Source organism: Paenibacillus sp. D51F (genome assembly GCF_053345695.1).
The window spans coordinates 1-57671 of the sequence record NZ_JBKFAO010000011.1; the positions used below are offsets into that span (position 1 = coordinate 1).

Annotated in this window: 58 protein-coding genes (1 of these 58 running past the window's edge); 5 read left to right on the forward strand and 53 right to left on the reverse strand. The window is 48.7% G+C overall.

Annotation, left to right across the window (positions count from 1 at the left end; genetic code table 11):
• Window positions 1-83 precede the first annotated feature (83 nt).
• The 9 genes from ACLBWT_RS18105 to ACLBWT_RS18145 form a co-directional block, all read right to left on the reverse strand.
• Complete coding sequence (locus ACLBWT_RS18105; protein WP_447664526.1) at window positions 84-719, reverse strand: hypothetical protein; 636 nt, start codon at window positions 717-719, stop codon at window positions 84-86.
• 30 nt (window positions 720-749) lie between these two features.
• A complete protein-coding gene (locus ACLBWT_RS18110; RefSeq protein ID WP_447664527.1) occupies window positions 750-1535 on the reverse strand; it encodes a DUF6094 domain-containing protein in 786 nt (261 codons plus the stop codon).
• A 779-nt stretch (window positions 1536-2314) separates the two neighbouring features.
• Window positions 2315-2677, reverse strand: coding sequence for a DUF6094 domain-containing protein (locus ACLBWT_RS18115; protein ID WP_447664528.1), 363 nt, complete (start codon window positions 2675-2677; stop codon window positions 2315-2317).
• A gap of 251 nt (window positions 2678-2928) precedes the next feature.
• Window positions 2929-4089, reverse strand: a complete 1161-nt coding sequence (locus tag ACLBWT_RS18120) for a DNA polymerase III subunit beta (RefSeq protein WP_447664529.1) — start codon at window positions 4087-4089, stop codon at window positions 2929-2931.
• A gap of 638 nt (window positions 4090-4727) precedes the next feature.
• Window positions 4728-5279, reverse strand: coding sequence for a hypothetical protein (locus tag ACLBWT_RS18125; protein WP_447664530.1), 552 nt, complete (start codon window positions 5277-5279; stop codon window positions 4728-4730).
• Window positions 5280-5366: 87 nt separating this feature from the next.
• On the reverse strand, window positions 5367-6176 hold the full coding sequence (locus tag ACLBWT_RS18130; protein WP_447664531.1) for a hypothetical protein: 810 nt from the start codon (window positions 6174-6176) through the stop codon (window positions 5367-5369).
• Between the two features lie 185 nt (window positions 6177-6361).
• Window positions 6362-6868, reverse strand: coding sequence for a single-stranded DNA-binding protein (locus tag ACLBWT_RS18135; RefSeq protein ID WP_447664532.1), 507 nt, complete (start codon window positions 6866-6868; stop codon window positions 6362-6364).
• 66 nt (window positions 6869-6934) lie between these two features.
• Window positions 6935-8188: a toprim domain-containing protein gene (locus ACLBWT_RS18140; protein WP_447664533.1), complete on the reverse strand. Its 1254-nt coding sequence runs from the start codon at window positions 8186-8188 to the stop codon at window positions 6935-6937.
• Window positions 8189-8205: 17 nt separating this feature from the next.
• Window positions 8206-9279, reverse strand: coding sequence for a hypothetical protein (locus ACLBWT_RS18145; protein WP_447664534.1), 1074 nt, complete (start codon window positions 9277-9279; stop codon window positions 8206-8208).
• Between the two features lie 878 nt (window positions 9280-10157).
• On the opposite strand from ACLBWT_RS18145, the gene ACLBWT_RS18150 reads away from it, so the two are divergent.
• Window positions 10158-11159, forward strand: coding sequence for a DnaA N-terminal domain-containing protein (locus ACLBWT_RS18150; protein ID WP_447664535.1), 1002 nt, complete (start codon window positions 10158-10160; stop codon window positions 11157-11159).
• A 229-nt stretch (window positions 11160-11388) separates the two neighbouring features.
• Here the strand turns inward: ACLBWT_RS18150 and ACLBWT_RS18155 are convergent, their stop codons facing one another.
• From ACLBWT_RS18155 to ACLBWT_RS18240, 18 genes are all read right to left on the reverse strand, one after another.
• Entirely contained in the window at window positions 11389-11823 is a 435-nt protein-coding gene (locus ACLBWT_RS18155; protein WP_447664536.1) for a hypothetical protein, read from the reverse strand.
• A 617-nt stretch (window positions 11824-12440) separates the two neighbouring features.
• Window positions 12441-13052, reverse strand: coding sequence for a hypothetical protein (locus tag ACLBWT_RS18160; RefSeq protein WP_447664537.1), 612 nt, complete (start codon window positions 13050-13052; stop codon window positions 12441-12443).
• Window positions 13030-13539 carry a hypothetical protein gene (locus ACLBWT_RS18165; RefSeq protein WP_447664538.1) on the reverse strand — a complete coding sequence of 170 codons (510 nt, stop codon included), beginning with the start codon at window positions 13537-13539 and terminating at the stop codon, window positions 13030-13032. Before ACLBWT_RS18165 ends, ACLBWT_RS18160 begins: the two co-directional genes overlap by 23 nt.
• Before the next feature lie 302 nt (window positions 13540-13841).
• Window positions 13842-14063: a Spo0E family sporulation regulatory protein-aspartic acid phosphatase gene (locus tag ACLBWT_RS18170; protein WP_447664539.1), complete on the reverse strand. Its 222-nt coding sequence runs from the start codon at window positions 14061-14063 to the stop codon at window positions 13842-13844.
• Window positions 14048-15778, reverse strand: coding sequence for an LPD1 domain-containing protein (locus ACLBWT_RS18175; protein ID WP_447664540.1), 1731 nt, complete (start codon window positions 15776-15778; stop codon window positions 14048-14050). The genes ACLBWT_RS18170 and ACLBWT_RS18175 overlap by 16 nt, the downstream gene beginning before the upstream one ends.
• A gap of 102 nt (window positions 15779-15880) precedes the next feature.
• Window positions 15881-17728: a phosphoadenosine phosphosulfate reductase domain-containing protein gene (locus ACLBWT_RS18180; RefSeq protein WP_447664541.1), complete on the reverse strand. Its 1848-nt coding sequence runs from the start codon at window positions 17726-17728 to the stop codon at window positions 15881-15883.
• Window positions 17729-17989: a hypothetical protein gene (locus tag ACLBWT_RS18185; protein WP_447664542.1), complete on the reverse strand. Its 261-nt coding sequence runs from the start codon at window positions 17987-17989 to the stop codon at window positions 17729-17731.
• 260 nt (window positions 17990-18249) lie between these two features.
• Window positions 18250-19578 carry a replication initiation protein gene (locus ACLBWT_RS18190; RefSeq protein ID WP_447664543.1) on the reverse strand — a complete coding sequence of 443 codons (1329 nt, stop codon included), beginning with the start codon at window positions 19576-19578 and terminating at the stop codon, window positions 18250-18252.
• 928 nt (window positions 19579-20506) lie between these two features.
• A complete protein-coding gene (locus ACLBWT_RS18195; protein WP_447664544.1) occupies window positions 20507-21031 on the reverse strand; it encodes a hypothetical protein in 525 nt (174 codons plus the stop codon).
• A 91-nt stretch (window positions 21032-21122) separates the two neighbouring features.
• A complete protein-coding gene (locus tag ACLBWT_RS18200) occupies window positions 21123-22562 on the reverse strand; it encodes a DNA cytosine methyltransferase (protein ID WP_447664545.1) in 1440 nt (479 codons plus the stop codon).
• Between the two features lie 94 nt (window positions 22563-22656).
• Window positions 22657-23013 carry a hypothetical protein gene (locus tag ACLBWT_RS18205; protein WP_447664546.1) on the reverse strand — a complete coding sequence of 119 codons (357 nt, stop codon included), beginning with the start codon at window positions 23011-23013 and terminating at the stop codon, window positions 22657-22659.
• Complete coding sequence (locus ACLBWT_RS18210) at window positions 22997-23434, reverse strand: hypothetical protein (RefSeq protein WP_447664547.1); 438 nt, start codon at window positions 23432-23434, stop codon at window positions 22997-22999. The genes ACLBWT_RS18205 and ACLBWT_RS18210 overlap by 17 nt, the downstream gene beginning before the upstream one ends.
• Before the next feature lie 86 nt (window positions 23435-23520).
• A complete protein-coding gene (locus ACLBWT_RS18215) occupies window positions 23521-24399 on the reverse strand; it encodes a hypothetical protein (protein ID WP_447664548.1) in 879 nt (292 codons plus the stop codon).
• A gap of 158 nt (window positions 24400-24557) precedes the next feature.
• Window positions 24558-25001, reverse strand: coding sequence for an LPD11 domain-containing protein (locus tag ACLBWT_RS18220; RefSeq protein WP_447664549.1), 444 nt, complete (start codon window positions 24999-25001; stop codon window positions 24558-24560).
• Between the two features lie 145 nt (window positions 25002-25146).
• Entirely contained in the window at window positions 25147-25347 is a 201-nt protein-coding gene (locus ACLBWT_RS18225; RefSeq protein ID WP_447664550.1) for a hypothetical protein, read from the reverse strand.
• A 271-nt stretch (window positions 25348-25618) separates the two neighbouring features.
• Window positions 25619-26443 (reverse strand): class I SAM-dependent methyltransferase, encoded by an 825-nt coding sequence (locus ACLBWT_RS18230; RefSeq protein WP_447664551.1) that lies wholly within the window; start codon window positions 26441-26443, stop codon window positions 25619-25621.
• Between the two features lie 227 nt (window positions 26444-26670).
• Window positions 26671-26961, reverse strand: coding sequence for a hypothetical protein (locus tag ACLBWT_RS18235; RefSeq protein WP_447664552.1), 291 nt, complete (start codon window positions 26959-26961; stop codon window positions 26671-26673).
• Window positions 26962-27359: 398 nt separating this feature from the next.
• The gene (locus ACLBWT_RS18240; protein WP_447664553.1) at window positions 27360-27767 is read right to left on the reverse strand and encodes a DNA cytosine methyltransferase; all 408 of its coding nucleotides are present in this window, start codon (window positions 27765-27767) and stop codon (window positions 27360-27362) included.
• Between the two features lie 254 nt (window positions 27768-28021).
• Between ACLBWT_RS18240 and ACLBWT_RS18245 the strand changes: the two genes are divergently transcribed.
• Complete coding sequence (locus ACLBWT_RS18245) at window positions 28022-28210, forward strand: hypothetical protein (RefSeq protein ID WP_447664554.1); 189 nt, start codon at window positions 28022-28024, stop codon at window positions 28208-28210.
• A 285-nt stretch (window positions 28211-28495) separates the two neighbouring features.
• On the opposite strand, the gene ACLBWT_RS18250 is transcribed toward ACLBWT_RS18245, so the two are convergent.
• From ACLBWT_RS18250 to ACLBWT_RS18360, 23 genes are all read right to left on the reverse strand, one after another.
• A complete protein-coding gene (locus ACLBWT_RS18250; RefSeq protein WP_447664555.1) occupies window positions 28496-28630 on the reverse strand; it encodes a hypothetical protein in 135 nt (44 codons plus the stop codon).
• A 464-nt stretch (window positions 28631-29094) separates the two neighbouring features.
• A complete protein-coding gene (locus ACLBWT_RS18255; protein WP_447664556.1) occupies window positions 29095-30108 on the reverse strand; it encodes a TIR domain-containing protein in 1014 nt (337 codons plus the stop codon).
• Window positions 30109-30178: 70 nt separating this feature from the next.
• A complete protein-coding gene (locus ACLBWT_RS18260; RefSeq protein WP_447664557.1) occupies window positions 30179-31369 on the reverse strand; it encodes a hypothetical protein in 1191 nt (396 codons plus the stop codon).
• A 194-nt stretch (window positions 31370-31563) separates the two neighbouring features.
• On the reverse strand, window positions 31564-32061 hold the full coding sequence (locus ACLBWT_RS18265; RefSeq protein WP_447664558.1) for a hypothetical protein: 498 nt from the start codon (window positions 32059-32061) through the stop codon (window positions 31564-31566).
• Between the two features lie 4 nt (window positions 32062-32065).
• On the reverse strand, window positions 32066-32380 hold the full coding sequence (locus ACLBWT_RS18270; RefSeq protein WP_447664559.1) for a hypothetical protein: 315 nt from the start codon (window positions 32378-32380) through the stop codon (window positions 32066-32068).
• A gap of 100 nt (window positions 32381-32480) precedes the next feature.
• Window positions 32481-33002, reverse strand: a complete 522-nt coding sequence (locus ACLBWT_RS18275; RefSeq protein WP_447664560.1) for a hypothetical protein — start codon at window positions 33000-33002, stop codon at window positions 32481-32483.
• Between the two features lie 77 nt (window positions 33003-33079).
• Complete coding sequence (locus ACLBWT_RS18280) at window positions 33080-34642, reverse strand: AAA family ATPase (RefSeq protein WP_447664561.1); 1563 nt, start codon at window positions 34640-34642, stop codon at window positions 33080-33082.
• 12 nt (window positions 34643-34654) lie between these two features.
• A complete protein-coding gene (gene radC / locus ACLBWT_RS18285; RefSeq protein WP_447664562.1) occupies window positions 34655-35338 on the reverse strand; it encodes a RadC family protein in 684 nt (227 codons plus the stop codon).
• Window positions 35339-35975: 637 nt separating this feature from the next.
• On the reverse strand, window positions 35976-36539 hold the full coding sequence (locus tag ACLBWT_RS18290; protein WP_447664563.1) for a hypothetical protein: 564 nt from the start codon (window positions 36537-36539) through the stop codon (window positions 35976-35978).
• A gap of 3 nt (window positions 36540-36542) precedes the next feature.
• On the reverse strand, window positions 36543-36887 hold the full coding sequence (locus ACLBWT_RS18295; RefSeq protein ID WP_447664564.1) for a hypothetical protein: 345 nt from the start codon (window positions 36885-36887) through the stop codon (window positions 36543-36545).
• Window positions 36888-36922: 35 nt separating this feature from the next.
• The gene (locus tag ACLBWT_RS18300; RefSeq protein ID WP_447664565.1) at window positions 36923-37174 is read right to left on the reverse strand and encodes a hypothetical protein; all 252 of its coding nucleotides are present in this window, start codon (window positions 37172-37174) and stop codon (window positions 36923-36925) included.
• A gap of 231 nt (window positions 37175-37405) precedes the next feature.
• Window positions 37406-37600, reverse strand: coding sequence for a hypothetical protein (locus ACLBWT_RS18305; RefSeq protein ID WP_447664566.1), 195 nt, complete (start codon window positions 37598-37600; stop codon window positions 37406-37408).
• Window positions 37601-37694: 94 nt separating this feature from the next.
• Complete coding sequence (locus tag ACLBWT_RS18310; RefSeq protein ID WP_447664567.1) at window positions 37695-37934, reverse strand: hypothetical protein; 240 nt, start codon at window positions 37932-37934, stop codon at window positions 37695-37697.
• 100 nt (window positions 37935-38034) lie between these two features.
• Window positions 38035-38442 (reverse strand): DUF4258 domain-containing protein, encoded by a 408-nt coding sequence (locus ACLBWT_RS18315; protein WP_447664568.1) that lies wholly within the window; start codon window positions 38440-38442, stop codon window positions 38035-38037.
• Between the two features lie 287 nt (window positions 38443-38729).
• Window positions 38730-39158 (reverse strand): hypothetical protein, encoded by a 429-nt coding sequence (locus ACLBWT_RS18320; protein ID WP_447664569.1) that lies wholly within the window; start codon window positions 39156-39158, stop codon window positions 38730-38732.
• Window positions 39159-41153, reverse strand: coding sequence for a glucosaminidase domain-containing protein (locus ACLBWT_RS18325; protein ID WP_447664570.1), 1995 nt, complete (start codon window positions 41151-41153; stop codon window positions 39159-39161). It abuts the gene before it with no gap.
• Between the two features lie 12 nt (window positions 41154-41165).
• Complete coding sequence (locus tag ACLBWT_RS18330; protein ID WP_447664571.1) at window positions 41166-44108, reverse strand: CD3337/EF1877 family mobilome membrane protein; 2943 nt, start codon at window positions 44106-44108, stop codon at window positions 41166-41168.
• A 16-nt stretch (window positions 44109-44124) separates the two neighbouring features.
• Window positions 44125-46782 carry an ATP-binding protein gene (locus ACLBWT_RS18335; RefSeq protein ID WP_447664572.1) on the reverse strand — a complete coding sequence of 886 codons (2658 nt, stop codon included), beginning with the start codon at window positions 46780-46782 and terminating at the stop codon, window positions 44125-44127.
• Between the two features lie 33 nt (window positions 46783-46815).
• A complete protein-coding gene (locus tag ACLBWT_RS18340; protein ID WP_447664573.1) occupies window positions 46816-47220 on the reverse strand; it encodes a TcpE family conjugal transfer membrane protein in 405 nt (134 codons plus the stop codon).
• Window positions 47220-47522, reverse strand: a complete 303-nt coding sequence (locus ACLBWT_RS18345; RefSeq protein ID WP_447664574.1) for a hypothetical protein — start codon at window positions 47520-47522, stop codon at window positions 47220-47222. Before ACLBWT_RS18345 ends, ACLBWT_RS18340 begins: the two co-directional genes overlap by 1 nt.
• Window positions 47523-47581: 59 nt before the next feature.
• Window positions 47582-48721, reverse strand: coding sequence for a conjugal transfer protein (locus tag ACLBWT_RS18350; RefSeq protein ID WP_447664575.1), 1140 nt, complete (start codon window positions 48719-48721; stop codon window positions 47582-47584).
• A 15-nt stretch (window positions 48722-48736) separates the two neighbouring features.
• On the reverse strand, window positions 48737-49114 hold the full coding sequence (locus ACLBWT_RS18355; protein WP_447664576.1) for a hypothetical protein: 378 nt from the start codon (window positions 49112-49114) through the stop codon (window positions 48737-48739).
• A gap of 290 nt (window positions 49115-49404) precedes the next feature.
• On the reverse strand, window positions 49405-50340 hold the full coding sequence (locus ACLBWT_RS18360; RefSeq protein ID WP_447664577.1) for a replication-relaxation family protein: 936 nt from the start codon (window positions 50338-50340) through the stop codon (window positions 49405-49407).
• Between the two features lie 629 nt (window positions 50341-50969).
• On the opposite strand from ACLBWT_RS18360, the gene ACLBWT_RS18365 reads away from it, so the two are divergent.
• Both ACLBWT_RS18365 and ACLBWT_RS18370 read left to right on the forward strand, forming a co-directional pair.
• Window positions 50970-52253, forward strand: coding sequence for a ParM/StbA family protein (locus tag ACLBWT_RS18365; protein ID WP_447664578.1), 1284 nt, complete (start codon window positions 50970-50972; stop codon window positions 52251-52253).
• A gap of 36 nt (window positions 52254-52289) precedes the next feature.
• A complete protein-coding gene (locus tag ACLBWT_RS18370; protein WP_447664579.1) occupies window positions 52290-52892 on the forward strand; it encodes a hypothetical protein in 603 nt (200 codons plus the stop codon).
• A 240-nt stretch (window positions 52893-53132) separates the two neighbouring features.
• On the opposite strand, the gene ACLBWT_RS18375 is transcribed toward ACLBWT_RS18370, so the two are convergent.
• The 3 genes from ACLBWT_RS18375 to ACLBWT_RS18385 all read right to left on the reverse strand — a co-directional run bounded on the left by ACLBWT_RS18375 (window position 53133) and on the right by ACLBWT_RS18385 (window position 55392).
• Window positions 53133-53576, reverse strand: coding sequence for a hypothetical protein (locus ACLBWT_RS18375; protein ID WP_447664580.1), 444 nt, complete (start codon window positions 53574-53576; stop codon window positions 53133-53135).
• Window positions 53577-53930: 354 nt separating this feature from the next.
• The gene (locus ACLBWT_RS18380; protein ID WP_447664581.1) at window positions 53931-54140 is read right to left on the reverse strand and encodes a hypothetical protein; all 210 of its coding nucleotides are present in this window, start codon (window positions 54138-54140) and stop codon (window positions 53931-53933) included.
• A 586-nt stretch (window positions 54141-54726) separates the two neighbouring features.
• Window positions 54727-55392, reverse strand: coding sequence for a hypothetical protein (locus tag ACLBWT_RS18385; protein WP_447664582.1), 666 nt, complete (start codon window positions 55390-55392; stop codon window positions 54727-54729).
• Window positions 55393-55969: 577 nt separating this feature from the next.
• Here ACLBWT_RS18385 and ACLBWT_RS18390 point away from each other — a divergent pair.
• Window positions 55970-57671 carry the 5' portion of a type IV secretory system conjugative DNA transfer family protein gene (locus tag ACLBWT_RS18390; protein ID WP_447664583.1) on the forward strand. It continues 770 nt past the right edge of the window, so 1702 of the gene's 2472 nt are visible here — the first part of the coding sequence; the start codon lies at window positions 55970-55972; the stop codon falls past the right edge of the window.

A 57671-nucleotide genomic window follows, 5' to 3' on the forward strand; every position in this document is an offset into this window, starting at 1 on the left:
CCGCCCCGTCCGTTAAGAGGGCGATATCCCCTTCCCCGATAACCGATTCGTTGTTGATCAATTCCAATGTCTCCGTAGTCAAATTAAATGGCCTCCTTTACGTCCTCGGTCAAATGGATTCTTCCGTTTGAAAGCCCGAACGAAATGTACCCATCCAGCACGTCCTCGCCCACGAGCAAATCGTAGGCAACCAGGTCGGGATAATCCCCGGTGAAGTCGTGAACGACGAGCGGCAAAAGCCATCTGTCCCTCACGAGTTGGTCAAAGAGATACGGCGTCCACTCTTCAAGCAACGGCGTCTCGTACGCGTTGTCTATTGCCCAAAAGAGCTTCTCATGGATGTTGCCGTCCCAGGCGAAGATCGCAAAGCCTTCCTCCTGCCTTGCCAGCACACGTTCGCTGGCGACAAGACCGGATACAAAGGTTTCGTTCTCCCGTTGGGACTGGTGCTTGTACTTTCCCTTCGGCCGAACAGACCAAGAGGATTTGTCATACCCCGTCTCGCCGATCCGCGGCGCATGGCGCAGCATAAAGTACACATCATTCGCCTTTTTCGCGTGATGAAATTGGGCAAAAACGGCTTGAACCCGCGAATCAATGTCAATGATGTTCGCGTAGACCAAATCATGCTGCTTGGCTTCCTCATCGAAGCGGGTAACGATCAGCGGGGTGTGAACCTTGACGTAAATGTCCTTATGTTTGAACTCCATATGCTTCATCTGCTTATTGCCTCCTCGGAAACTCGTTTTTTAGCTTCGGATCGTGCGCATGTTACCGAACCGGTCCACCATCTTGAAGGTGATCTTGAAAACCTCCGTCTCGGTGATGACCGTCTCGTTCGGCATTTCCTGCACTACCTTGCCTGTTTCCTTCTTCACGATACCTTTCAGCACATGAAGCAGGGAGCCCGTCCCAACCTTACCGTTCAGCCTTCCGCTCGCCATCCGAAGGACGCGGTGCATTTCCTTGTCGGGCAAAAGCGGCTGCAGCTTGGCGGCAGGTTTCCTCGGAGTCGTCCATTCGATTCCCTTGCGGGTTAAGCCGGAATGAAGCGAAACTTCGCGGACTTGATCCACATCCATCCGACTGGAACGGAAATACTTCGGCGTGATGTTTCCCGGCAACACCTTGTAAAGCGGTTCGTCCAGTAAAGGAAGCCGCTCCAATTCGCTGCCTTCTACCATCAAGTCGAGGATCCGTTGTACGTCGTTCCGGTTAAGGAACTTCTCCTTGCGCTTGCGGCCGATCGCGTACACCTGATGATAGGTATCATCGTGTGACTGATAAACCCGAATGTCATCGAGGTTGGCCACCAGCATTTTCACAATGTCACTGGTCATCCGGCCCCGCGGAATGTTGTAGACGAGAATCCCGTCTATGGACACATACTGCAGGAGATGCCGCAAAAATCGCTTTTCTTTTCGCTCCACTTTGGCGTCGGCGGTCTCGCTGTCCGAATATAGCGATAGGTAAGGGTTTGATATGATCTCCCCCTTTTCCCCCGCTCCAAACCGTGCGTGACAGTTTCCCGTCACACGGCTTTCGGTCGACCAGGTAGGTGTCAATTCACTTTACAGTGGGACACTCATGAGAGGTTCGTCTTACGACTTAGCTCTCTCTTGTTGAGGTTTCAAAAGACTCCGGAGTTTGATGAGTTCACCCTATCAACCTGTCTATTTCCTCCAACAAGACCTGACCGATTGGCGCCCTTCGCCCTGTGGTTGGCTTTCCCAACCTCCGACTACTACGGCGCCTCTGCCAGTCAATCAGCATCATAGAACCGTCATTCTCCGCTGATTGACCTTCCCACGTACCGAATTCGTCTTAACCTTTTGTTGCAGTCTTTAGGTGGACACTATACACCGGAGAACCCAGCCACGGTTTGAACTCAAGTTGTTCCGTGGACTTCTGCATTTCATTTCAGAAATGCGGAGGAGCGGGACCCATACGAAATCCGTTCCTCGTTCTCATTTGTAATGGGCTAGTTGCTTTCCCATTCAACCCTGACGATGCTTGCATGCCTTCGATTACTCTCACCATGGACTGCAGGTGGCCCGCGCTATCGGGATCTTCTTCCTTGCGGAAGCGCACGATCCGTATTCACGACTTCAACCCCTGCTCTCGCACATTTGAATGTGATGGCATTCTCCTGCACGGGGGTAGTTCTTAGCCCTCGTCTTGTCTGGCGGGGTCAACCGCTTTAGCGACATGAGTTCAGACGGCAGAAGCATTTCAGCTTCCGATGTTTGACGAATTAGTTCTTCTGCTTATACCTTCAAGCAGTGTCGGTTTTCGCTGTGTGCCTGACTAGGGCTCACAGTTTGCCGAAACGAGGCGCACCATATGGCGGATTCAGGTACATCATGCGGAACGTATCCCGGCTTATCCTGCATTCCTCATACCCGCCGAACAGAGCATTAGGAATCCGAGAACGGAGCTCCAAATACTTTTCTTCATTGGGCTCGATTCCGAAGCCGACCGCCGCCGAATCCTCCATCAAAACTCGAAGGGCCCTACCGCTGCCCGCGCAGAAATCCGCGACGGAAAACGGCGATGCAGGGAACTGCAGGAGACTGCGGATCGAGAGCATATCTCTATCCGTTGTCTCAAAATTCCCCATCCTCACTTTGTTCCGGAGAATCCGGTCGAACATACCTTTCATTTGCTCTGCTGCCATTTCAAATGACCTCCTTGGGAATAAAAAAAGAGCCGAACGCGTAAGCGTCAGCTCTGATTTCCAACCTATGGACTCAAACGAAAATACGACATACCAATGGTATGATCCGTTTCAGCCCTCCAAACAATCTACTAATTTCCCCGAAGGGACCCACTCTTCGCCTAAAGAGGAGAGGCCGAAGAAAACAGATCCATCCCCCATAATCAAGGTCAGAGACCGGGCAACTAGCACCGGTCTCCTGGAAATCCTTATTACCTGACCTGATTCACCACAACGATGACAGAAGCATCACCATCATACTCGATGTAACCGGGTTGACCGATCCCTGCTGTACGCAAAGAGATGTTTTTAACCTCCCGATCGCCAACCAGAAGTGCATCCCGCAGATATCGCGCATTGAATCTGACGGTTGGAAAACCATCATCAACCTTGGATCCCGGAAAACTCTCGCAAATCTCACCCGTTTGGGACTGCGAATGGATGGTAAACTCGCTCTCTTCGTTCACTTCCAGGGTGACGCGGTTGTTTTCCACGCCATCCAGCGAAAGCATACGATTCAGCGTGTCATCCAGCGCAGCACGCGATACCTGGATCGCCGTCCCTTCCTGGCTTCTTTCGAAGATATGAAGGATGTTCGGATAATTACCGTCGACAAGCCGGCCGAAGTAGATGATGTTTTTGTCCCGCAGCACCAAGTAGCTATCTGTGATGGCAAGATCAACCTTCGACGACTTGAGCGAATCAATAATCCCCTTGAACTGGACGGCCATGATCATCGCGTTTTGGAAACGTTCGGTATCCTCAATAACAATTTCGGAAGTGTACCGGTAGATCCGGTGCCGGTCGGTTGCCATGAACCCCAGCTTTCCGCTTGCATTGTAGAGATAAACCGAAGAGATCGATGGCGTTTTCTCGTCCGATCCGGAGAACTTGGACGCGTGTGCTCCTTTACGAAGCATCTCGATCGGGCACGAGAGGAAGTAGGCGTTTGCGGGCTTCGGCAACTCCGGGTATTGCTCGGAGCTGAGAACCTGCAGGTTAGCTCGTCCGCGTTCACCATAATTGACAGTGACCGTGGAATCTTGCTGTGTGAAAGACAGATTGCCATGAGGCATCCGCTTTACAAGCTCGATGACTTCCCTCGCGTTCATGCAATAGCTTCCATCGACGCCTTTTTCATTGCTGACTTTAAGCATTTGAAGGACCGCTTGCGCTGGAGCATCCATCGCGGTGACGAACAGCGTGTCTTTTTTCAGGTCGAACTTGATACATTGCAGCAACGGGATCGAACTCGATCTCGGAACAACCTTGGCGCAAAGCACCAGAGCGTTCAACAATTCATCCTGTTCCACACTAAAAGCAGCTGTGCCCGTCGCGATCGTACCCATTTGCTTCTCCGTAGTTGCTGCCATTCAAAATTCCTCCTGTTTTTGAGCACGCAAAAAAGGCCATGGGAAGCAGAAAAAAACATACGCGTTCGTATGTTTCATCAATTTCCCATGGCCGAATAGCATGCCGGTTTTTATTGTCCCTGAGGACGCTCCTTCACCTGCAGAAAAAGAGACCGCGGTGAAAATTTTGTGATACTAGTATTGCCTGTATTTTAGCATGATTTGCCAACCATCTTCAATAGCTTCCTATTTAAACAAAAAGAGCCGATGCAAAAGCACCGGCTATCTCTCTTAGGTGCAAAAGATAACTACTTAGATTCCGAATAGTGCAAGTTCTTCTATTGTGAAAGTATCGGATAGATCCGACAATTTGCTGTCCAGCATATTTTGGATATCCTCCTGTGTAAAGCTTCTAGCTTCAAGGTTGGACACCATTTTAGTTTGAACGCATTCGGAAAGCTGGTTAACATATTTCATTCGAATATCTCCTTCCAGGCCCCACTTGTCACGGGAGCCTGTTGCTTATGCTCCCGTGACCGGAGCGGAATTGCCTATTCGATTAAGCTTCTTCGATTTTCACCCAAATGTCAGCGTGCTGCTGTTGGAATTGCTCGACGTCGCTGCTTTTGATCCTCTCGAGCCAAGCCGCCCTAGGAAGATCAACATGCGGCAGGAACGCCTTGCGGCGATTGTACCTTGGCCTCCTCCATCAGCTCGCGCCGAATTGAAGCAACCTCGTCTTTGCTCATGTAGTCATCCATCATGCGAAGGATGGCAGCGTCAAAGAGAAGATCGGATTCGGGCGTCTCTTTGAACGGGTCTGCGGATCCGAACACCCAGCGAGAAATAAGCTCGAGTTTGGACATGCCCGGGAAGATGATTCCGACACCCAGATGGCTTACGCGCATCGTCAGCTGAAGTTTATCCTCGATCGGCTCCACGCAAAGCATGGCTGCCGGCCGAGATGACTTCTCAAACCTGGCAACGGCCATATTGTCCATCAGGTGAGGCTCATATTCGTTGCAGCGCTTACAGACTGCGAGGAACATATTGTTCATCGACATGTCTCTTTGAAGGAAGACATGGTTGCAGCAGTCGCAGGTAACCCGCCTGCTCTCGCAGATGCACTCGCTCTCAACGGAGCCAGTTTCTTCCGAACCGTACACTTCCGGCTTTCCGCAATCAGAACAAACTGTTTTGTACCCGTACATACTTATCCGCTCCCATCGCCCCTCCTTACGAAAGGGGCGCAAAATGTTTAGCCCCTTCGGAAGAAGGAAAGAATAGAAACGATGCTCCTAAATCAAGGCTTCCACGATCGTGTAATCCGGCGAATTACGGTTGTCGATTTCGTAATGGAGCAGCTCCTCGATATATTGTCTCGTGTAGTGCGCGCCGTGCCGAAGAACAGCGCGGAAGGTGATCGATTCAAATGAACACCAGTCCTTCAGTGTCATCCACTCATCGCCGCCGTCGATCTGATTGATAAAGGCGAGGTTTTTGTAGACGAACGCTGTTCCCAGGCACCAGTTACCCTGACGGAATTTTTCCATCAGTTCATCGACCGACTCCACCACATGAAAGCTGTTCCGCGTAAATAGCGGGTCATCGGCGCAGCGAATCCACGGATTCCGGTATCCCTCGAATAGCCACAAATCCATCATATCCCGCTTACCGCAAGCATCGCAGAGAACCTTCCTGTACCTCGGATTGATGTAGCACGATTCTCCAGCCGCAATGTGCTGTCCGCATTCGCATTCATATTCCCGATCGCGGCCTTTTTCTTGCCACGTGAGCTTGCCCGGAAGGTCTGCAAACGGACCGGAGTAGCGCTCGGCAAACCACAACCACACCACGAACCTGTTAGAGGTTGGAAGAAAAATCAAGAAACGCTCCGTAATGCCCTCGTCGTTCTTATCGAACTGGACCTTACTGAACAGTTTCCACAGGTGCTCGAGTTGCCGGTCGTCGAGCAACGTCAATTGCTTGCGCGTCGGCTGCAATTCAATCTCCAAGTTGCTGCCACAAGTCAGGCATCGAGCTTGTTGATACGGTAAATCCGACACGTAGCTTTTGCCACACGAGCAAAAATAAAGCCCAACCTTCATGTGAATGTCTCCTTATCAGCCCCTTTCGCATAGGGGGCTGTTGCTTAAACCCCTATGCCGGGTTACTGATCGCTAGACTTATACTTCCCCTTTCACCCCGAGGAGGCGTGCTTCCTACCCCCGTGGACGGGAATGAAAGAAAAGGAAAACCCGCGCTGCAGGTTTTCCCTTCCTCTACTTAATCGTCATGGAAAAGGAAGATCGTCTGGGTGAATGTCTATCGGACGGCCATGATCCGCAAACGGATCATGGCCGCCTTGACCACCGCCGCGATTGTTACCGCCGCTTCCGCTACGACCAGCACCGCGAGCTCCGCCGTTGCCGCCGTTGCTTCCGCCACGGTTACCGCCTCCACCGTTTCCGCTCGTGCCGTCGTTATCGAGAAAACGAACATTGTCGGCAATTACCTCGGTCACATAGACCCGCTTGCCTTCGTTGTTCTCGTAATGACGAACCTGGATACGACCCTCAACAGCCGTCAAGCGGCCCTTCTTGAGGTAGTTTGCGCAGGTTTCGGCAAGCTGCCGCCACGTAACGATCGGAATGAAATCGGCTTCGCGTTCGCGGCCCTCACCACTACTGATGAACGGACGGTCAACCGCCAACGTAAATTGCGTCACCGCAACTCCTGCTGGCGTATACCGCATTTCAGGATCCTTCGTGAGTCTGCCGATTAAAATCGAGCGATTCATAGTCAATTACCACCCTTTAATTCTTTTTTTATTACCCTCCAACGTCGTGCAAAGGACAAATTCTACCTACTCCAGCAGGGCTGATACCTGCGGAATTAAATTTCGATCCAAAAGGTCATCGATTCCCTTACCTTGGGAGATATCCCACATCGCAAGGCTGATCGCCATATCCGTCTCCTTGGCAAAGAATTTTACACATTGCTCGAGCGCCATTTCGACTTCCGGTGTGTTCACGACATCGGCGTCGTAAGCAAAGACAATGTGCGTGCATCCCAGCTGCTTCAGTGGTTCAAGCAAAAGCGAAAAGGCGCCGGCGCCGGGAATCCCGAAAACCGGTTTTACCAATCCGTCTGCGGCTTTGTCGGCTTTGATCGGCCCTTCGGTTACCCAAACCTCGGAAAAATCCATGATCGTGTCCGCTGTCTGGCCGACTTGCCAATACTTCAAGCACGGATGCGGCAAAGCGAGATGGACCGGAAGCGGGCCGCCAATGGAAGCACCGTTATCCTTCGATCCACTACTCCACCACCAATACCGCTGCCCCTGCTTTAGCTCGATGCTGAAAACAAATTGACCGGATTTGGAGTTACAAACCTTTTTATCTTTTTCCGTGAGGTCAACGGTCAGCGTCCTGTCCTGGATTTGAAGCTGGCACCTTGCCCGCCTCTTTCCATTTGCGTCTCGGTCAAGCTCCTCCAATATTTCTCCCTTAATTGCACCTTTCATCGCCAATTCAAGAGGGGGATCATCCACCCGAATCTGCCAGCCCGTAATTTCATTCGTGATCGAACGGAACGGAACCATAAGTCCCGTTTGGCCCGCCATCGTCCAGTAAGGACCATAGCGTCCCTCGGCACAGAAAAAACCGGGGACGCCCAACAGGTCACTTTGATCGCTCAAGCGGTTGATGACGCTCTTGGCAATCTTATACCTCTCCTGGGTCGGCATGGTCCGATACTCGCGTAACCGGATCACGTTTTCATCGAATTGACGGTCACGCAGCAGATGTGTGAAATGGTTAGAGGAAAGCGGGAGCTCGCTCATCAAGGCACGATAGACGCGGTTGAGATGGTGATCCGGCTTCTTATCGACAGCCTTGTTCACTTCAATCTCCACTTTCGTCTTCGGGATCGCATTGGGGTCAAGATAATGAATGAACTGCCTGCCGATGACCGAATCAAAATAATCATCGGTCGGTACCCTCATACAGTGGACGATGGTTTGCTCGTGGTTAATACAACACCATCCTTTATGTCCGCAAATGGGGCAGGCTGTCATGACCTCATACCATCCTGCGCGCTTTGTTCTACGAAGCTTCATGCCCCAACCTCCTGTCATTACGATGCTTGTGAGTTATTCCGATCCGCCGCTTTCAAGTTTTCCTCAACGTAATGCAGCTGCGCTACATCGAGAGTATTAAACCGACCGTTCCAAGTGATATTGAGCAAGCCCTGAACCTTTGCTTTCAGGTCCGCAGCCGCCCATCCTTTGGTTGCATCCATCAAACGGCCGACCAATACGTTCTTTTCTTTGCGGAGATCCGGTTCCTCCTGTAAATTGCCATGGCGCTGACCACTGTGCGAGTTTCTTCCGTCACTCGAGCGGTTCGACTGCGACTGAGATTGCTGAGAATTTTGGGATCGGTTTCCGGCAGGGGGTGTTTGTCCGCTTCCTTGCGAAGTTTGCCCGCGTCCCTGCGATTCCTGCCCGCTGCTTCCTTGTGTACCTTGGCCGCCTGTTTGACCAATCGGATTCGATTCACTGGAACCTACGGATTCCTTGCCCTCGTTCTTCAGCTTTTCGAGCGCATTTTGCCGGCCAATCGCGATGTAAATGTCCTCAAACGAAGAAAGACCCGAACCGATGTTACCGTAACCACCATGAGACAATGCACGTCCGACGGCACTTGTCGAAGCATTCTCGATCGGATTGGTTGCGTCAACGCCGGAACCGCCAAAACCAATGATAGCGCGTTCCTTCGTCTTGAATGACTGCCCGAGTTTGTTCAAACCCTCGAACACACAAGTCATGACCCAATAATCCTTAATCTGCTCCGGGTACGTGTCGAGTGTGTACGTTGCACCGTGCTCTTTGTGGACGGCAATCATCTGTTCGATCCTACCTTCGACATCAAAATACGGCTTGAACGTCTCGATGAAAAGTTTGCCGTGGAAGGAATGAAATCCTTTTGCCTTCTGTTCCGGCGTGAGCTGGAACTGTTTGTCGAAAAGCTTTTCCTTTTGCGAAAGCAGACGAATGTGCTTGTGGAACTCCGGAGGCACAACTTCATACACCTTCAGAATGGTGTCGTGCGCATGCTTCCGTTTTTCCAAAGCCGTGTTGACCAATTGCTGGCCTTCCTCACCCGCCAAGCAAGGAAATCCACCACGATCGTAATTTTTGCCGCTCATTCTCGCAACCTCCATAAATTTGATTGAATTACCACCAGCGTCTTGCAATAGATGATCATGGATCCATGATCAATCACTCCTCCTCCTTCAAATTGCCAACAAAAAAAGACGCATCCGAGGTTCGAATGCGTCTTTCCTATAAAATGGCAGCAAAAAAAGGACATACGGGTTGCGCTAGTCCTTGAAAGCTTCCATCAAAAATACTTATTGCCGTGTGGCGTTCTCCATCTTCGCTGAAAAAGAGACAGCAGAAGAAAATTTTATTTTGCTCGTATTACCTTGGATTATAGCACTAGGGGAGATATTGGTAAAGTCGATTCAGGGGGAGGATCCGATAGGAAAAACAAACCCCACTGCAGGAGTTATTCTGCAGTGGGGTTTGTTTTGCGTGCTAACGCTATGTAATTGGTCTTATTTTACCATACGACTTATCCGCCTCGCAAGGTATACCGGAACTAAGTTGGAACAGCTCCTGCAGAATTCGCCAATTTTCTTCTTTACCCTAAGAAAAGAATTGATGTATAATTTTATGTGCGTGCTGTCGGGTCGAGTCACACACCCTTTCTATAAGGGTAAACTCAGACCTTTCTTACCTGCACACATGTCCTTGTGTGTTTTTTATTTTTCCGTTCTCCAGACCCTCGGATCTGCGGACTGACAGCATACATAACCAAAAAAATAAAAATGAAAAAAGCCCCTACCAGGTCAACATTCATTGTCCTCCGGCCGCCAAGCGTTGAGACGATGAATGATTCAGGAGTAGAAGCTTTATTTCTCACTCAATATATGCTCATTGTAGCATATCGTTTTTGAAAAATAAAGCATCTTCTCTCTCTTGAGTTTTGCCTTTTGGGTAGGGCTACTAAGGGAGATTTTTTATGTCCGCGAACAAAAATTTGAAGGATGGATCGGCCAAACTGCTCTACTACCGTGAACGGTTGGCCGGCAGCCGAACACCAAAATCTCGGGTAGTCCGAGGAAAGCAGCAAACGTATTTCGAAGAGGAGCTGGAGAGGCTATATTTCGAGGAGGATGTGATCCGGAAGCTTTCGCTGGACAAGTTCAGCCAGAACTTGCCGTATCGCGACGGCGACCTGACCATCATCCATAACTACATCTTCGATTACTGGGGTTACTTCCTCCAGGCAGAGGGACTCGCCCTTTATGGGCACCTGAAGCGTTACTGCTATGGTGACAAGGATTACTGTTGGCCTAACCTCGACCTTATCGCAGCAAAAATGCGAATGACCCGCAACACGGTGAAGAAATATATTGATCTTCTGGAATCGTACAGCTTTATCATCAAGTTCAATGTCCAGAATGCGGATAAGGATAATAATAACGAAAGCCCGCTCTTTAAGGTAAGGAAGAAGGTCCCCCTGCTCTCACAGGAACTAATCGAGCAGCTGCCGAGAGTGCTCCAGAAAGATCATGAGGCATATCTCCAAAAACTAATGGCGACCTCCGAAAACCAAATTGACCTTGACCCCGCTATCGATTACAACGAATTTCGTACCGGCGTCGAGGAACAAGGACGTGTACATCGAAAGCCGAAACAAATGTCGTTGTTCGAAGCGGAGAAACAAACGGGGATCAAGCGGAAAATTCTGCAGGACGAGCAGACTGAGGAAGATGTAGGGCGCTGGACGAGCTTTTTGGAGCATGTGAGCAGCAAACTCGCTAAGAATACGTTTGAAACGTGGTTCAAGGAAACTTTCGCCATTAAGCGTTCCGGTATCCTGACAATCTACGCTCCGAATAGTTTCGTGAAGGACTGGCTGGACTCTCGTTATAAGTCACTGATAATGGAAACCTTGCGAATCGTTGATCATCAAATCGTTGAAATCAAAATTGAAGAAACCATCATCGCAACACTATAGGGAGCCACTACCGGCTCAATGTCATTAAGTAAAGGCGCAGGGGCAAAATCACGAAAAAGAGCAGGTTGTCGAAAGATTAACGGGTTTACTTCAGAGGTGCACAATTAAAATTGACATACAAAATGGCGTGCAAATTGACAATCAATTTGCACGCCATTTTCGTTGGCATAGTGAAAAGGCTCGCCGAAAGGTAATCGACAAGCCTGCGATTTTATAAATAAAATGCTATTTATTTTTTTGACTTTCTTTCGAGAAAACTCCAAACCGTACTAAAAGCTGTACTAACCCCTACGCGAACATAATCATTAGGGATGAAATTTATTATTCCAACTAAAGCTTCCTTAGTTCCTGCACCAATCGGGGTGTTTGTAAAGTCGCTTATGGCACTAACTACTACATCAATACCATCCCTGACTGCAATGAACCTTAGCCAAAAATCTAGTTGTATAAAGGCTATAGAAGTTGGTTCTACGCCCATTTCAATGAGCATTTCAAACAGCTCCTGCTCCTTTTCCAAAAAGATTTCTTCTTTTTCAAGGTCCATTAAATAATTGTTGTACTCGTCAATGTCACTTTGAGATATGCCTACTTTTAAGAGTCTCTCATCATCGCGTAGTTTATTTTGACGTACAAGTTCCTCAGCTTCTTTTAAAGTTGTGCGCATGTAATCACCCCAAGATTATTGATAATACTGATATTTTAAATTTAATTCATTTTACAAAATTTCACTAGGGTGGGGAGGGTAATTATTTGACTTGACGAACCTTTTCGACCCGGCGGGCAATACTGTCCAATGACACAATAATCCCCTCAATCATACGTAGAAGCTTATCTTCTCGCTAATTCATTGAGGTGCATTTGTGTCAATCTACAAATACCCGCCATCACGCGATATCGAACGCCTGTCTCAAACTGAATTACAACTCACACCTCCCGCCTGTCAATTATTGAGTAGCGGCCTATAAAAATATGATCCCCCTAGGTCAAAAATTGACACCCTTCCTATAAATATCTGAAAGGCGCTCATTCTACCCCTATATCAAAAATTGACACCCGAGTTATCCACAGAAATACAGCCTATAAAAAATTGATATAGGGGGTGTCATTTTTTTATAGGCGGTTTACGCCTGTCAGTTTTTTATCCCCCCTCTATCAAATTTTTATATACCCACTGTCAAAAATTGATACCGAATAAGTACAATTCAATAAGCACGAAGTAACTAATAAAAACAATCTTTAAGATTTAAAGAACATCACTATAAAAAGGGGTAAACTACTCCCCTAATCAAAATCATGGGAATAAAACTTATCTAGGAGCGTATTGACGAGAATCTGCTGATTGCCTCGACGCAGCTGCGCAATGAAGTCAACAAAGAGAATCGACATCAATTCCTCCAGGGTCATTTCGAAATCAGAATAGATGGTACTCGCATCGTACAGGAAGACCTCTCCCCTTTGTGCATTCTCCCGAAGGAGCTGAACCTCCAGTATGGCCCACCGTTTCCTTACAACCGAGTGATGGCCGACCTCGCTCCGTTTCTGCCGAGGGAAATACAACTTCCTCCGCTGGATCAGGCTGTCCACGATATCGTCTAACGTAACCGTATCTTTATTCAGCTTCTCTACATTCAAGAATTCGCGCACCTGCTGCAGAAAGTCGTCGTACAGGATGTGAACCAGGTGCTCCACGTTTAGCTCCGCAAAAGCTCCTCTGGTTTTTTTATTTATATCGCCAATAAAGACGTCTGCTCTCGCGAAGTCGATCTCTTCGGCACGAATTTTCAGCGTCACCAGTCGCTTGGATCGTGAAAACAAATCGATCCAGGCCATTTCCTTTCCTGTCAGCCTGCGGAGTTTATCGGATACGCTGTTACCTGCCCGCTCGATACGCAACGGAATCCACCTCGCCCCGATAGATGAAATTCATTATGAGCCGGTACGCTGTCTTGCGCAGAGACATGTTCCACTTCAATGCCAATTCCTCGATCTGTTCGTAATCCGGCAGCAGCGGATCGGCGTGCATATACTGGCCGGTGTCTTCGTACAGCAGCGGCGGGTACCGTTCAGGAAAAATCCGTTGATGCTCCAAAGCTTTCTTCAGTACGTCTGTATTAGATATGGTTTCATATTTCCGGCCCGGCTGTCTGTGCTCGATACGCAATTCCTTCGCAATCCTGCGCAGTTCCTCTCGCTGTACTGGCGTCACGGGAAACTTGATATCCTTTTTCTTATCTGCCCGCTCCCGCCTTACGCGCTCCTTGGGCTTCTGAGCCCTCTGGACGGGCACAGGAGCCTTTGTCTCCTCAACTGGTGTTTCCGCAGCCTGCGGCCTCGCTGAATCGTCAGCAGGACGAAATATGGCGTTTAGGCTTCCATTCATTACCGTCTCCCCCTCCGGATCATCCCTAGCGGTCATAATTCCACAATTCCATTTAGGACAAGTATATGAAGCTATTGAGGGAATAGAACAGGCCGTCAGTGAGGTATAATTGGCGGCAGTCCGGACGAGAATGGCTAGTAATCAATGAATACAGGAGGACTCAATGATGGCCTCGAAGGATATCACGAAAGAACAGGCATTGAAGCTCGCAGCTGTGATGATGAAAAGCAGCGCCAAAATGGGCGGGCCGAAGCTCGTGAAAAAATAAAAAAGAAGCGGCTGCCGTGGCAAGCCGCTTCCAGTCATTTTTGCTTGTGTAACCAACCGCAGCTCTGATGATATTGATTGAGCAGCGCGTCGAGCTCACGTGATTTCTCTAAGACCAAAATCGAAGACAATCCATACCGATCGCTCGCTTGGTGCATTTCCCACCGTATGCGTTCAATCGCTTGTTCGATTTGAGCATTCCTTTTCACGCAACAACCTCCACTGCATTTATCTGCAGAATCTAGCCTCTTTTCCATCTCTCCTCGTTCTGGAGAGTGCCGGAATTGAGCAGGACCGACCACCACTCGCGAAAAGCATTGTTGATGGTAACCCTCTCATCTCCTTGCGGATAAGGGCCGCCAAAGCGGGTACCACAGACAAGGTATGTGTTGGTCATCCCGCGGTCAGAAAGCTCATCTTCGATCCAGGCTTCAAACGCCCGGGCAAAGAGCTCGTGGTCCCTTTTCCAATAGTCGCCACGCGCCTTCGCGTCGAGGAAAAATGAGCTGAAATCTGTCGGTACAAAAAATTCTGTTGGTACATTCTTGCCCGCTTCTTTCGCAAGATGGCAGTAGAAGAAACCGATTTCCTGCAACTGTTTGGGCTTAATGCGATAGACGCCCTTGAGGGACGCCAACCCCTTGGATACGTCATAGTCATAACGTTCGAGATGACCGACAACGCTCCTGACCCAATTACGGCTGACAGAAGGCAATTCTTCGGGAACTTCAACCCGCAAGAAGCCGTTACCCTTCTTGATACTTGCCATAAGCCGCTTAAACGCTGCTCCGACTTCATATGGCAAGCTAGTGCCCGGCGTGCTGCCGGAGAGCGCCGCAGGTTTACCATTTGCGAAATCATGTGAGAAAGAATTGAGATTGAAGTCGAGCGCATGTGCCCATTCATGACACAATGCACCGCCGCCATTCATCTTGGTCAAATTGATGACATTCCTGGGCATCGGTTCGTAGTGAGCGGAAGCTCGTCCGGTACCTCGGGCGCCGAAAGCCAGCCCGAGCGCTCCGTAAAAACTGATAGCCGCACGGGGCAGATTCAGGATCATCGCCAAGTCAGCGTGTGCATTGCCGCTGCAGAGAACATGATAACGGCCAGCCGCGTCCTCAACCCAATTTCCAAATTGAATACCGCGGTACCCGTAGTGCTCGATCAGGTCTTCCGGTTTCTCAACGCCTGACGGTTCCTGAGAGAGTCGAACGACTTCCTCCGGCACCCGGCGCTCCCACCGGAGAGCATTGACTTTCTTGATGGCGCCTCGCGCTTTGCCTTCGGTCCAATTCCAATCCTTACCCTCTTCGGAGATGAAAGCTTTCGCAAAGATTTTGTGGTAGCCCGGATCTTTGCGCTTTCCGAAGCTCGAGAAGATCGACGTGAACCGCTCGCCAAGAGAGAACCAGAAAGCATGATCAACGAGTGAAGGATTTTCCTTCAACTTCCTCTCAAATTGTGACGAATAAGCGTTCCTTACGCCCTCTTTGAGAATTTTAAATGCCTGCATGAAAAGGTCTTCGGTGTACGCTTCTGCGAAGACGAGCTTCAACTCGGCGATGCCTTTGATGTAATACTCGCGCTGCTTGGCGTCATCTGCCGGCCGCTTGCTTACGCGGTCCCAAAAGAGCTTAATGGCAAAAGCGGCTTCAGAAGCGAAGCCCTGTTCCCGCAGCGCGTCCGGTCGGAAGTCATCCATGAGGGAATCCTTGCTGATGGCTTCATACGCCTGTGTCGGATCCTGCTCGAGTGCTTCGTACCATTCCGGAGTGAACTTGGTCAGCGCGGCCAAATGCTTTCGCGCTCCCCATAGTTCGCTTCCGACGTCATAGGCATAATTCTTACGCCCCGCACCGGCTGTGTCTGCCTCCGATTTCTCGTTCATCACGGAAACCACTTCGGAAACACCTGGCCAAGTATCGGCGAAATAATCAAAAAGGGAAAAATCGATTAGTGCATGGGCCATCTGCTAATTACCTCCATAGAACCCCGCTTCCAGGCGGGGGATTGTTTAGATCCGTCCCGCCTGGCCGGGATAACTATGGTTCAATTTGAGAATACTGGCTAATTACAATACAGAGGCGATAAGCTCCCGCTCCTGTTCTGCCGCCTGAATACGTGCGATGGCCGCCGCATCCTCCGCCGTAAACTGATCCACGCCGGTCCCGTATGGATCAAAAACCGGATGACACAGCAAGCCGCGGAAACCGCCGCTAACCCCGAGAAGTGCATATATGGCTTCGCGGAAGCGTTCGGTAACAGGGAATCCTTCTACCTCTTCACGGTGAAGGACCATCTGGTAGGCGGTCAGAATCTCGCTCTCGCGCCATTCGATGCCTAGCTCGTGCATGGCCTCCAAAATGTGAGTACGACAATCAATCGACAAATCACCTATGCCGCGCCCTATTTTCGACTGACCGATACGTTGGAAACCCACCATCCCGCCGTAGCGGATATCCTGTGCGATAGCCTTCAGGATTCCTCGGAACCGGTAGTATTTCTCATACTCCGGGTACGTGCTGAGCAGGTTGCCCATGCTTCGGTCATTCGAAATCGTGCAAGCATAACAGCCGGTTCTAGCTGACTTGCCACATTGCATCATCGCTTCGTTGTCATTAACCACGGCGGCCCCAAGGGGGCATTCGCTCCCTGCCGCGCTGCCGTAGAATTGCAGAAGCTCAGTGTTACGCGCTCCGTACTTACTCCACGGCGCCCGGTTAAAAGCAAGGTAGGTTACGACCTCCTGGCTCGTCCAGTCGCGGATGGGACTACAGGTCCGGATATTGCCAACGGGATGATGTCCGTAAAACTCGTCTCCGAAAAATTTCTCCAAACTTCTTCTCCGGTTTCCACTCTCATTGTCTCGGCTGCCCATGACAAGGCAGGTCTCCTCGGCACCTTCGGCAAGGAACACGGCTTCAAGAAAATCGCGTGCCGGCTCGATTTTGAGACGGCGTACGCAGTACTTGAAGGTGGCGCTTGGCGATTGGTAAGATTTTCCAATTATGCAGACCATAAGGGTTTGATCTTCCCTCGGTTCGACAATGTGATACTCGACCCACGGCAGGGCTTTCGCAAGCGCGTCCCGCAGCGCGAGGATGCTCGATTTAACCCCCGGATTTTCAACCAAAGTATCACTGGTGATAATCATGATCTTCTTCGTGGGATCCGGATTGGCGATAGCATGCTCAATCATCAGCTGCGCAACCGTCCTTGAGTCCTTGCCTCCTGACATTAGCAGGCCGATCCGAGTGTGATCGTCGTAGATTTTTTTGATCCTTGCCCGTGTTGTTTCAAGCAATTCCTCATCGACTTCATCCAAAATATCAAGCGTTTCCCCTTCGATCACCCGCACGCGGTCACGCTTGCCCGTATCCACTTCATCAACGTAAAAGTCGAGGAAAGGCTGGCAGCGGTCAACCGGATACGGCATCGGCTCATCCTGGGCGCCGTATGGCGGTATCTGCTTCTGCAGATAGACCTCCAATAGCAGCGTGCAGGTCGGGTGGAAGCAGTACATTTGGAATTTGTGCTTCGGGCTCTGATAATGCCAATTGGCTCCATCATCGATCATTGCATCGATCATCGCTTGGACAGGGATCATCAGCCGGAAGCCGACCCGCTCCAGGAATGAAAAGAGCGCGGCCGCTTGGGTCTCGCGCTCGAAAATCATATCCCATTTCAGGTTGCTGTCCTGCGGGATGCAGTCCTCTTGAGGCTGATCCTTCAAAAAGGTATGCAGCACGAAAAAGGTTTCGTGGAAGAAAACGGCCGACCAATCACGGATCACTCCGTGGAACAAAAAGCCGGTCCGCTCCAGAAAGTCCCACACCTCGGTCAGGATGAAATTATAATCCCGAAGCCGACCAGCGACGGCAACCTTGTTCTTGCTGTCTACGAACTGATACCGGTCCATTCAAATGTCCCCCTCGAAGCTGAAAGTGTCGTTCGCGAATAATTCACCTTCGTAGTAACCGACAAGCATACCGTCCTGCAGCACGACGGTCACGCACTCACCAAAAGCGATTTTGTGGAGCTCGTCCGGTGTATGAAGGAGATATTCGGCGTAATGACTGCTCGGATCCGTGAAGCACCGGATGAAGCGGCCACCGGATGAAGAAACCAAAAATTCAACCAGCTCCCCACCCAACAACACAACGCGTCCATCTTGATTCATCCCAATTCCCTCCTATTTTTGGGTACAAAAAAACAGGCAGACGCAAAAAAAACATACGTGTCCCGTATGTTCTAAATGGTCTCCTGTTAATTTGAACCCTGTTCTTATAAGCTAATAATAGCTGGCTCCATCTTCGCCGAAAAAAGGACGGCGGAAGAAAATTTTGTGTTGATTAGTATTATCAAAATTTTACCATGGATTGCGAGGCGGTGACAACCACCAAGGCAGAAAAGCCCGGTCCCATGTGGGACCGGGCTCTCCTAAAACGGATTTTGAGACCTCTCCCATTTCTCATAAATCGTTCTGAGATAAGGATTGCCGGAAATATCATCGTACAGCAGCGGAGGTTTGTGAAGGCTTTTACGTTTCTTCTGAACCGTGTACATAGCATTCAGAAGCATTTCATCACGCTCGGCCGCGATATGAGCAAGGCGTTCAGCGGTCGGTTCGGTTTGGGTCGCTCGATTAAGCATCGTCTTGAAATTCAGGACGATACTCTCCAACGTTTCAAGGTCTGCCATCTTCCCCTCTTCAAACCCCCGTTCTACATTACCGAGTTCGAGTCCAAAAAGCGGATCATCCAGCGGGGTATCGTAAAGCGAATTGGCATAGTTCTCCTCGATCGCTTTAACGATGTACCCTGCCATGTTACGAATCGATTGGCCTATCTTCATCGCCTGGGCATGACGGACGTTCTCTTCAATATAAAATGGATGATAGGTCTTCGCGAGTTGAACCGCCTTTTTCTGATGAATCCCATTCTCGGCAAGCAGCTGCAGTAGCCGCTCCGCATCATAATTCGCGATCTCCTGTTCGCTGTTCAAGTTGTTTTTGTTCTTGCTTATCCGGAAGATGAACGAATCCACCGTTCTTCCGACCCGTTTATGTATCTCATAGGTAAAGCTGATATCCGTCTTCTCCTCAAGCTCCCGCTGTGCATTTTCGATTAATTCCCGGATATGCTTGAGCATTTTGTATTTATCATCCGGTATGTTGAGAAGATGACGGAGCTCGCTGATTTTCAGGATCCGCTCTTTACGGAACTCCCGCTCCTTCAAAATCTCATACAACCGCCATGAGTATTCCGACTTCAGTTTGATGACATTCTTCAAGCGGAATTTGGTGTAGGCTCTTTTAAGATTCCGGAATAACGGAGCCAAGTCCTCAGACAGCTTAATGGTCACCCTGCCCTCGCCGTCCTTGTACGTTGCACTCTGGACCCAGGTGATCTTTTGACGGGTATTTTTATCATGGGAGAGTATAAGTTGTTTGGATTGAAGGGAGTCAATCGCCTTTTCAACTCGCGAATAAAAGGACTTGCCTTCCACTCCGATCAGGTTTGCCAAGTCTTTGATAGAGACCGTATAGGTCTTAAATTCCTCATCATCTGGCTGAACCAGGGATACAAGAGAAAAGATCAATCGGCGTTCAGTGAGATCAAGGTCCTGCTGCGCGTTGATGATCTCCCGTGACTGATTCACCCAATAGTAATCCTTGATGGTTGCCTCTACGGCTTCCGGCATACTTAAAACCAATTGGCCGTTATCCTCTACATCCAGTTCATCTTGTTCCTGTGATTGCTCGCTCATATCCGTTCCCTCCCTACAAATCTACTATAATCGATTTTTTGTGAGGGAGAAATGGAAGGATTAGGTCCATAATTCGCCGCAATTTATATGTCCGGAAAAACGGAACGTAATTGTGCTTGCTTTCGGATAAAGAAGCCCGATAGGAAGCGGCTGGAAATGTCTGTGCTCTCAAGATGAATCTTATATGTCCGGAAAAACGGAACGAAAATAATTTTTCGGCCATTTATCACCACCTCGGGAGCAGCTAACCAACGTAATGTCCGGAAAAAGGGACCCCCGTAACTATGGTGCATCCAAATGTCCTGAAAAACGGGGGGGTTCTACTTCCTATTCGGATGAAATATGGTAAGGAATAGAGGATCGAGCCGAGAATACCCCCGTTTTCCCGGACATATCGCTTTGAACTTGCAGCTGGAGTCCCGTTTTCCCGGACTTTTCAATCTCCTGGTTCCGTTTTTCCGGACATTGGAGATATATAGACCCCTTCATGCTCCCCGTTTTACCGGACATTAACGAATCCGTTCCGTTTTACCGGACATATGAAAGCTTCTGAATATAGTCCCGCTCCAGTATTTAGGAACAGTAGTCCGTTTGACCGGACATGATATTCCGTATTCCCGGACACCGTTCCGTTTCTCCGGACATTACGCTCCGTTTCTCCGGACATTACACCTCTATTAACAGGACATCACATTCCGTTAGCTCGGACATACCGTCCCCTTTATACGGACATTTGGTTCCGTACAACCGGACATAGAGGGCTCTAAAGCCTTCTGTGGTAAGGCATCCAAGATACTTTAACAAGTTAAACAGTATTAAAACAATAATATATATGTAATAAAGAAAAGAAACATAGAGTGATAGAATAGGAGAATTGTGGATAACTAAAAAACGACTCCGAGGAAATCCCCCGGAGCCGTCTGTTCAATTACCCTTCCTTTTCTATCCGCTTCACTTTAACCAACGACTTGATGTACGCTACCATTTCATCATATGAATCCGTTACGAAATAGTTAGGATCATTAATCCAAGTGTCTTCCGAATCGAATTCTGCAACCACATAGCAGCCATCGCCGTCCCAGTTATAAGTAACAAGATGGTAACCGCCGTTTATGAGGTTGATACCGCATGCACTGTTCATACCGCCCGTTTGGTGCATTTCAGCATCCATACCCGCTTCACGCAGCACGACTACAAGGTTATGCTCAGCAGCAATGCTGTCATCGAGCTGGATCAGCCGACTGCACTTGTTGCATGAAGTGATCCGATTCCACTCTTTTACCGGAACCGGGGTGTTTTTTTCCGCCATCTCAGCCTCATCGAGCACCAAGCTTTCGCCAAAGCCTCGATAAAACGTATTGCCGTGACAATCGAAGCATAACACCTCTGCACGAGGTGTCCATAACCCCATCGCTGCCAGTTCAGGTAAAGCTGTATTCTGTTGTTCCTCCATGTACCGTTCGCTCCTTAGAGACTTCCCGTACACGCCGCGGGGGAAGTCAAAGATTATCCTCCCCGCGACGGGAGCGAAACTATTTATTACCTTACGAGATCAAGAATCCGATCTGACCTGACTGGTCAAGTGAAAACGCAAACGGTTCATTCTCCTTCTTCTTTTTAATCGCATTTTCTTTGGCAAAACGCCGAAAGAAGACGGTCGCGAGCTCATTACTGAAGGATTTTATCACGCGCCCACAGCACGACTGACCAATTTGCTCGTAAATCCGGGTAATCGGGGTGTGTGCCGGCCAAGAGAACCAATCCGGAATCGAAAAGATCCGTCGCAGCTCGCTGACGGTCAAAAACCGCCATTGCGTTTTGTCCTCATTCAAGACATAGCTGTTGCTCGCCGAATAACTTCTGTACCGCCTTGCAATACATTGAATGACCGACGCATTCTCATCGACGAAGGTTTTGTCCAAATTGCGGTCGGCCCACGCGTTATCCTTCTCGGCCTTCTTGCTGAAGCTGTCCATCCACTTATCCAGGCTCTTCCAATCATGAACTGTAGAGCGCGGGTCAAGAAACTCCTTTAGTTTGCGATGGCGGACGGTCGGCGGTTTCGGGACACGGAAAAGATCAAAATCTTCCTTCTCCTGAAAATACACCGCATAAGACCGGTTCCGCAGGGCAATGCTGCCGAAGTCGTGACTTTCCAGCTGGATCGGCCCCACTACATACGGGTAGTCATTACTGAGCAGTTCCCGCAGGTCATTGTAGGTCCTGGATTGGAAGAAGCTCGGGACATTCTCGAAGAAAATGGCCCGGCATTCAGCAGCTTTCAGAATTTTGTAAGTCCCGAGAACAAGGTTATCAAAATACGATTCCCCGCCGTCTCCGAGGCTACTAAATTCTGTGCAACTAAGCGAGACGAACGCAACGTCAGCCTTCGCTACCGTATTACAGTCCCGCAAATCCCCGTTAAAGAGAAAGCTGTTCGGGAAATTGTGCTTCAAGACCTCGGCGCTGTCCTCCTCGATCTCGACCTCCATCGTTTGGGTGAAATACTGTGTATCACAGAACATGCTAGACCCTATTCCACTTCCAGCACAGATAGAGAGAAGACGCAGGCGCTCATCAGCAGGACTTTCAACCGTAACCGTCTCAAACATCTTGAACCGGAGCGGGCGAACAACCACTTTCCCCTCTCCGTCATTGCGGTAAACGGAAATCTCGATTTTCTCCTGGATGCAGAGAATGGTCGAATACCGATCGCCGCAAGTATCGACGAGCGGCCGCGGCTGCCCGCTGACACGGTTCATACGGGACGACACGCTGACCTCATGCACATTGTCAGAGTCGTCCGAATACGGTTTGTTCTGGATGGTGATTGTCTTGTCATCCTCATTGACGAGCACATACAGGTCTCCCCCCGGCTTGAAGCCTGCTGCTTCGCAGACAAGGCTTTGAAGCCAGAGGCGCGGTTTTTCATGCTTGCTGGAGACCGTGTAGACCTTCTGGAGAAGCAATTTGGCTTTATTCATGTTCGGATATCCCATAGCAGGATCGGGGGAAATCCCCCGAATGCTGCCGAGGGACTTCCTCCTTCCGTGTTATGAGTTTGAATTACCTGTCGGTTTACTCTGCAATCACCCATTTAAGCTGGTCAGGGTGCCTCTCTCGAGCAAAGACGCTAAACGCCTGACTGAACCGTCCTTCACGCTCAACGATACGCTTTAGCGCAAGATCCATTTCCCCTTCGATGCACCCAGGACTGACGGGTGGCGTGACGACGGCTGCTTTCACAATCGCCGCATCCCACCGCGCCACAGGGTCGGTTACCCGCTCCCCTTGCGATAGCGCAACGGACGGGATATCAAAACCATGCTCGAAAAGAACCATGTTTTCCGCGAATTCCTGCGCGGTCATATCGGCCGCCTGCAGTTGTTCGTCGGATACGCGGATCCTGATTTGTACCTCAATCTCCTGTGCCAATGAAACCCGCCCCTTTCGACCGACTGAATACTTCGGCAAATTCTCGCTCAATGGTCTCGACTTCTGCCCGAGTCATGCCATGGCAAAGGATAGCGATTTCGAGTACCTGCTCTTTCATGCGCCGGTAAACATCGTCACCCGGATGCAATAGATGATCCTCGATCGACTGGACCACAACAAGCGAAAAATCATGAGTGCCAAGGATAATCGGGTCAAACCCTTGGGGGAACGCATAGTACCTGCGCCCAGGCTGAACGAGCTCGTTATACTCGCTGACGATCCGATCCGCAGTATGTGCGGGGCGGGAACGCCATAACCAAAAGCCGCCATTTTCGAGCCGGCACCAAATTGTCTTGTATTCCAATTGCTCCTGATTGTTGACGCGTGGGGCGCCACCAACTTCGTTCAAGAGAATGCTCATCCCAATCGCTCCTATGCTCCCGCTGCACCGGGAGCCGTAATGTTGGCTGACTCCCGTGCAGGGGAAACATAGCTGGAACCGTTAATTCACAGCTCTACAAACCACTGTCCATGCTGCAGATGGTTGACGTTAAGCTCACACCATGTTCCTTTCGTTACGCGGTGCACCCGCTCCCAGTCCACATAGACGGGAATACCCTCCTTAAATAGCTTCATGGCCTCGACAAGATCGATTTCACGAAAATCGGGGCCGAGCTTGCAGGTTGTTTCCTTCTGCCTGAGCCGGCTAACATCCCGCTCAAGCTGGTCGAAGGTCTTTCCTGCACCAGAGAGAACTTCCAGAACCGTGCAACCGCCGGTCTCTTCATACCGCCTGAGTGCCCAGTGGAATGTAACGCCTTCCTCTTCTATCAATTCGGCTGCAAATTTGCACAAATCCACATACTCCCGGTCAATCGGAAATGGGCTGTCCGGGGTCCTGGAAACCATCTTCGAAAAGGAAGTCCCCCATTTAGCATCAAATTGCCGCAAGCATGCACAACTCTCTGCCTGTTCCACCCCGAGGCCAATGATCTCCACAAGAGTGTCGAGATCATACTCGTCCATGTTCGGATTCTCCATCAGATAGCCAATGAGGGATTCGGATTCGACGCACATCGGCTTCAGCTTTTCCCCATTCTCCCGTAATGCGTCGAGAAGGGGGAGTTTAAATACCACCGTCAATTTGTCGGCCGCTTCTTCGTTCTCCACGAACGCAACCGTGAGGGTATCTGCATCACGCTTCAGCTGAACATCGTCGAAAGAATAACTGTCGTAGTAAGGCCCCTTAACGGAATAAAGGATGCCTTCCTGCATTTCCTTGAAGGTGATGTTTCCGATGGCGATAACACCACGACCCCCGCATTGCGGACACGTCGCTTGTGAACAGGAACAGAGAATCGTAAACTTGCTGGTCGATTGTTTCATAATCCAAATTGCCTCCCTGAAATGCTCCCCCGCCTGCACCGGGGAAGGATTTGGTACAATCCCCCGGTGCAGCGGGTCTAACAAAAAAGAAGCATTCTCATACTGAAAATTACTCCTTTTATTTACCAGAAACGAAAATCGACTTTCGGAATTCTAGCCTATTCGCTCATTCGATTTTCGTATTCAAGAATGCCTTCGTATGTCAGCCATTCCGGTTTTTCCCCTTCAGGGAACGAATTATGAAGCTCCTTCATCTTCTCAATGTGCTCCTTTGCGCTCCCGCCGCACAGACAGTTCTTGTTTCGGTTCCCGTATCCAAGGAAGTATTCACAATCGCTCTGCAGGCGGTTCAACATCATGTAGTTGAAGCGGTGCGGGTTCTCTACGTATTTCGTCTTGAACACCACAACTAAGTCGCTCTTGATGGGCGAAGAAGGTTCGCCGTCAAACACGTTCCCACAGCTATACAATACGGGCATATCGCACTTGCCAAGCTCTATGTCCTTCCAAAGCGAACCCGTTTCGATGCACTTATAAACGGGCCTGTCCCAGTCGTCAACTCCGACATATTCCATCGTTCTTACATTTTCATTGGTTTTCATATCTACCAGCTCCATTCGTTCGTTTTCAAACGGTATGCCCACTCAAGTAGAGATCGGAACTGCGCTCGCCGGTCTCTTCCCCCACTGGTCGGTTGGAGCAAGCTCGTCGCCGTTCCAGTTATGTCTCAATGCAGGCTTCGTCTAGTCATTCGGCGCATGCCTCGTATTCCGCCGTAAAGACCGAATCCCCGATCACATTGCTGTTGAACAAGACCTGCAGGACGTCGGATTCCGAGCTGCCCTTGCTGATCAAATCCTTGAACACGAACGTCAGGTAACGGTCCTTCTGCACAAGTCGAAGCATTTGCGCCTCATTGAATTCCGGAATCGGATCATCAAATTCCATGGGTTCCATCCTCCTTGTTTTTAGGCATAAAAAAAAGGAGACGCAAAAAGAACATACGTATCCCGTATGTTCCAATGGTCTCCTTGATTAAACCCAGTTCTTATTCGCTTAAAAAGCGGCTCCCTCCATACCAGAAAAAGAGACTGGATGGAAAACTTTGTGTTGATTAGTAGTAATAAAATTATACCCCAAGGTCCGGCAGCCTGTAAATAAAGGAAAAGCCGCCCATGGCGGCCCAAACAACGACTGATTCTTTATCAAGGCAAAACTGTCATTGCTTTACAGATAAAATAGAGGCAAGTACAAGGTCAACTTTCTCTGATGTCGATCCGCTTGCAAGGGCTGAGCCTAATTTCATTGATTCTTTCCCCAACTCGAAATGAGGTTGCTCCCTGATATCCAGATTCGATACCTTCAGACTTGTCACACTTGCTTGTTCCTCATGTGAATCCAAAATCATTTGCTCCTCCTCATTACTTGGTTTTTTTATTCGATCCACGATATGTAGGATGCCTTTTTCTCTCAAGACTATATCTGCAACCTCATACACTTTATTCTGGACATGACTTCGGTAAGTTCCTGGAGTTTCTGCCTTCACTGCATCATTAAGAGCTCTGACACCATGAGATCCTATAAGCCAGCATACCATCGCATCAAAGGGCTTATTTTGTTCCAGCCATTCCTCTAAAAAGGGATCGTTAATAATATCTCCTTCAATCAACAATGCCCCAGATTCCGGAATTTCTGATTTTAAACGCTTGTACTCCATTTTATAGCCGGTCATTGTTGTTTTTAAGTTCCCTCTATGCAATAGCTTAACAGAGCGTCCAGCCTTTTTTAGTGTATCATAGGTCTTCTTTAAGCATTCAAGATTTTCATCAATGCCTATCACAACATGTCCGGTCTCGAGAAGAGAAAGCGTACTAGAACCATCACCCGTTCCAATTTCAACAACGGTCCTACAGCCCTCAATAAATGACCCCATCCAGGCATAGTCATTATTTTTTCTATAATTCTGTGCATCAGAGGACCACGTATTTGCATATTCACTCTTTTGCAAATTTACGGCATCCCTTATTTTTTCCAATTTGGACATTTTCAACACTCCACTATCAATATTGTACACATTAGTACCTACTACCACCCTGGATCGTCGCTTGCTGGCACATCGTTACAGTGCTTCCGGAGATGAAACGAGCGGATTAATCGGCGTAGGCTGCGTGTGGGTGGTGGGAATGTAATTGCTCTCCCCTGTGCCTCCGGATGTCTTAAGGAGCATTAGAGAGACTTCCCGCAAAACAACCGGGGTAGTCTCTCTCGGGCTTAACTTGGTTCAAGGACGCCGACATGTTGAAGCGTTTGAATGAAGTCTTGGGTAAATGAACGAATTTCATCGTCATTGGTGAAACGATGCCCGACAAGATGACTATTTCGACTTGCAAACGCCTCAACCGCTTCTCTCCACTCTCCGTAGCTGGGGGTAAGGGCAGCCAGCGCTACCGTAAATGCGGAGCCCGCAAGTATCGACCCGGCATCCACCAGCCCTCCGAGCAAGAAGCGATCATCAACGCCTAAAGCGGTCCTAACTCCATGTTCAATCCGAAGTGCGTTCATCACAATACCATCTCCTTTGACTTTGACTTTCTTTGACCATTATGGCACAGCCCGCTCTTGGGAGTCAACCCCTCCATTTCCAGACAACGGAATCCGGCCAGCTCATTACAATAAAGTGTTGTTCTTCTCTGTACAATAAAGTTCAGTTCCCGATACAATAAAGTCTTGTTCCGTCCGAACATGGCACAGCCCGCTCTTGGGAGTCAACCCCTCCATTTCCAGACAACGGAATCCGGCCTGCTCATTACGATAAAGTGTTGTTCTTCCCTGTACAATAAAGTTCAGTTCCCGATACAATAAAGTCTTGTTCCGAACAAAAAAGCGACTGCCGGCCGACGCCGAACAGTCGCTTTCGTTTTTACAATGCCTTGACCTCTTCCTCTTGGTCACCTTGATATTCAATACGCCCCTTCTCCGAGCTTCGTTTCTATGCCCCGATGCTGAATGAATACTGATCGTTGCTGTCCAGCGATAACAACAGCTTCTCCTCTTCCCTTCGTTCGGGAGCGGGAAGGCTTGTTTCTCATCGAAACCGGATTGTGCCGTTCTGCAAGTCGGTCCATCATCAGGTGAAAAGCAGCTTCAATACCGATCGCTTTCACCACCCGGCAGTCCACCGAGTTACCAAGCATGTACGTCCGCTTCGTTTCGGCAATGTCCTCCGGAAAGAAGAAGTCGTCGGGGATATCCAAAATGCGTGAAATCTCCTCGGACGTAAATGGCCTCCACAGGTTCGTGTGGTCGGGGTAAGACAGATAGGAGCTTGTCACCTCTTCCTTGCTGTACGAGGCCACCAGCGCCGCCATACGCACGTCCTTCGGCTTAACCAGGGTGTAATTGCGATCTGCCCGGAAATGTATTTTTGCTAAATTGGCAAACGCCAGCGCTTCGGAAGCTTATATCGGTCATTTCATTAGTTAATGGATATTTGCTCGGATGTGTGGTAACTTTGTCCGGTAAATTTGAGGGGGTGATAGATTTGCGGTGATAGGAAAAAAGAAAACTGGTCTACTCTACATGGGGGGTAAACCGAATCTTAAAACGAAAGGAGAAGATGCACATGTTGAATCCTCTGATGCAGTTTCTAGGGCATGCTCTGCAATGGGTCGTTGACCATGCAGACAAGCTATACTATGTCGCCAAGACCATTTTCATGGTGCGCATAGAAACCAAAAAGCGCAGGAACAACGAAGAAGAAGCCACCGCCGGCAAGCAGATGGCTTCTAAGACTACTTCTAGCGAAGCATAATGTGGCGAGCTGGGCGCAACCAGCACGTCACACCTTCTAGTATATCCGTTTCGACGGATCAGAGCCACGGAGCCTTTGCGTGGCTTCTTCTTTGCTTGGCAGTGTAGGCACCCGGTGGGAGTCCGTGTGTGGCAGTCCTCGTCCTTTCCTCTCCCCCTTTGAACGTGGCGGGGGATTACGCCGCCCGGGTCCTACAATTGCGACTTAGCGTAAAAATTATGGCAACCGTTGAGACAAAAAACCTCCTGTCACGTGGACAAGAGGTGGTTGGCCGGGCGCGTCCGTCTATTTTTCTTTTCGACGGAGCTTTTTGAGTATCGCGTCTCTTTTTTCACGGCGTTCTTCAATGATTTCTTTTTGCGAACGATCCTTTAAGGGAACGGGTTTTGGGCAAAATGGAACGATTTTTTTATCTTTCATCCTATTCATCCTTAGCAAGAGAATAGTGGCATGTAGTTTCCCCTCTTGGTTGGCTGGCCTCGGTTGAGAGACTACAAATTCATCTGCTCCCCGCGAACCTATTGAATGCTGGCATCAGATTCAGATTCTTTGTGTTGCCGGCGTAAGTCATTAAAAAACAAAGCGCATAGCCTCGGCTATGCGTTTGTCATTATCGAGCGAAGGATGGCTTCCGATCGGAAACCTTGCCGCTCACAATTTCGATGTACTCCACATCTGCCCCTTCTACAGAGGGCCCTACGAAAACTCGCACTGATTGTTGAACCGTAGAGACATTTTTACTCAATACTCCAGGCCAAGCACTTCCGCGGTAATGGGTTTTTACATGACCGTCTTTGCCAAGTACCCATGATCCTGCTTGACCCTTGAGACGATGGCCTTTGTTGGATCCGAATGTACCTCGGACCGTACTCTTTCCAGGACGTTTACTCATTTCGAATCCCTCCAATCAAGTCTTTAATGGTAAGCAGCAAATCATCATTATCCTCGACAATCTCCTTCACATGTTCAGCTTCAAGTCCACGATTTCCAGAAAAATGGACGGAAAGTACATGCTCCATACCTAAAGAATAACATAGGATATGCACGTCAGCAATCTGCCGTCGACTGAAAAAGGTCCAGTCTTTGGTACCAAATACCTTTAGAACGCTAATTTGCTCTTCTTCAGGCAATTTACCATCATTTGCGGAAAGATGGTATTTCTTTCCCCTTCCGACATTGCCGCCTACCTGCCCGATATGTTCGTCATCAATTTGTTTCCAAATTGCCGCTCCTGTCGTCCGAAAACCGTTCGGAGGTAAAATGGAGTTTCGAATTGCCTCTGCAATGGCAGAGTATTGCTCTCCGAGATTGGGAACCGTCACATTTCTCAGGTACTCGAAAAAGAATTGAAGTACACTGTTTTTCTGTTGTATTAAAGCTTCGCTTTCCGCAAGAATCTCGTGTTTTTGCTTGAAGAGACCTTCACGGGAAACCGCCTCCAGAATCCTTGAACAAGCAGTCTGGACGGATTCGGACAAGCGCGGATGATCGGTATACTTGAGCAAGGTTAGACCGTCAAGATCAGACGGTAGGTGAAAAGAGCCAGTTTCGCCGTCCTGACTAGGCGGCACCGTCTGAGGAAGGATGCAAAAAACCCGTCTACGACCAAGTCTCCCCCAAAATAATCCCATCTCAAACAAGGTATTATCTCGAGTAACAAAATGAGTTTGATTACGAATGGTGGCAACATCGTCAGCTGCAAAGACAAATATACCAAAATCATTCGCATTGAGCTCTCGATCTAGTGCTTCCATTGTATAATCGTTAGCTTCAAACGTGCTGGCATACCAGGAATTAACCTCGATCACTCGTTCAAGAGCCGCGGCAATCTCTTTAGCATATGGGATCGCTTCTCTCGAGCTACCAATAAAAGCTCTAGGTTTTCTATTCATTGTCATTTTTTTATAACCCCTTAAAAGGTATAAATTACGATGACCGCGCCAGCATCTTAAGTATACAGATTTCTAATCATAAAGGGCAAAATTCTCCATCTCCCCCTATACCGGATGAAGGACCTGGCGGAAGCAGATCGAAATTCATCTGAAGCTCAGAATATCGCCCTTCCAATGAAGCGAGTGTTCGCACGTTAAATCCAAGTGCTTCCTCGCTCGACATCCACCGCGGCGCCGGCACAACCCCCGCGAGGGTGATTAACTTGCGGAAGATGCGGCCGTTCAACCATGTACTTGCATCTGCCGAAAACCAGGGATGCTGCAGCAGGAGCTCGATTGTCCCGACACCGAGAGCATGGAAATTCGCACGGTCGCCGAAGCGTTTAAAGATTTCAGCGAATACCCGCTCCCGCTCCTGCCGACTGACAAAGACGGAACCGCCAATGGCGATTACGTCATGATCCTCGGCGATCATTTCCTCCAGCACATCAAGGGAATTCTGAACGTGAAATACCGGTATCGGTTTGCGGCCGACTTCCCTTTCGAGATACAAAGTGTTTTCGCGTGTCTTTACGGGGTCGCCTATCACATCGGCCGTGAGAAACTGATAGATCACGTCAGAATGGGCTTTCACAAATTCCCCGTAGGCGTGAAGATCAACGGGCTTTGGCGAATGCCCCTTCTTGATGGCTTCAAAAAAACTTTTTTCTCCTGGATCCAAAATCACAGACTTATAAGAATCGAACCCAAGCTCCCGCAAATTGCCTTTCCAGCTGTCGGATAGGTCATTGCGGATATTGAAGTAATTCAGGAGAATAAACTGGCCTCCATTTTGCTTCACTATTCGCACGTCATCTTTCCCTTTGCTGACGCCGCTAAATATGAAACGCAGCCCGCTTAGGCTTAGACGAACCGCCTTCGTTTTCGTTTCGGTGACTCTGCAGATATCGCTCATGATCACCTTGATCAGACCGGCCAGTGCGCTTGAGAAGGAATTGATTCGGATCAGCGCCTTGAGGGTCGTTACCCGGCGATAAAAGAGAAAGGCAAGTGCCCGCCGTAAACTCGAACGAGGAATCCGATTGGGCCGTTGGCTCTTCTCGGTAGTCACGTAGATATAATCCTTCGTGACCTTCTGGATGACATTGGGCCGCTGCTCCTTGACGGTATAGAAGGTGTAGCCGTAGCCCTCTTTACCGAATTTCCGAAGGAATGCTCTCTCCTTGGCCGCAGCCTTAATGTGAAAATGATTCATCTTTTTGCTCATGCAACCAGGCGGGAATCCCCGCCGATGGTTACAGCGGAGCTTCCCTCCTTGTTGGTCCTTATTTTCCCTGACTGTCCCTTTCTCTTGGAAGTCAAACTCCTGAACTTATCAAATGACTTCCTCGCCTGTAACGAGAGTCATCGTAATGAACGTATCCAGTACCGGCAGAGCCGGCGTTTTTACGTTCTTCGTCTCTAATTTCCTCCCTGGACGAGCGCATAAGGAATGGCTTGATCGGCGTATTCGTCATAACGGGGTGTACGAAGTGTGCGGCGCGCTGCCTTCCGGGGCTCGATGCACACCAAAACGTCCTGTCCGCCGTTTTTTGAACGAATGTCCCCCCACCGTAGACTAGAATACTGTTCCAGCCACTTCATGCGGAGCATGTACGCCTCCCATAAGCCAACCTGACGCGATTTCTCGCACTCATACCTTAAATAGTACCAACCGCCCGCTTCCCTGCCGCCAAAACAGCGTGTGACCGTGTAGACGTTCACCCAGCGGGCAAGACCGAACACGTTATGGGTGACAATCCAAAACCAGGACAGTGCGGCTCCCAACCGTTTCAGGAAGGGAGTCCGCACCATGATCGGTTTTGTCGGTACCGGAGCGGGAGCGGGTTGCCGAGCGGCCTCCTGCTCCTCGATCTCCTGCAGGTACACGAATAAATCGATTTGATGAACGTCAGCCATAGGGTTAGTTTCCTACGTTGCTGAGAACCCGGGAACGGATCGCCTGGTAAGCGCGGAATCCTTTGGATACGGCGCTGCGTAGCTCGGCCGCGGCGATATCCAGCAGGCGAGGCCGCAGCAAGTCCGGATCGCAAATGACATAGCTGCCGTCATCGAACACCACTTTGTTCCGGTTCGGATTCTCGAACACGGTTGCAGGCTTCCAATAGACGACTTTTCCTAACTTCCCGACAAGACTCCTTGAATCCGCGTTCCATCCGGAGCGGAGGACAACCTGCGTGCCGACAGCATGAAGCGAATAGGATCCTGTTTGTTTCATTCCAAATACCCCCATATCGAATTAGTCCTCGTCCAACTTCGTAACGGTAATGACCAGCTCTAAAACGGAATCATCATGCTTGTTCATCATGCCGGCGAGGTCAAAGAGGGCTAATTGTATGCTGCTCATGACCATGACCGTCAATCAGCACATAGCGCATCGGCTTATTCCGATGGACTGCACCTATGAGTTTGACGAAGCACCATTGACCGGATGATTTGCGGTAATTCGCAAGGTTCAGCAGGATCAGCATGTCTCCAAGCAAACGGGCGCCCAATAAGCGCAATCCGTCTATTTTCAGCACAGATCCTTTCCGGCTGCAGGACTGCAAGGTGAGCGTAGTCGCGTTGAGGGTGACATCCGGATAACCCGTACGGAACTTCTGAATCGCATCGACCGTAAACCGATAAAACTTCTTTTCACGGGCGAAATAAAAGCCGAAGGCGGGATGATGATGGAGCTCATACTGGCCATCGCCCTTCCGACTGACGATAAAATAGCGGTTCAGATAGCGTCCGTACAGAATCGCATGAAACGATACCAACATAGCGGAAAACGGCACCACAACGATGATCGTAAAAACGAACAAGATGATGAAAAAGTAAATTGCCTCTACGTTCATACCAATTACCCCCCATGGGATTGAAAAGGAAAAGGAGAACCGCTTTGTATAGCGATTCTCCCTATTACCTCATCCATTTATGCAACGATTTTGCTGCGCAGTTCAGCCTTTGGAACGACGGAGGCGACAAAATACTGTGTCACCGGCTCCTCGAAGCTTTCCAACGATTCGGCATTGTCGATGTAGACCGGGTACGAGACGTTCTTTACCTGGTTCAGCAATCCCGCAAGCTCGATGGAGCAACGAATCTTCTCCGATGTGGACAGGGATTTGTACTCGGTCTCTTCTTCCCCATACAGGATGGAGAAGTCGAGGGTCATTTCGCCCGTGGATCCCGAATACTTAAAGAGCTGGATTTTCGCCAGATTTAAGAATGAATTCACGTACTCGACCTGCATTTCCGCGTACTGAAGCATGAAGTTTTTGACGGCCTGCATAGAGACCCTCTTCTCTTCCCGCTCCACCACTATCTCACCGTAGATTTCGTGCTGCGTCGTGAGGTCCGCCGACATTTTCAGCTTTGCAGCCCGCTCTGAGACGATTCCGGAGAGTGCATTGATCTCTGTTTGCAGAGCCTCAATCTTCCTTCCCCGCTCCGCCTCGTAAGCGGCCATAGCCGCAGCGTTCCCGCTCGTCATCCATTCGATCTCTGACGCAAGCTGATGCCCTTCTTCCTTGATCGCTTCACATTGCGCCTGCAGTTCCAGGAGCCTTGCTTTGCGGGTTTCGGATTCAGCCGCTGCTTCCGCTTCGGTGTGCTCACGATCGCACGCCCGGCAGCGGTCACCGGCTTTCGGCAGGGGCTTGTCCCTGAGCGCCTTGAATTCGTTGAACCGCTCGTCGAATTGGTATCGCAGTCCGGCTTTCCTTTCCTGGAGCGGGGCTAGGTCGTGAAGCTCTGGCTTGTCCCGCTCGACGGCGCGCAGAATCTGCAAAAACTCGTCTTTGAGGGCTGCCAGCCGCTTCTCGTCGGCATCAACCACACTTTTCGGAACGTCGAGCATACTGTTTGTGCGCAGATAATCGATCTTACCTTGCACGTTTTCGAGCGATTTGTCGAGTTCAAGGATTTCCGCCCGGAGGTTTTTCAGCGTGAAGTCCGGATTCACCATATCGAGGGCTTCGATACGAGCCTGGTCGTCTTCGTGCAGTTCGGCAATGACGTCGGCATGATTAAGCTTCGGGAGCATCGACACAAGCATGTTGCGTGCTTTGGTCGGTTCCGAAATGCCGATCGTACCGAAGTAGCCGGGAACAAAGATGCAGAGGAATAATTCCATCGCCCCCAGAAGCCCGTCGAAGTCCACCTGTTTCGCGTCATGGCCGTTCAGGAATAAGGAAGTAACCTTACCCTTACGGATCCGGCAGAATTCATGGCGGGCAGTTGTGCCGTCTCTTTGCGGCATCTCCACACCAATCTGAACCTTCGTCTCCTTGGCCGACTTGTTTTTCAGGCGTTCGTACACTTCCTTTGTTTTGCCTGTCAGGTCGCAGCCGTAGAAGCACCAGGTAATCGATTCGGCGATGGTCGTCTTGCCCTTGCCGTTCCCCCCGCTGATGCGGTTCACTTGGCCAAACGAAAAGGTCTTTTTCGACTTATGCAGCTTGAATCCGGTAATTTCAACGTCAGTAATCCTCATTCGAAATACCTCCTAAGATATCGATATCAAACCGCGCTCTTTGAGGCTAACCCAGTTATCTCCGCCAATGATCACATGATCAAGCACATCAATGCCCAGTATCTGCCCACATTCGACTAACCGATTCGTAAGCTGAATGTCCTCCGGGGATGGCGTGGGATCAGATGATGGGTGGTTATGAGCGAAAACAACAGAGGCGGCACCTCGTCGGATTGCAGCCTTGAACACTTCCCGCGGATGAACCAAAGAGGCGTTAAGCGTGCCGACGGAAATGGTTTCCCTGCCGATAACCCGGAATTTCGTGTTCAGGAACAGGCAAATGAAATGCTCCTTGTCGAGGAATTTCAGGTCATGGACAGTATCCCGTACATCTTGAGGACAGCGAATAATCACTACCTCGTCCGGCTTCACTCCACCGATACGGCGCGCCATTTCAAAGACGGCCATTAGGTGGAAACTCTGCTTCTCACTCAGTCCAAACAGAGCGGATAGCTCAAATTCAGACAGGGACGCCAGATACGGCAGCCCTTTTTGAAGAATGTCGTCCACAGCAATAGACAGCGGACGGTCCCGCATAAGCGGCTGCAAAATGAGGGTCAACAGGTCTTTGTTCGTGAAGGCTCCGGGATTGCACGTGTGGAAGTACACACTCTTGGCTTCCTTGATCGCGGATTTGTTCAGTTCAGATACGGACATACCTAATACCTCCCTGGTTTTGTTTATGAAAAGAGGGGAGCACAATGGGCTCCCCTCTAACACTATCCGGCATGCCGGCGCTTACTTACTGAGCAATTTACCGATGACGGTGTGTTGCTTCAGGGCTTTGCGCTGCTGGTGCAGGCGGGATACTTTCATCAACATTACCTTTTGTTGTATGCTCATTCGAATCGCCCATACCATGCGCGGGGTCGCCCCCGCGCCAAATGGCAGAGGGGCTTCCTCCTCACATAATGGTTTTTTTGGATAAACCTTCTTATTTCCTCCAGCGCTCTTACTGTTGTTGCTTCAGCTTCCGTTCCCGGAAGACAAGGATGAAGTAGGCAGTCACCCTTTTGACGTGTCTGGTTGAACCTGTGGCTCAGCCTTGCGCGTGCCTAACTTGCGACGAACCTGCTCATTGTTCAGACCAAGATCTCCTTCTCTCCAATCCCAGGAGCAAGCCGGCTTCAAGCTGTCAAAGCTCAAAACGTCCCGCGTCCCTTTTTGTTTGAGTTGGGTACACTCAATCTCAACCATGCGGTCAGGTCGCACGTCCACGATAACGGACAAGCAATTCTGCAAGGGACCGAATTGTGGCGCGTAAGCATGTTGTCTTGGCATTCCAATTTCCTCCTTATCCCACCATATCGAACGCGATTTGATCGTCCGGCCGTTGATGTCCGAGCAGATTATGCTTGAGCTCGTCTAGCCAGAAGGAAAAATGTTGGTGATGGATCGCCTTCCTTACATCCCGATGTCGAACCTCGAAATGATAAAGGTTCTGAACCGGAAAGAAGGAGAAGCGATGCTGCTTTTCCTCTTTCGTCCAAATCTTCTGTGACGTCTCACTGTACCCATGCAGGGGGCGAAACACGTCAAGTTCGATGATGACCTGCAGCCAGTTCACGGTCGTCTCCGCATACTGACTCATCGCGAAGAACCACTCGGAAAGCGGCCGGTCGAAACCGCCCTTATCGACGATGCCCTTTGGATTCAGCCAGCGGAGCAAAAAGAACGAACGTTCCTTTGAACTGATCCCGGGTCTGTACTCCACCTGCAACTGATGCTCCCCGAAGGAGCGGGTATAGTGATACCGCTTAACCTTTTCCGGCAGAAGCCCGACCTGCGCGAGAGCGGCGTTCACGTCGTCCAGCGGCAAATCGATCGACCATTTGAAAGAAATGGACAGTGACTTCATAGGCTAGGCCCCTAACCGAACACCCTTGCCGATGGCGGTGCCAAGGGGGAGCGTACCTCGGTAGTTCTTCCCGGCCGCAAGAATCACGGCATCGTCCGTCGTGAAGCCTTCCGCTTGCAGCTGCTCGTTCAGCGTTGAAGACCATACGAGCAGTTCCGCCGGCGAGAGACCCATGACATTGACCGGAACGAGGTACATGTGTTCCTCCACCTTCACAAGTCCATCACCGGTGAGGGAGTAAAGGGTTTTACCAAGGCTTTGGGCAAGCTCGAGATTTTCTTCCATGCGCGTCTCAAAGCCCCCCAGGTTAAGCAGCAGACATACCTCTTTGGGTTCGGTTGGTTTCATCTGAATTACCGCCTTTCGGGTTCGATTTTATGGGGTTATGCAGAGATGGCGAATGTTCCAAGCTTCAGCGGAACATTATGCTTGAGGAATAGATCAAGCAGCACCTTTTCGTACATGTCCGCGTCCTCTTCCGTGACCTCTTTGCCTCGGCTGCCGACAATAACGCGGATCGGTTGGGACTTCACCACATCGAAAAAGATGCAATGCTCTTTCCCTTCCTGTTCCACGATCGCAACGCCGCCGCAAATGAGGCTTTGGTTAAGCTGGATCGAGACCTTTTTGATCATCCGAATTTCCTCCTTTTTTGGGCATAAAAAAAGAAGATGCCGTAAGCATCTTCCAATTGCCGTAATGGATGCAGGGAATACAATCAGCCGAACGACAGCTTGTCTATCAGGATCAATGTCCCGATGGCGTAGCAGACGAACAGAAAGGCCGTTTGCTTCTTCGATGGCCGCATAACCATCCATCCTCTCTCGTATTGTGAATTTCCTCCAACCAGGGCCCCAAACGCAGGGCTAGGAATCGAACTTTTGTTTGACGTCCTGGAATGTTACTTCGATATCGCCGAGGATGTTTTTCTCGTCCAAAAACTGAACGTATTGCGCGATCAACGCGTCATCCTCTGCCGAAATGCGTTCCCCGTCTACTGCCTGCACGTCCGTCACCACAAGCGTCCCGCCACGGTATGTACGATCGACCGGAATCATCATGACTCAGCCTCCTAATAGTCTCCAAAATGAAAAAGGGGGATCCCACAGGTACGTCACAGACGCACAGTGAAATTCCCCCAAACACATCTCCGAATTACCTCGCCTGCGCATATGGCAGGATCAACTCCATCGGGTGTGGATACCGCTCTTGGAGCTTGCCGAGCGTTACCGCAACCTTACCGATGACGCCGTTCCTCTCCAGCAGCATTTTGTAGCCATCCATGAGCACCCCATCGCTGAGACTGTACATGGTATCGCATTCGCATTGCTCGACTGGAAACTCCAATACGGATAAGGAACCTCCGTTAAACGAAGCGGTCTGCGTCTTGATCATATGCTTAATCTCTCCTCCACACCGGACACAATGAGCCATGAAAATCACGCCTCCCTTATGTCCTTATTGTATCATGACTTTGAATTTCTCCCAAAAAATTTCAGCGGCTTTCTCCCTCGAGCTCTCTTATCATTTTAAGATGGCGAGACTTTGGAGGGAAGCAGGTAACCACCTGGAAAGCCGTACTCGCCAACAACCCAATCACAACGACTACCCAATTCCCGCTTAGGTCTTTTCCAAGAACAACGCGAGAGGGGGCAACCAGACCGGACATTCGTGATTGACGAGCACGATTTTGTTCGGAGGAATAACCCTCGATGATCGTACCGTTAAAGATTGCAACAGCTATGTCATTCTGCGTGAAAATACGATCTGCATAAGCCTCGTTTTCAAGCCGGTCGACAAGATAATGCTCAGCAATATTAATACGGTAGCCATCAATTCTGCCATTCACCGCTTTACGAAAACACTCCAGCTCATGTGACCAGTTATCCTTACGGTAGTCCATGTCTCAATTACCCCCTTTGCGATTTTGTTTTGAAACGCAAAAAAGGCCCAGGAAGCAAAAAAGGGCATGACCAAATAGAGGCCTGCACTTTCCAATCCTGAACCATGATTTTTAATGTTGTCGAATGACAACGCTCCATCTTCGCTGAAAAAAGGACAGCGGAGAAAATGTTGTGTTGATTAGTATTGCCTTCAGTATAGTGGAATTTTACCAATCTAGCAATGAGTTTAGCGGGGAAAATAGAAGAGCCGCCCCTCTGCAGGGCGGCTCGCTTATGATGGGTTACGCTATTGCCTGAAATAGGCATGGAGCGTTAGATAGCGCGGTTGATCGCGGCCCATGTCCTTGTGCAGCGCTACACCAAGATCAATCAGAGCATTCTCACTTCCGCGAAGGGTCCGCACGTTCAGTAAGTGAAGCAGCAGCTGATGGATGGGATCGCTGGAGTCCCGTATCGGGTCATGCGTGCCGATCAAATGATGAGATCGACTGGCTTGGAAAAACATATCCTCATGCCGGTAAACGACCATTCGTGTGAACTCCGATTGGAAGTCCGGGGAGATTTGTTCAGGGAACAGCAGCGCCCGGAACAACTCCGTATCCGATATCGGCAATTCTGTCATTTCAAACCAGGAACGGACACCCGCGAAGGAAATTTCCATATTCATCATCATGTAAGATTCCACGAATAAACTGTCCATCATCTGTGCGTTCATTTAATATTGCCCCTTTATAAAGTCTACTCGTGCCACGTGAAGATCGTCCCCGGAGGCCGATTCAAGTGTCACCGCGATCGCGTCTGGTATGTCTTTTGCATAAATGCTTGGAGCCTCTGTTTCGCCTGAATATAAGTTTAGCACATTGTTGTAATTTACCAAATTTATAATGGGCTTCCCGGTCATAGGATCAGTCATTTTGGTATAAGACACAATGGTCGTTTCCACCGGCGTTGGTGTCGGTCCTGGAGTGGTGGTAACCGGAGTAGTGCCGTTTGTCGGTCCAGGGGTCGTAATTGGTGCAGTGCCGGCCGTTGGTTTCGGAGTCGGTGTCGGTACAGTGCTGGCTATCGGTCCCGGACTCGCTGTTGGAGCGGGAGTCTTCGTAACACGGGAGCGATGTACCTGGCGGGCATAAGTGCCATACAACTGCTCAATGCCAAAAGTGATCGTCACGGTATCGGAGGTATTTTCAATAACCGATGCGGGCGTCGGTACAGAAGTAGAAGAGATCCCTGCAGATGCCGCTCCAAACGAACCACTTTGAATAAAGATGGTTCCAGGGTAAGGGATATCTTGCCAAGGTTTACCCGTATTTGGATCAATTCCCCGATCGCGATCTAGACTCATGAGATTATCGTTCATCATGAGTGATTTGAGCTTATTCGCATATTGTCGATCCGTAGCATAGGTAACTCGCTGCAGCTCGTTGGCAATCTCGAACGGATTTTGCATTCGGAGCATGTTGGAATAGCGAGAATTTTGATGGAAGAATGCAGCATGATCATCAAAGGATTCCTGATAGCTGCTGTACGCTCTGAATTTTCCATTGATGCGATACACTCCCCCATCATCTTCCTCATTCGTTCCGGCGTAACAGTATGGACCCTTCCAACTTGAATTCGCCTTAATTCCGAATACATTGTTGCATATATCCGATTTACCCCAGCCAGACTCAAGTGCCATCTGAGCCAGTGTCACGCTGGCTTTTACGCCGGTGTTTATTTCGGACTGCATGGCATAAGCAGCCCATTTGATAAAGAAAGGGTTCGTAAGGTTTCCGACCGTAGATGGGACGGTAATGGGATCTCCACCACCACCACCCCCGATTCCGCCTGAACCGGAACCTAGAATGCTGCCTGTATTGATGTCTCGAGTCAAAATAAGTCCGGTTTCATTAAACGGTGGCGCCGCGGTTTCTATATAGACATTACTGACGTACAGCATCGGAGCGGTTTTATACTCATAGCCGTTCATTTCGGAAAAATTGACGTCCTCCACTGCATCAAAAGCCGCTTCGCTGGCTACATCCATGATTTTGGACATGAGCAGGATGTAGTTCGTGGGATCGATAGGCTCTTCCCCTTCGGGAATGAGCTCGTAATGAAGGTGCGGTCCAGTCGACCGGCCGGTATTCCCCGATAAACCAATAATTTGGCCTTTTTTTACGGTTTGACCGGTACTGACCAAGGCATTGCTCAAATGAAGATACCGCGTTGTCCCGGGCATGTCTGTATCAGAACTCTTAATTTCAACATAGATGCCGGCATTTTTAGTAGAATCGGGATCGGACTCCTTCGGGTAAACAACCTTTTGGATGATACCATCCTGGGAGGCCGATATAGGTGTGCCACTTGGCACACCTATATCAATCCCGCTGTGAAAGCTCTTTTCCCCCGTTACGGGGTGAATTCGTTCGCCAAACTTGCTGGTGATGATATCCTCCAGGTTCGGCTCGTAGATTTGGGGCGGCAGATATTTCTGAGATAAGAATACTCGTGCGGCTACCGCTTGATTGGAAGAAATTGCAACCGCGATAAGGTAGAAAAACAAGAAGACGACAATGATGATGGCATAAACATACCAAAAGTGCACAAAATGACTGGCGACTTTTTTGATAACCTCCTTACGGAGCTTATCCTTCAGCTTTTGCTTCATTTGATTTTTCAGATCGTTGCCGACTTGTTTCAGATTTTCTGAATTCAGAAGAGCCAAGATTCAGCCCCCCTATTCTACGGTCGAGCGCTTTACAGGCTTCCGGGTTTGCTGCGCCGATCTCGTATTCTTTTTGACGACATTTTCAGTATCCTTGTTACCTTGCGCCTCTTGGAGCTTACGTCCGTTTGCCTTCTTCATTAATTCGATTTCACGATTCATAACATCCAGGTTCGTAGAGACTTCAGTCGTGACCTTATTTTTCAAGTTCACAATGACTTTGGTAGTGGCATCCTTATTCAGGCGGACTTGAAATTCATCTCCCGGATTGAGACGAGTTCCATTCTTAATCTTGGCCGCTCCTTCTTCGATTGCGTGTTTCACCGAGTCAGGCATCTTGACCTTACTCATATCGACGGAGGAAGCCATATTAACCTTGTTTTCGTTCAACATATCAATTCGATTGGCGCTGCGTACACTAGTCGAGTTATTCAGAACGATTCGCTCTGCAAACTCCGATCTGGCAACGTTGTGAGCAATCTTTTCTTTTGACTGTGTGATTTTTTTCTTGAGGTCGTTCGGCAGCTTAACCTGCGCAGCATCGACGTTCGTATTGAGCTTCGGACGGACATTGTAATTCATATCAGGTGATGCGACAGGAAGCGAAACATCCGTTACGGTCGGCAACTCCTTCAGAACCTGACCTTTTGAGAGTGGAACAAGTTTTTTCGTTTGAAGCGCAGAGGCAGCTTCAGATTTTGGAGCAGTAGCGAGAGGCGCCTGTGGAGAGCGCACTTTGACGCCAGCAGTCGAGAGCACATTAATTGCAGAAAGAGGCAGCTTAGGATTGACTGATTTTACTGAAGCAGGTATGTCAGTCTGCGATGCGGCCGCTTTGCGGAATGCTTCGTTTGCAGCAAGTAGATCGTCCCGCTTCTTGACAAACTCGGGCATAGAGTTAAAGTGGGAAGCTACGGAAATACGTCCACTTCGTTTTTGCATGGTGACGTTGACTTTCTCGGTTGTATTCAGACCAGCTGCTTTAAATCGCCCGTCCATGTTCTTTACGAAATCAGTGTGATCAACGGAATTGCCCGTTAACGCTGCTGTGTCAATCGCTCGTTTATACTCAACTTTATAGCGTTCGAAAAGTTCTACCATGATGAAATCGTTGACCGACGTTTCCAATTTTCGATTTTTGTTGAGGGTACCGGCCCTCTGAATTTGGTTGATTGCCGACTTCGGACGGTTTACCATAAACGTCGATGCCTGGCGAATGGCATTCTCGTTGGCATACATCGTGGCGGCGACTTGCTGATCGTTCATACCCTCATTGACGCCTTGAGTGAGGATGGCTTGTTTCACATCGCCACCATCTTTTTTAATATCGCTCAGCCGTGATTTCTCGTCCTTCCACTCCTTGTCCATTCCGCGGAACGGGTTCTTGACGTTATTGCGCAAGTTCTCATTAACCTTCTGAACGTAAGGGGTGTACTGAACAGGTTGACCGGTTTCGGCTGCAACTTGTTCTGCTGCATCCTTTTCTCGTTGGTAGCGCAGCTGCATACTGGCAGTCGTAGCATCATTTAAACTGTCCCCTGCTTTGGAGATAGAGTTGGGATTGAAGGTGCTAGGTACACCCTCCGGCTCTTTTCGGCTAAACATACTGCTCACAGACGCACCCGCTTTGTTATACAGGGAGCGGGTTACATTCCGCTGAACCGCATCCAGGACGGTTGACTTTGCCTTTGGCACCATAGGTATGTGACCAGCAGCCTTCGAGAAAACGGATCCGATCTCTGTGCGGTACTTGAAAATCACGAATACCACAATCGTTTCCAACAGCATAGCGGTGAACCAGCCAGCATTGGCCTTATAGACGATATTGAAGACCATGTGGCCAGCGACGAGCGATAAATCAAGGAAGAGCATGGTGAAAACTGTCATCATGACAAGACCTATTAGCTTTATGAACTGACCGCGGACAACGGAAAGACTAGCCTCCCGACCTGGCAAGAGCGAGGCAAGAAGAGTAACAGACATGATTATGGCATGGATTAAGAGCTTAATTCGCATGAAGATGGTTGCAATTGCCCAAAAGCAAGAAAGACCGAGAATAATGGCAGAGAAAATGGCGTTGCAGAGCAGAATGATCATCTGTTCGTCTGAACGGATTTTCTCAACTGCCGGGAATGTCTTCTTAACACTCCGGAGGGCTTCAACCCGCTCAGCGGAGTAAGGATCCGTCTTAAGGACCTTATCAACCAAATTAGGGTGGTTCTCATAGGCGGAGGAATCGTCAAACTGCAGCATGCCGTATGGCTTCATAACAAGTTCCATCCACATCTGTTCCGATATCGCCTGGACTCCGGTTGTTGTAGAGGTGCTGAGCCCCCCTGGAGCGGCCAATCCCTTGTACATGGTCGCTGCCAGTTCATTCCCTCCGTCATTCATCAACCGAAGGAAGGAGCCGGCATTAGCAAAAAAGGCTAAGGCAACAACAAGCGCCAAGACAAAAGAGAACATCGTCTGGAGCGAGTCTAGAAAGCGAAGTCGGACAACCTGCCATAATACATAGGCAAGGGTAATGGTAGCGAAGATACCGAACATGCTCCCCCATAGTCCGCTTCCGAGATTGCCTCCATTGATTCCCGTCAAACCTTGAATAATTTCTTCGACTCCATCAATTAAACTATCCATGAATGAAAACGTGAAGGCTTCACGGGCAATGAAGTTGAAGAAACGGGTGACCTGTACCCCTCCCAGGAATACCATCGATAAACCATGATCGTAAACCGAGTTAACGCTGTCAGTCGCTTGTGCTCCCACTTCCCAAAAATGCCGCTCCGGAGTCAACGTCTGGAACGAATAGTGGGAGGGGCTGTACTTGTTATAAAGAGTGCCTGGCGTCTTATCGGTTGGGATCATGTCATCCATGGAGTTCGCATACGAGATTGTAACTGGGACAGCGAAAGCCACCAACAGGGTTAAGACGACGCTCAGAATGACAAACATGCGTTTAGATGGCTTCCTAATCGTCACCCTCGGCATCTTCATTAGGATCCAGATCCTCCTCTCCAGAAGCAGCAACCTCTCTGTGGTACTTGGAGAAGCGTTCGAGCACAGAGTACTCGTGTTCTTCTTCCTTTTCGTCTTCTTCTTCCTCCTCGTTTTCTTGCGGCGGACGGGTATCAAAGCAATCAAATAAATGCTGGAACACGACATCTATACGCACAAGCCCAACGCGGCCATAAATGTCCTGCATCAAACACTGACCATTATCGAGATTTTTGATCATATCAATATTTTCTTGTGTGATTTCCAAACCGAAAAAAGCAAGGGTTTTTTCGATTTTGGGGCGGTCCGAATCGCGGAAAGCAAATTTTACGCCGATGTTTCCCGCGAGGTCGCCAGCAACGTCAGTCGCGTTTTGAGTTACAAAGATCGCGCCCCCGTTGAGGCTTCGTCCTGTACGAACGACTTTATCAGCAAGCGCCTTGCCTGCCTGTGTACCCAAAAGCGCCCACGCCTCGTCCATGAGAACGAACTTGAAGATCGAGCGGTCATGGTAGATGAACTTCTCAGCGAAGCGTGCGATTGCGAACATAATAGCAACTGACATTTTTTCAGCGAGCGAATAGTTATCCGGCAATTTGTCCGGTTCAGGCATTTTAAGATTTTGGACCTGCAGAATGTTGATCGCATGATCCATGTTGATCGTGTTTTCCCCACCCGTACCGAAAAGCAGTTTGGCAAAGGACAAAGTTTCAAAGCTCTCAAGGATTTCGGCAAGCTGCTTGGCTTGCGGTCGTTCTTCACCCATCTGATAAAGAACTTCCACACATTTTGAAAGGTATGGCTTCTCCATGGCAGCAACTTGATGAACGGCGCGGGATATGTAACTGTACTCCGCACTATTGGTTTTGGTCGAAGAAAGATAAGAAAGAATTTCGACCGCGGCCTCTTTAGCCGTTTCAATATCATCCAGCATGACAAACGGATCGAGCTTGCCCATATCCTCTTTAGAAGAGGAAAGCGTAGCAACTTGTAACTGTCCGTCAAGTTCCGGCAGCATATCCGGCCAGTGGGTACGTTCGCCCTTCGGGTCAAAGATGAGCGACTTCCCACCGAGTACAGCTCCGTTCTGATAGGCAAGCAAGTTGGCCGTCACCGACTTACCGCCGCCGAGCGTCCCTGTTACCGTCATGGATGGGCTTCGGTTGATTTGGCTGGCATGGCCTGGATCAAAATAGACAGGATGGCCAAGAAAACCGGTTGTGCCAATGTACAGACCCTTTCCGTCCCCGAGCTCCTGCGTGGCACCGACCATCCCTGCGGCAAGCGTCTCGGGCGGGATCCGCTGGATATAGTCGGACACGTACCGGGGTGAACCGGGAATGAAGTCATTGAACAGCAGCCATTGGTCGCCCGCGGGCAACTCGATATGGATGTTGCCGAAATCACGATAATGGTCCTGGATAATCTTCACATTGCTTTTGAGCATGTTCAGGTCGGTGTGATACATGCCGAATGTGACGTGAGTGATGAAGGTCGGATTCTTCCGCTTCTTGTACTCGTCTTCAAGGTACAGCGCCCGCTCCTGCTTCTCCTGCAAGTCGAGCGGCACCTGTGCGTTCGCCTCGTGGATGTTCTTTACCTGATTATCAATGTCCATTTTCTTCTTGCTGAGCTTCTTCAGCGCGTCTCGAGCTTCCAGAACCTCCACTTTGATGCTCATCTCTACCGGGAATGGCAGAGTAGCAGCGCTGTAGAGCCACTCACTGCCGGGCATTTCCATGTTCTCGGGTAATTCAGAGAGTGTTAGGTACGCATGGTACACTTGCTTATCCTCTCCGTCATGCGGTTGAGTAATCTTGATTCGGCGCGGGTGAGAGGCATCGATATCGCCTTCCGCGAGGGTTAGAACTTGACGGGAATCGTACAGGAATGTACTGACGCCGCCCCGCTCCCCCTTCGTCTTTTTCGGACTCCATCCATCACCATCCGCCGATCGGAGAACAGGATCGGCAATTCCCCACCAAAAATTCCGTTTAATCAGCCATTCGATGTTCTCGAGCGTTGCCCGCTTCACTTTCATCTTGCGGGAGAGACGGTCAAAGATTTGACGCTCTTTTATCGTGTAGGCGTGGAACTCATGTTCAAAAATTTCCGGCTCGTTTAAGCCAGTAAGATTTTCGAAGAACCGCTTCGGATGAAGAATCATCTTTTTGAGCTCAACCGCAATCGTTTCAGCCTGTTCCACAAGGTCCTTAGCTTCGTTCTTTGGCAAGTAGACAGCGATATATGCTCTGTAATCGGCGTTATTGGAGCCATCGACGGAGTTATAATTGGTGTTCAGGTAATCGTCCATCGTATTGATGAACTTCTCCCCCCATTTTTTCATGGGTCCGTTAATGCGTTCCTTTAATCGCTCGTGATGTTCGGATATGTCATGCGTCCGTGGCAGCCACAAGATTTGAAACTGGTCTGTAAGGAGTGCGAGGAATGATGTTTGTGTAATGAGACGGTCTATTTTTTGCTGCTCGCTTAAATGGTCATAGACATAGGAGTCGATTTCATAAACGGCCCAAACGGATTTATCGTGGTTAAAGATCAGGTTTTGCTCGAAATAAGCAACTGGGAACTCGATTTTGATTTTGTTTATCTTTTTCTTTGCTCCTACTGCCAATTGGGGGACCTCCTTGTTAAAAAGAGGGGCGCGCTATGCACGCTCCCTCCGGATACGGTATATGACTTTGCTGCCGTAAGCGTAATGCTTGGTGTGTTCAAACTTCCGATAACGATGTAGGCGCTTGGGGCGCATCCAGTATTGAATCATCCCAAGAAGCCATTTGTGAGGAGCCTTGCCATCGAGCTTTTGTTTGGCTATCAGCCAGGTGGCGCCGATCGGTAACAGGAAGATGGTATACGATTTGGGAAGGAAAAATAGCAACGTGTTCCCAAGGATCCAGAATACGAACTCACAAACCACGAATATACTGATGACACGTAGGTTTGCGGGGACGGGCAGCTTCTTTCCTTCCAATGCGTAGACCACCCAATCAAGGTTCCAAATCTTGGTGTAGTTTGAAACCGTGACCCGAGGAGATTCGTGCTTCTCGCTCATTATTTTAAGAACGAGTCATAAATTTTACCGCCGATAGCCGATACCCATTTCCAGTTCGTGAAGATGGCGACTACGAGTGCAATGCCCATGAAGCTTATCATTTTCATCCAGTCACGAGTGAACAGGAAGTACACACCCACTGCAAGCAGCACGGCCGGAATCAGCGCGTTAATGTTTCTCTCAAGGCTGCCACCAATCGCTACACCCACACCTGTTGCGAATACTGGCGATACAATGGAGAACAGGGCGATGGACAGCAAGGCGATTTTGAGAGCAGTGTGCAGGTGTTTACTTTTCATCATTTCGGGTAAATCTCCCTTCGAATATAAGTATATTAGTATACTAGTTATTTGATATACAACTATTGAGACGCGGTTGGAGATGGGGAGCTGCTTGCGCTCGATGTTGGACTCGGGGACGCAGTCGCCGGAGCGGAAGAATCTGTCGCGGAAGGCTCTGTATCTGCCTCGGGCATTACAACCCCATTGGACAGGACATACAACCGGCCGTCCTTCTGTATGACCCGCAGCTTCCAGGTGTTTGTGAACGGCTCGCCTAGGTCACTCTTGACGATTACGACTGCTTCGATGCGATAAGTGGTTGGCTCTCCCACCTTGGCAGGATTCTGATAGAAAGACACTTTATCGAGCTTGTCGTAAGTGAAATCCGACTTCTGAAGTGTTTCCGGCGATTTAACCGTGTCCGCATAGAAATAACGTAGCTGACTGGTATTACCATCGTACCAGGAGTGCAGAAAGCTATCAGCGAGGTCTTCGGCCTTCTTCGCGAGATCCTCATCCCCTACCGTAGTTCCCATGGAAGACATATCCACGGTAACACCACGTTGCTGCTCGGATACAAATCGCGGATAGTCTTGGATGACCGGGCCTTCTACAGCAAGTGTGACAGGAACGACCATGTACGTCTTCTTCTTCACGATTGGCGGCGTCGTAGCCTTAGCTTGAGCGGCCAGCAATTGATCCGGGAGAGTTTGAACATCTCTCCAAACGACTACGGTAACGTCAATGTGCTGCGAATCAATCAGATTGGTGGAGTAGATTTCCGCGGAGGTCACTTTACTCGATCCTTTAACGTCGAAATTCTTTAACCCCATTTCAGAATCAATGCCCTTAATGAACTTGGTTAGGCGTGAGCTCCGATCGGCCACATAGTTCGCGTCCCAAGTGAAATACTCAGTTGCGAAGTCAACGGCGAAGCCTTTGACGGAATCTGAGACAACCGATTCATTATTGCCGTTAATGATCGTCTGATTGATGGTCCGGTTCCCCTGGGCGAAGGCGATGGCGCCTTTCAGTAACAGGAGACTCATAAACACCCAAAATACGGATCGGAAGACCTTTTTCCCTGCCATGCTCCTCGGCGCTTTCGGCTTGATGGCCTTATCCGATTTTCGCTTCGGCTCCGCTTTGGACTTCTCGGCTTTTTTTTCAACCTGCGTCTCGTTATCTGCGTCTCTATTCTTTTTTTTGAACAACCCCAAACCTAAATCACCTACCTAGTGTTGATTTCGTTTGCTACGTCCTCCCGTGGCGAGTATCCCAAATACAAAGACCATCACCGCGATTAGGATTATTGCGGTCTTTGCGTCAAAGCCCATGAACCAATCCCAAGTGTCTACAACTCGTCCCCATAAACCGGGCGCTTCTCTGACCACGGCTGCTGAGGCTTCATCTACGATGCTGGCAACCTTCTTGTGGGATTCGTCCATCTCATTCGGCTTATAATTATCTTGCGGAGCGGCGGGCGTCTCCACCTTTGCCGGAGGCTCGGGGGCGACTATCTTCTCGACCGGATTGCGGATCAGGAGAACCGCGAGAATCAGCGCCAAGAGGACTCCCACACTTGCGAAAATGACCTTTTTGTTTTTACTCAATCGCTCACCTCCCCTCGAGCGGGATTGATGTATATTAGTTATTTAATATAATAACATACCACTATTCTAATTAATATATGACTATTGGAAAATTTGTCCTATAGAAAAAAGCGATTCAGCCTTCATTCACGATAAGACGTAACTGGGGACGTCGCTGATCTTGGAGTCGCGGCGTCTTTTCTGTGCGCCGGCTCGGTGACTGCGTGACCGAGCATATTTGCCCTTTAGTGAGCCTAACGAATCCGTAGGCCCGCTTCTGCTCGGGTGACATTTCCTCATATTTCATGCGGTTAAGCCTCCCCTTCTTCTACAGCCGATGCTTCCCCTCTTGCTGCCATTATGTCCTGCATCGTCCGTCCTACTAGAACCTTTGTGGGGAATTTCTCTGTGAAGACCGTGCCTGAGACAGAAAGTATGTTCTTCAACCTTGTCTCGTAGATGGCGTTAGGAACAATGAAGGCGATAATCCCATTTTTTTGAGCCTCGCTTACTCCTGAGTGATGAAGAACAGCCTTATATCTCTCGAGTTTGTTGGTGATAGACACCTGGATTGGATCACCCTTCTGGAATGGTGATCGACGAATTGGTTCGCTTGAACGATCCATCTCAATGTAATAAATCTGATTCAGAATCCGCAGCACCGCATCGGGACGAATCTCAATTGAATCGTTATGGCCGTAAACTGTTAATGCCGGATACCAATCCCACTGGTGGAACTGCTCGGCCGTGGACGGCATCAGCTTGTACTTGAGATCGAGGTATACCTGTGCGACCGCCCATAGATGATCCTTCCTTGCCCTCTCCAAGTCGAGCTCATTTTTGGAAAGCCTGTATCGCTCCACATCCACGTCTTGTAACCTGGTCTCTATAAGCCTGAAGCCTTTATGGGATAGAAAGTACCAAGTCTCTTTCTTGATCCCATTGTGTCTCTGCTTGGGATTCTTCCGAATCTCATTGGGATCAGTTTGAGCTCTTTCCAAAATACCCGCCTGATAAAGAAACGTCATTCTATCGCGGGCTTTCCGTCTAGGCTCCTTAATGTTTCTTCCCAAGAAATAAAGATCAACCACTGCAGTCAAAGGCATACATCGACAGAAATAAAGGTCGGTCAGAAACTCCCAATCAACGTCGTTGCTTAACCGATCAACGTACTCACCGAAAGACAAGTCCTTTTTCACCCTCGGCTTCCGCTTTTTCTCTTCATGTTCGGTTGAGATCGTAGCCAAATAACCCTCACTCCTTTCAGTTCATGCCTTTTTTACGCGCTTTTTTTTTCAATCGGGGCGTTTTAGGGTGTTAGTCGCGAATTCGTATCGGTCCAGTAATGCCGTAACCGTGCGGGAAAATCGCACAAACTGCCTCCCAATGACGACGGAAGAAAAACGGTATAAAAGACAGAATAATTAACAATCCCAAATCAGTACCTCGACACAATAAAAAACAGGTAGAAAACAAAATGAATGACATAGCTGGATACGAATAAAAGACAGTCCTAAGGCCAAAAAAAATCCCCCCCTAGCCGTATCGTTTTGAGCTGCTTAATTGTCTGACAGGCTCATCTTAATACAGACCTCCCCCATTGGGCAATGTTGGCAAAATGGAATTTTGGAAGAATGACCGCAAGGTTAAGCGGTGTATTTGAGGAAGGATCTTGGCGGGGAAAGAACTTCACCTGTACTATCGACCAGGAAACAGATAATTCATAAATGGTTTATAACAGATATCCCCGTTGGGAGCGACTATTATAATCGGATTAAAATGAGATGCAAATAACATCATAATTTGATTTGACTATGATTATAATTGGACATACAATCATAGTAGATTGAGCAATATTTCATGGGGAGGAAAAAGTATGAAACTGCATTACTTCGTTGGTAACGATATTGGGAATAGCGAGCAAGACATTTATGTTCAAGGCAAGTTGATTCAGCAGCCCAACGTCTTTGCTGTGGCCGGTCAAAACCCTTGGAATGATGACGATCTCGATGTGCAAAAGAACCTGAAAAACATTTACGATAACCTCGCGGTATCGATTGTCTCCCCTGTTTTGCGCACCGGGCTGTACCTTGTCGGACGTCATGCGTTGAAGACGGTTGGTGAGAATGTCACGAGCCTGTATGTGAAGGGGAACAATGCTAAATCCGATCAGGATGTTCCCTATGTCACTACGCTTGCCACAATCGCTGGCCGCGCCGTAGAGGAAGCAACTGAAAAAGAATCCTCTGTTGATTCGATTGAAGTTGAAGTTGACATGGCCGCAGCGCTTCCCGTAAAGCAACATACACCAGCTAACGTTGAGAAAATGAAGGATAAGTTTATGTCCGGTACCCATATGGTAACCATTCACTTGGGATTGACCAAGAAGGTTGACGTCAAAATCAAGTTCGTTTACGTACATATCCTGCAGGAAGGCACGCCTCCAGTCTTTGCACTCCAAATGGACAAAGACGGAAACTGGAGAACCGGCAGCTATGACGGCGAGGAGCAGAACAAAAATGATTTGTTTTCGGAATACGCATCCACCAATGCACTTGAAGGCGAAGTGGACGGCAGCATTCTTGATGGACTGAACATCTTGCACCTTGATCTTGGAGACGGGACATCGGACACGCCATATACAAAGGGCGATGTGGTGGACAAGGACTTCTGCAACGGAGTTAATCACGGCGTCGGTCACGCGATCGGAGAAGCGATTAACGACCTCCTTGCTCTCGCTCCGCACGCCTTCAACTCGGTATCTCGCCAGCAATACAGCGATATTCTGAAAAGCCAATTCACAAAACGCCCGCACAAGTTCTTGAGCGAAGCATTGCAGGCATTCCGGCCGCATATTGAGAACCAAGTCAATCAGATTATTAAGCACATCAGCGATCAGGTTCTGCGGATCGGCGCAAACGAGATAGACGTGCTTGCTGTTTATGGCGGTGGAAGTATCCTCATGCGTGAGTATATCTACCCAAAACTGAAGGAACTGGCGGATCACTCCCGCTTCAAGTTACTGTATGTGCCGGCTAATTATGCTGTAACCCTAAACGCTGAGGGATTGGACTTCTTTGTGCGAAGCGAAATATACTCGAGTTTGAAGGCCGTTGCTGTTCCTGGAGCCAAAAAGCAAATTGCGGCAGCGAAAGAATAATGGATAAACGACTACATCCGATTGGGGGTGAGCACGTTGAAGAAAACACCTGTTGTACCGGGAAAACCGATTGTAATGAAAACCCGGGAAGATGAAGAGCAATTATTGATGGATTGGGTCAATATGCAATCCATGTACAGCGATTCAATTCGGTATTTAATCCAAAAAGAAATCGCTGAGAACGGCCTGCGTAATCTGCAACTGTTCATCCCTCAATTCCGGACGATAGATAGCTTAAAGACCATGTCTGCCTATCAGACAACTGGTCCCGTACGGGAGCAGTCGTATATAGCCGCACAATCCTCCCCCAATGCCATTTCTGCAAATGTACAGACTGAGTCCGTGGCGCCAGTGACCTCACAAGATGAAGCTGTCGAGAGTACAATACAAGGAAGCGCCGGCAGCGATATTACGGCAACCGAGCAGTCAAACGGGGAAGGATTTAGAGCGCAGAACAACATTTCGGATTCCTCTTCTGGGGATCAACTACCTGCTATCGTGGCACAAGACAACATGAATGAGGCAATAACAAGCGAACGAAAAATACAAGGAAAAGATGCAGTCGCATCGGAATCGCCTCAGAAACGAAAAGGAAAAAAGAAATTCGGCTCTGATGTAATAGATTCCTTCGCAAACTAATAAAGACGCCTCTTCTATTTTCAAGGAGAGGCGTCTTTCAATTTCATTACAAGCCCTCAGTCTCAGTAAAATAAGTATTAGACTGGCCCCAGAATAGAAACAGTGGCAGCCATCGACGATAAAAAAAGGTCCTAGACTGCCGCAGTTTTATTAAGCTATCGTTTCCCGTTAGTTGAATCAAAATTTGTGATATTCACTTTATATATATGTCAGTTGGATCAAACACTACCTGGCACAAGCTCAGTTATCCGTTTTGATATCGTGTATTTCTTTAACGATAACCGATGCCTGGGTGACTCCAATAATTTTCCCTATTGTCAGTCTATGCTTCCCTCCATCAGCAATGTAATACTTCCCTTTATACTTAATTACTACAGGGTAGTCATTACCTGGATTCTCCAGAACCTTTTTATAAGAATCTAAGGTATATGAAGAATCAAAATTACTCATCTTATGGCAGTCTTTCAAGCACTCATACCAATTGGGCCCAGGATGGATTGGTTTTGCAGACCCAACTAGATCAGATAAATAGATAGTTTCCTGCCGACTTTCAGAATTACTTGAACTCGGTTCGGGACCTTCGTAAGACTCACAGGGCATTCCCTTCAGTTCTTCAATTCTATCGGGTGTTAGCCGCAAATGAAGTTCCTTTTTCCGTTCTTTTTCTTCTTCTTCCTTCTTCAATTATCAAGCAGCTCTTGATCCTTTGTCATAATATTTCCCCCTATTAGCTTACTACTTCCACTTTGTAGCGATGAAAACAATTATTACACTGTCTAAGTTCTATGATAATAATCCCCTTATCAGTTTTTACTCTTTTTCTGTTGATTAGCGTATAAGACTGATGATTACATTTTGTACAACTCATGATTTCCCCTCCAATCGCTCATCCTAAATTATACCATCATAAATCATCAGAGTACGTTTTGTCAGGCAGCTGTTGTTGCGTCATTGAAACAACCATATTGAAGCTCAACTGCCCTCTAGCTTAACGCCGCTTCTTAGTCTAGAACTACCACAATCTCTTTCCGTTCCGTATCAACATCTGAGGTGAGTTCTTCCACTGGCCGGCGCTTGGCCACGAATGCCGCAAGCGACGCGATGATCAAAAGCATAAGGATATATCCCGTATCCCGCGATAATAAACGGTTGCGCGGCATTGTCATCACGGTCAAGGACAACGAAAGCTGGATTAAGGCCAGCGATTACCGCGATCATACAAGCTGCCAGATAATCGTAAAACTTCATCTACCTCTTCCCCATCTAAATATATATTGAACTCGAGCCCACCTTGTCTACGGTTATACCGATGTCGGTGTACTTTTAATATTACAAAACGACATTCATGGCAATTTTTAGGGTAACAATATGTAAGTCCTGGAAATGGGGGTTAACGACAATGGTTTGGCTTAACGTGGATCGTCCTAACCGGAAGTGCACGCTGCACGAAAGCTGCACTTGTAAATATGTTGGAAAGAAAGCGGAGACGAGTTTTAAAGGCATTAAGCAAATGAAGCGGGATGGCGGGTGGCTCTGCTTTGATGATGCGACAATAGCAAGAGAATTCCAGATAGAGAACTATGAAAACTGGTCGTTTGGCAAACATTGCTAGCCATTTTATTGCAATAGAATTTGGATGCGATTCTAATATAATTAGAATCAAATATAGATTGAATATGAATGTGATTTGAATGCGATTTAAATGCGATTTGAATTTGATTTGAATGCGATTATAAAAAAGGCTGAACTTTTCTCGCTTGTTGGGCACATGTAATGAATCAAGTGTAGACAACATATGGACCGTGACAAACAACAAGGGCGCCACAAGGCGCCCCTATTTCAATCCATATTCCTCTTTCAAAGCATCCTCGATGTGTTCTTGGACATAGCGACGAATGAAGGCGTCTCTCTTCCCCCAATCTTCATCCTTCCGGAACAATCCTACTTTTCTAAGTCGATCTGTATCCGGCAACTCCCCCCATGCATGAATCGCAAGGTCCTCCAACTTACGTTCGATACGCAACCGTGTCATTATATCGTTCACGCGTTCGGTCTGCTGTTCTTCAATTGTTTTAACCGGCGGAAGCAATTTCTGCTGTTCTTCAATGACTCGAGCTGTGGCGATCATCACTTCTTCAAAGAGAACAGACTTTGCGGCTTCAATCTTCTCCTCAAACCGCTGTTCCATCTTCCTCCGGATCGATTCATAGTCAACAAGTGAATCACTACTTGTAGACCAATCGTCCGGAAAAGGCCGAACTTCGTAGACGGACGGCAGCTGTTCAAAGATAATCTGCAGATTATAGCTCTTTTCTCGCCCTTCTTTTATGTACCTGGCAATTTCTAAGTCGGTTTCATCATAAATTTTTTCTCCAAGGATTCTATTAACATAGTGAATCCGTTTGTCTTCCAAAGCCTTAAACCATTGGTCGATCGTGTTGTGATGCTTGTCTACAAGCTTTGAAAATTCAGTGATTTTCCAAGCCTTGGTCAGTTCCATTGCCTCTTCCCTCCCCCAAAATGTGGATCATATGTGATCTTTCCAGCGTTTATCTTATAGATTCTCCTAACTATCATACACAATTTAACGAAATTCGTCATCCACATATGAATCACATATGAATGAACCTCCTATATCACTCCAACAAGTGATTAACAAACTGTAATTCATAGTGAAACACCATATCATATTCGGTTTACCATAGGTGAATCATATCGCAGTACCGTATCACATTTGGTTTACCATAGGTGAATCATATCGCAGTACCGTATCACATTTGGTTTACCATAAGTGAATCATATCGCAGTACCGTATCACATTTGGTTTATCATAGGTGAATCATATCGCAGTACCGTATCACATTTGGTTTATCATAGGTGAATCATATCGCGGCACCGTATCACATTTGGTTTATCATAGGTGAATCATATCGCGGCACCGTATCACATTTGGTTTATTAAAAGTGAAACACAGGGGGGAGTTGGAGTGAGAGATCGGGAAACTAAATGACAAAGTGGGGAGTGAACGTTAATATATATATTAACTAACATACAACTATTGGAGGGGTGGAGCTCGTTTGAAATTTATTGGCATGGTTTTTGGTGGAATTCTGTCAGCCATCGGGCATACGATTGCCTTTATGATCAAGACCTCGTACATCGCTGTACGAAGATTTACAATGGATCCTGCTAATAAAAACTCCATGTGGAACATGCAGGCAATATCCATATTACTCGTCTGCATTTTATGTTTTCTCTGGATGGTTGGAAGGTACCAGGATTTGTTTTACGGAATAGGGGGGCCAGTGTTCTATCGATCAATCCCTTTGTTGCTTCCATGCTTTTTAGGTCATCTGATATACTCGTGCCCATTGTTTTTTAAAAGTACTTACTCCAAGCCGATCATTCAGACGTTTTTGAACGCTTTAACAATAATGGCTGCCGGTCAAATCATTATGCGTTTTGTCCCGATTGGCACTGGCTTGATTATTGCTTCGATTATGTTTGTAGGCGTAATAGTCCTGACGTTGTACTACACGCTCCATCTAAATATACGATCCACGGTATTTAATAAACTTACACGCACGGTGGAGGAGGCTGTTTTAGCGTCTGAAACGGGCGGAGCATCGAACCCAAAACGAAATAAAAAATCAGTGGAGACTGACGAGCTTATGAACTTGGATGTGATTGATATAAACCAAAAGGGATGTTTGAGTCACCTCCGGTACTATTCAGAAGAATGTAAATTGGAGCTGTTTAATACGGTTCCGACGAAGGAAAAGCAAAGTGAGTTGAAGATCCTCGGTAGGAGCGACCGTGCCCAGCATTCACAAATCATCGGGGGTACCGGCGCCGGTAAAACGCTTCTCGCTACGAACCTCATTACACAAGATTTGCTGAATGACTTCATCGGATCGACCATCATCGAACCGAAAGGGTCACTCATCAACCGACTTTCTAATTTCATGGATCGGACCGGGAGAACTTATCGCAGACTGGACCCGGAGTATGAACAAACCGATGTTCTTAACCCACTGTATGTACCAGAAGGCGAAGATATTGAGCCAATGATCGAGGCTAACGTCTCCGCATTCCACGGTTACCTGGGGCCAGACGCTGAAGCATACTTCAAAAGTCGTTCAACACAGCTCTTGAGGGTTGGCATTAAAGCACTGAAAATGGCTTTCGGGAATGATTGTACCTATCTTGATCTAAACAAATTGATTCAACCGATCAATGATGATTACCGAGCAGAAATCATGTATGAACTGATCGGAAAAGAAACGGAAGTACCCGTACTGTTAGAATATACACGGAATATGGCTGCAGGCGGGAAATTACAGGAACACGCTATGCAGACCTATTCAAACCTGTATGATTATTTGAGCGAGTTAACCTCTAACAAGTATATACAACGTATCTTCTGCGGACCATCGACGTTCAATATTGACGATTCCCTGCGGAATGGGGAAGTCGTATTGGTTAACGGAGCATATGGTACGTTGCAAACCCTGACCTACACGGTAGGCCGACTGTACATAAACCTGCTTCGGGCAAGTACATTCCGGCGTAATTTGAAAGAGAAAGTCCGGCCTCACCAATTAACGGTGGACGAGATCGAAATGTTTGCCGATGAAGAATTCTCGACGTTTTTGGAAATGGCACGTGAGTTCGAGGTCTTCGTGAATGTCATCCACCAAGGAAATGTACAGTTGGAGGATGTGAGCAAAAGACTGAGTGTCATGGTCAAACAAAACGCCGTTCAAAAATTCATCCTGG

Excerpts from the sequence above, each read along its gene's own strand:
- ACLBWT_RS18105 (WP_447664526.1), bottom strand. The coding sequence starts at position 719 with ATGAAGCATATGGAGTTCAAACATAAGGACATTTACGTCAAGGTTCAC.
- ACLBWT_RS18115 (WP_447664528.1), bottom strand. The coding sequence starts at position 2,677 with ATGGCAGCAGAGCAAATGAAAGGTATGTTCGACCGGATTCTCCGGAAC.
- ACLBWT_RS18120 (WP_447664529.1), bottom strand. The coding sequence starts at position 4,089 with ATGGCAGCAACTACGGAGAAGCAAATGGGTACGATCGCGACGGGCACA.
- ACLBWT_RS18125 (WP_447664530.1), bottom strand. The coding sequence starts at position 5,279 with ATGTACGGGTACAAAACAGTTTGTTCTGATTGCGGAAAGCCGGAAGTG.
- ACLBWT_RS18130 (WP_447664531.1), bottom strand. The coding sequence starts at position 6,176 with ATGAAGGTTGGGCTTTATTTTTGCTCGTGTGGCAAAAGCTACGTGTCG.
- ACLBWT_RS18135 (WP_447664532.1), bottom strand. The coding sequence starts at position 6,868 with ATGAATCGCTCGATTTTAATCGGCAGACTCACGAAGGATCCTGAAATG.
- ACLBWT_RS18140 (WP_447664533.1), bottom strand. The coding sequence starts at position 8,188 with ATGAAGCTTCGTAGAACAAAGCGCGCAGGATGGTATGAGGTCATGACA.
- ACLBWT_RS18145 (WP_447664534.1), bottom strand. The coding sequence starts at position 9,279 with ATGAGCGGCAAAAATTACGATCGTGGTGGATTTCCTTGCTTGGCGGGT.
- ACLBWT_RS18150 (WP_447664535.1), top strand. The coding sequence starts at position 10,158 with ATGTCCGCGAACAAAAATTTGAAGGATGGATCGGCCAAACTGCTCTAC.
- ACLBWT_RS18155 (WP_447664536.1), bottom strand. The coding sequence starts at position 11,823 with ATGCGCACAACTTTAAAAGAAGCTGAGGAACTTGTACGTCAAAATAAA.
- ACLBWT_RS18165 (WP_447664538.1), bottom strand. The coding sequence starts at position 13,539 with ATGAATGGAAGCCTAAACGCCATATTTCGTCCTGCTGACGATTCAGCG.
- ACLBWT_RS18170 (WP_447664539.1), bottom strand. The coding sequence starts at position 14,063 with ATGGAAAAGAGGCTAGATTCTGCAGATAAATGCAGTGGAGGTTGTTGC.
- ACLBWT_RS18175 (WP_447664540.1), bottom strand. The coding sequence starts at position 15,778 with ATGGCCCATGCACTAATCGATTTTTCCCTTTTTGATTATTTCGCCGAT.
- ACLBWT_RS18180 (WP_447664541.1), bottom strand. The coding sequence starts at position 17,728 with ATGGACCGGTATCAGTTCGTAGACAGCAAGAACAAGGTTGCCGTCGCT.
- ACLBWT_RS18185 (WP_447664542.1), bottom strand. The coding sequence starts at position 17,989 with ATGAATCAAGATGGACGCGTTGTGTTGTTGGGTGGGGAGCTGGTTGAA.
- ACLBWT_RS18190 (WP_447664543.1), bottom strand. The coding sequence starts at position 19,578 with ATGAGCGAGCAATCACAGGAACAAGATGAACTGGATGTAGAGGATAAC.
- ACLBWT_RS18195 (WP_447664544.1), bottom strand. The coding sequence starts at position 21,031 with ATGGAGGAACAACAGAATACAGCTTTACCTGAACTGGCAGCGATGGGG.
- ACLBWT_RS18200 (WP_447664545.1), bottom strand. The coding sequence starts at position 22,562 with ATGAATAAAGCCAAATTGCTTCTCCAGAAGGTCTACACGGTCTCCAGC.
- ACLBWT_RS18210 (WP_447664547.1), bottom strand. The coding sequence starts at position 23,434 with ATGAGCATTCTCTTGAACGAAGTTGGTGGCGCCCCACGCGTCAACAAT.
- ACLBWT_RS18215 (WP_447664548.1), bottom strand. The coding sequence starts at position 24,399 with ATGAAACAATCGACCAGCAAGTTTACGATTCTCTGTTCCTGTTCACAA.
- ACLBWT_RS18220 (WP_447664549.1), bottom strand. The coding sequence starts at position 25,001 with ATGAAAACCAATGAAAATGTAAGAACGATGGAATATGTCGGAGTTGAC.
- ACLBWT_RS18225 (WP_447664550.1), bottom strand. The coding sequence starts at position 25,347 with ATGGAATTTGATGATCCGATTCCGGAATTCAATGAGGCGCAAATGCTT.
- ACLBWT_RS18230 (WP_447664551.1), bottom strand. The coding sequence starts at position 26,443 with ATGTCCAAATTGGAAAAAATAAGGGATGCCGTAAATTTGCAAAAGAGT.
- ACLBWT_RS18235 (WP_447664552.1), bottom strand. The coding sequence starts at position 26,961 with ATGAACGCACTTCGGATTGAACATGGAGTTAGGACCGCTTTAGGCGTT.
- ACLBWT_RS18240 (WP_447664553.1), bottom strand. The coding sequence starts at position 27,767 with ATGGCGGCGCTGGTGGCCTCGTACAGCAAGGAAGAGGTGACAAGCTCC.
- ACLBWT_RS18245 (WP_447664554.1), top strand. The coding sequence starts at position 28,022 with ATGTTGAATCCTCTGATGCAGTTTCTAGGGCATGCTCTGCAATGGGTC.
- ACLBWT_RS18250 (WP_447664555.1), bottom strand. The coding sequence starts at position 28,630 with ATGAAAGATAAAAAAATCGTTCCATTTTGCCCAAAACCCGTTCCCTTA.
- ACLBWT_RS18255 (WP_447664556.1), bottom strand. The coding sequence starts at position 30,108 with ATGACAATGAATAGAAAACCTAGAGCTTTTATTGGTAGCTCGAGAGAA.
- ACLBWT_RS18260 (WP_447664557.1), bottom strand. The coding sequence starts at position 31,369 with ATGAGCAAAAAGATGAATCATTTTCACATTAAGGCTGCGGCCAAGGAG.
- ACLBWT_RS18265 (WP_447664558.1), bottom strand. The coding sequence starts at position 32,061 with ATGGCTGACGTTCATCAAATCGATTTATTCGTGTACCTGCAGGAGATC.
- ACLBWT_RS18270 (WP_447664559.1), bottom strand. The coding sequence starts at position 32,380 with ATGAAACAAACAGGATCCTATTCGCTTCATGCTGTCGGCACGCAGGTT.
- ACLBWT_RS18275 (WP_447664560.1), bottom strand. The coding sequence starts at position 33,002 with ATGAACGTAGAGGCAATTTACTTTTTCATCATCTTGTTCGTTTTTACG.
- ACLBWT_RS18280 (WP_447664561.1), bottom strand. The coding sequence starts at position 34,642 with ATGAGGATTACTGACGTTGAAATTACCGGATTCAAGCTGCATAAGTCG.
- radC (WP_447664562.1), bottom strand. The coding sequence starts at position 35,338 with ATGTCCGTATCTGAACTGAACAAATCCGCGATCAAGGAAGCCAAGAGT.
- ACLBWT_RS18290 (WP_447664563.1), bottom strand. The coding sequence starts at position 36,539 with ATGAAGTCACTGTCCATTTCTTTCAAATGGTCGATCGATTTGCCGCTG.
- ACLBWT_RS18295 (WP_447664564.1), bottom strand. The coding sequence starts at position 36,887 with ATGAAACCAACCGAACCCAAAGAGGTATGTCTGCTGCTTAACCTGGGG.
- ACLBWT_RS18300 (WP_447664565.1), bottom strand. The coding sequence starts at position 37,174 with ATGATCAAAAAGGTCTCGATCCAGCTTAACCAAAGCCTCATTTGCGGC.
- ACLBWT_RS18305 (WP_447664566.1), bottom strand. The coding sequence starts at position 37,600 with ATGATGATTCCGGTCGATCGTACATACCGTGGCGGGACGCTTGTGGTG.
- ACLBWT_RS18310 (WP_447664567.1), bottom strand. The coding sequence starts at position 37,934 with ATGATCAAGACGCAGACCGCTTCGTTTAACGGAGGTTCCTTATCCGTA.
- ACLBWT_RS18315 (WP_447664568.1), bottom strand. The coding sequence starts at position 38,442 with ATGGACTACCGTAAGGATAACTGGTCACATGAGCTGGAGTGTTTTCGT.
- ACLBWT_RS18320 (WP_447664569.1), bottom strand. The coding sequence starts at position 39,158 with ATGAACGCACAGATGATGGACAGTTTATTCGTGGAATCTTACATGATG.
- ACLBWT_RS18330 (WP_447664571.1), bottom strand. The coding sequence starts at position 44,108 with ATGTTTGTCATTCTGAGCGTCGTCTTAACCCTGTTGGTGGCTTTCGCT.
- ACLBWT_RS18340 (WP_447664573.1), bottom strand. The coding sequence starts at position 47,220 with ATGAGCGAGAAGCACGAATCTCCTCGGGTCACGGTTTCAAACTACACC.
- ACLBWT_RS18345 (WP_447664574.1), bottom strand. The coding sequence starts at position 47,522 with ATGATGAAAAGTAAACACCTGCACACTGCTCTCAAAATCGCCTTGCTG.
- ACLBWT_RS18365 (WP_447664578.1), top strand. The coding sequence starts at position 50,970 with ATGAAACTGCATTACTTCGTTGGTAACGATATTGGGAATAGCGAGCAA.
- ACLBWT_RS18380 (WP_447664581.1), bottom strand. The coding sequence starts at position 54,140 with ATGAAGTTTTACGATTATCTGGCAGCTTGTATGATCGCGGTAATCGCT.
- ACLBWT_RS18385 (WP_447664582.1), bottom strand. The coding sequence starts at position 55,392 with ATGGAACTGACCAAGGCTTGGAAAATCACTGAATTTTCAAAGCTTGTA.